At 41.3% G+C, this 56,963-nt stretch carries 56 protein-coding genes and 2 tRNA genes; 55 read left to right on the top strand and 3 right to left on the bottom strand.

Annotated elements, in window-relative coordinates; genetic code table 11:
• The first annotated feature begins 782 nt into the window (after positions 1-782).
• From Q1B03_RS20965 to rsmI, 10 genes are all read left to right on the top strand, one after another.
• Complete coding sequence (locus Q1B03_RS20965; protein WP_262481870.1) at positions 783-983, top strand: sigma factor G inhibitor Gin; 201 nt, start codon at positions 783-785, stop codon at positions 981-983.
• Between the two features lie 152 nt (positions 984-1,135).
• Positions 1,136-2,554 carry an aminotransferase class I/II-fold pyridoxal phosphate-dependent enzyme gene (locus tag Q1B03_RS20960; RefSeq protein WP_299746435.1) on the top strand — a complete coding sequence of 473 codons (1,419 nt, stop codon included), beginning with the start codon at positions 1,136-1,138 and terminating at the stop codon, positions 2,552-2,554.
• An 18-nt stretch (positions 2,555-2,572) separates the two neighbouring features.
• The gene (gene tmk / locus Q1B03_RS20955) at positions 2,573-3,205 is read left to right on the top strand and encodes a dTMP kinase (protein WP_299746432.1); all 633 of its coding nucleotides are present in this window, start codon (positions 2,573-2,575) and stop codon (positions 3,203-3,205) included.
• 144 nt (positions 3,206-3,349) lie between these two features.
• Positions 3,350-3,679 (top strand): cyclic-di-AMP receptor, encoded by a 330-nt coding sequence (locus Q1B03_RS20950; RefSeq protein WP_044340646.1) that lies wholly within the window; start codon positions 3,350-3,352, stop codon positions 3,677-3,679.
• 15 nt (positions 3,680-3,694) lie between these two features.
• Complete coding sequence (locus Q1B03_RS20945; protein WP_299746427.1) at positions 3,695-4,135, top strand: YaaR family protein; 441 nt, start codon at positions 3,695-3,697, stop codon at positions 4,133-4,135.
• 17 nt (positions 4,136-4,152) lie between these two features.
• A complete protein-coding gene (gene holB / locus Q1B03_RS20940) occupies positions 4,153-5,136 on the top strand; it encodes a DNA polymerase III subunit delta' (protein WP_044340644.1) in 984 nt (327 codons plus the stop codon).
• A gap of 7 nt (positions 5,137-5,143) precedes the next feature.
• Entirely contained in the window at positions 5,144-5,971 is an 828-nt protein-coding gene (locus Q1B03_RS20935; protein ID WP_299746423.1) for a stage 0 sporulation family protein, read from the top strand.
• A gap of 14 nt (positions 5,972-5,985) precedes the next feature.
• A complete protein-coding gene (gene yabA, locus Q1B03_RS20930; RefSeq protein WP_299746420.1) occupies positions 5,986-6,360 on the top strand; it encodes a DNA replication initiation control protein YabA in 375 nt (124 codons plus the stop codon).
• A gap of 164 nt (positions 6,361-6,524) precedes the next feature.
• Positions 6,525-7,280 (top strand): tRNA1(Val) (adenine(37)-N6)-methyltransferase, encoded by a 756-nt coding sequence (locus Q1B03_RS20925; protein WP_299746417.1) that lies wholly within the window; start codon positions 6,525-6,527, stop codon positions 7,278-7,280.
• A 24-nt stretch (positions 7,281-7,304) separates the two neighbouring features.
• Positions 7,305-8,177 carry a 16S rRNA (cytidine(1402)-2'-O)-methyltransferase gene (gene rsmI, locus Q1B03_RS20920; protein ID WP_299746414.1) on the top strand — a complete coding sequence of 291 codons (873 nt, stop codon included), beginning with the start codon at positions 7,305-7,307 and terminating at the stop codon, positions 8,175-8,177.
• A gap of 617 nt (positions 8,178-8,794) precedes the next feature.
• Here the strand turns inward: rsmI and Q1B03_RS20915 are convergent.
• On the bottom strand, positions 8,795-9,076 hold the full coding sequence (locus Q1B03_RS20915) for an AbrB/MazE/SpoVT family DNA-binding domain-containing protein (RefSeq protein ID WP_044340639.1): 282 nt from the start codon (positions 9,074-9,076) through the stop codon (positions 8,795-8,797).
• Positions 9,077-9,565: 489 nt separating this feature from the next.
• Between Q1B03_RS20915 and metG the strand changes: the two genes are divergently transcribed.
• The 27 genes from metG (at position 9,566) to Q1B03_RS20780 (ending at position 36,468) form a co-directional block, all read left to right on the top strand.
• Positions 9,566-11,524 carry a methionine--tRNA ligase gene (gene metG, locus Q1B03_RS20910; protein WP_299746411.1) on the top strand — a complete coding sequence of 653 codons (1,959 nt, stop codon included), beginning with the start codon at positions 9,566-9,568 and terminating at the stop codon, positions 11,522-11,524.
• A 327-nt stretch (positions 11,525-11,851) separates the two neighbouring features.
• Positions 11,852-12,619, top strand: coding sequence for a TatD family hydrolase (locus Q1B03_RS20905; protein ID WP_299746405.1), 768 nt, complete (start codon positions 11,852-11,854; stop codon positions 12,617-12,619).
• Positions 12,620-12,869: 250 nt separating this feature from the next.
• Positions 12,870-14,102, top strand: coding sequence for a G5 and 3D domain-containing protein (locus Q1B03_RS20900; protein ID WP_299746400.1), 1,233 nt, complete (start codon positions 12,870-12,872; stop codon positions 14,100-14,102).
• Positions 14,103-14,221: 119 nt separating this feature from the next.
• A complete protein-coding gene (gene rnmV / locus Q1B03_RS20895; RefSeq protein WP_299746395.1) occupies positions 14,222-14,782 on the top strand; it encodes a ribonuclease M5 in 561 nt (186 codons plus the stop codon).
• Positions 14,775-15,653, top strand: coding sequence for a 16S rRNA (adenine(1518)-N(6)/adenine(1519)-N(6))-dimethyltransferase RsmA (gene rsmA / locus Q1B03_RS20890; RefSeq protein ID WP_299746391.1), 879 nt, complete (start codon positions 14,775-14,777; stop codon positions 15,651-15,653). Before rnmV ends, rsmA begins: the two co-directional genes overlap by 8 nt.
• Positions 15,654-15,898: 245 nt before the next feature.
• Entirely contained in the window at positions 15,899-16,777 is an 879-nt protein-coding gene (gene yabG, locus Q1B03_RS20885; protein ID WP_299746386.1) for a sporulation peptidase YabG, read from the top strand.
• A gap of 566 nt (positions 16,778-17,343) precedes the next feature.
• The gene (veg, locus tag Q1B03_RS20880) at positions 17,344-17,613 is read left to right on the top strand and encodes a biofilm formation stimulator Veg (RefSeq protein WP_032085220.1); all 270 of its coding nucleotides are present in this window, start codon (positions 17,344-17,346) and stop codon (positions 17,611-17,613) included.
• A gap of 129 nt (positions 17,614-17,742) precedes the next feature.
• Complete coding sequence (locus Q1B03_RS20875; protein ID WP_299746376.1) at positions 17,743-17,925, top strand: small, acid-soluble spore protein, alpha/beta type; 183 nt, start codon at positions 17,743-17,745, stop codon at positions 17,923-17,925.
• Between the two features lie 233 nt (positions 17,926-18,158).
• Complete coding sequence (gene ispE / locus Q1B03_RS20870) at positions 18,159-19,013, top strand: 4-(cytidine 5'-diphospho)-2-C-methyl-D-erythritol kinase (protein WP_299746370.1); 855 nt, start codon at positions 18,159-18,161, stop codon at positions 19,011-19,013.
• 71 nt (positions 19,014-19,084) lie between these two features.
• The gene (purR, locus tag Q1B03_RS20865) at positions 19,085-19,921 is read left to right on the top strand and encodes a pur operon repressor (protein ID WP_299746364.1); all 837 of its coding nucleotides are present in this window, start codon (positions 19,085-19,087) and stop codon (positions 19,919-19,921) included.
• Positions 19,922-19,936: 15 nt separating this feature from the next.
• Positions 19,937-20,311, top strand: a complete 375-nt coding sequence (locus tag Q1B03_RS20860; protein ID WP_299746361.1) for a RidA family protein — start codon at positions 19,937-19,939, stop codon at positions 20,309-20,311.
• A gap of 171 nt (positions 20,312-20,482) precedes the next feature.
• On the top strand, positions 20,483-20,776 hold the full coding sequence (gene spoVG / locus Q1B03_RS20855; RefSeq protein ID WP_032085215.1) for a septation regulator SpoVG: 294 nt from the start codon (positions 20,483-20,485) through the stop codon (positions 20,774-20,776).
• Positions 20,777-21,620: 844 nt separating this feature from the next.
• Entirely contained in the window at positions 21,621-22,994 is a 1,374-nt protein-coding gene (gene glmU / locus Q1B03_RS20850; protein ID WP_299746353.1) for a bifunctional UDP-N-acetylglucosamine diphosphorylase/glucosamine-1-phosphate N-acetyltransferase GlmU, read from the top strand.
• Positions 22,995-23,007: 13 nt separating this feature from the next.
• The gene (locus tag Q1B03_RS20845) at positions 23,008-23,967 is read left to right on the top strand and encodes a ribose-phosphate diphosphokinase (RefSeq protein WP_044340628.1); all 960 of its coding nucleotides are present in this window, start codon (positions 23,008-23,010) and stop codon (positions 23,965-23,967) included.
• A 223-nt stretch (positions 23,968-24,190) separates the two neighbouring features.
• Positions 24,191-24,844, top strand: coding sequence for a 50S ribosomal protein L25/general stress protein Ctc (locus Q1B03_RS20840; RefSeq protein ID WP_299746348.1), 654 nt, complete (start codon positions 24,191-24,193; stop codon positions 24,842-24,844).
• A gap of 84 nt (positions 24,845-24,928) precedes the next feature.
• The gene (pth, locus tag Q1B03_RS20835) at positions 24,929-25,486 is read left to right on the top strand and encodes an aminoacyl-tRNA hydrolase (RefSeq protein WP_299746345.1); all 558 of its coding nucleotides are present in this window, start codon (positions 24,929-24,931) and stop codon (positions 25,484-25,486) included.
• Positions 25,487-25,619: 133 nt separating this feature from the next.
• Entirely contained in the window at positions 25,620-25,850 is a 231-nt protein-coding gene (locus Q1B03_RS20830) for an anti-sigma-F factor Fin family protein (RefSeq protein WP_299746342.1), read from the top strand.
• Positions 25,851-25,932: 82 nt separating this feature from the next.
• Positions 25,933-29,463, top strand: a complete 3,531-nt coding sequence (gene mfd, locus Q1B03_RS20825; protein WP_299746339.1) for a transcription-repair coupling factor — start codon at positions 25,933-25,935, stop codon at positions 29,461-29,463.
• A gap of 306 nt (positions 29,464-29,769) precedes the next feature.
• Positions 29,770-30,306 (top strand): stage V sporulation protein T, encoded by a 537-nt coding sequence (gene spoVT, locus Q1B03_RS20820; RefSeq protein WP_149158188.1) that lies wholly within the window; start codon positions 29,770-29,772, stop codon positions 30,304-30,306.
• A 176-nt stretch (positions 30,307-30,482) separates the two neighbouring features.
• Complete coding sequence (locus tag Q1B03_RS20815; RefSeq protein ID WP_299746331.1) at positions 30,483-32,102, top strand: polysaccharide biosynthesis protein; 1,620 nt, start codon at positions 30,483-30,485, stop codon at positions 32,100-32,102.
• Positions 32,103-32,115: 13 nt separating this feature from the next.
• On the top strand, positions 32,116-33,576 hold the full coding sequence (mazG, locus tag Q1B03_RS20810) for a nucleoside triphosphate pyrophosphohydrolase (RefSeq protein WP_299746328.1): 1,461 nt from the start codon (positions 32,116-32,118) through the stop codon (positions 33,574-33,576).
• Between the two features lie 22 nt (positions 33,577-33,598).
• Complete coding sequence (locus Q1B03_RS20805; protein WP_044340650.1) at positions 33,599-33,868, top strand: RNA-binding S4 domain-containing protein; 270 nt, start codon at positions 33,599-33,601, stop codon at positions 33,866-33,868.
• Between the two features lie 86 nt (positions 33,869-33,954).
• Positions 33,955-34,257: a sporulation protein YabP gene (yabP, locus tag Q1B03_RS20800; RefSeq protein WP_044340620.1), complete on the top strand. Its 303-nt coding sequence runs from the start codon at positions 33,955-33,957 to the stop codon at positions 34,255-34,257.
• Positions 34,254-34,907 (top strand): spore cortex biosynthesis protein YabQ, encoded by a 654-nt coding sequence (gene yabQ, locus Q1B03_RS20795; protein WP_299746325.1) that lies wholly within the window; start codon positions 34,254-34,256, stop codon positions 34,905-34,907. The genes yabP and yabQ overlap by 4 nt, the downstream gene beginning before the upstream one ends.
• 41 nt (positions 34,908-34,948) lie before the next feature.
• On the top strand, positions 34,949-35,338 hold the full coding sequence (locus Q1B03_RS20790) for a septum formation initiator family protein (protein ID WP_299746322.1): 390 nt from the start codon (positions 34,949-34,951) through the stop codon (positions 35,336-35,338).
• Positions 35,339-35,412: 74 nt separating this feature from the next.
• Positions 35,413-35,841, top strand: coding sequence for a S1 domain-containing RNA-binding protein (locus Q1B03_RS20785; RefSeq protein ID WP_044340617.1), 429 nt, complete (start codon positions 35,413-35,415; stop codon positions 35,839-35,841).
• Positions 35,842-35,997: 156 nt separating this feature from the next.
• The gene (locus Q1B03_RS20780; RefSeq protein ID WP_299746316.1) at positions 35,998-36,468 is read left to right on the top strand and encodes a DinB family protein; all 471 of its coding nucleotides are present in this window, start codon (positions 35,998-36,000) and stop codon (positions 36,466-36,468) included.
• 71 nt (positions 36,469-36,539) lie between these two features.
• Here the strand turns inward: Q1B03_RS20780 and Q1B03_RS20775 are convergent.
• Both Q1B03_RS20775 and Q1B03_RS20770 read right to left on the bottom strand, forming a co-directional pair.
• Positions 36,540-36,611, bottom strand: a tRNA-Glu gene (locus tag Q1B03_RS20775).
• Between the two features lie 8 nt (positions 36,612-36,619).
• A tRNA-Met gene (locus tag Q1B03_RS20770) sits at positions 36,620-36,696 on the bottom strand.
• A 288-nt stretch (positions 36,697-36,984) separates the two neighbouring features.
• On the opposite strand from Q1B03_RS20770, the gene spoIIE reads away from it, so the two are divergent.
• The 18 genes from spoIIE (at position 36,985) to lysS (ending at position 56,472) form a co-directional block, all read left to right on the top strand.
• Positions 36,985-39,477 (top strand): stage II sporulation protein E, encoded by a 2,493-nt coding sequence (gene spoIIE, locus Q1B03_RS20765; protein WP_299746313.1) that lies wholly within the window; start codon positions 36,985-36,987, stop codon positions 39,475-39,477.
• Between the two features lie 95 nt (positions 39,478-39,572).
• On the top strand, positions 39,573-40,313 hold the full coding sequence (locus tag Q1B03_RS20760) for a VWA domain-containing protein (RefSeq protein WP_299746310.1): 741 nt from the start codon (positions 39,573-39,575) through the stop codon (positions 40,311-40,313).
• A complete protein-coding gene (locus Q1B03_RS20755; protein WP_299746445.1) occupies positions 40,282-41,289 on the top strand; it encodes a serine/threonine-protein kinase in 1,008 nt (335 codons plus the stop codon). Before Q1B03_RS20760 ends, Q1B03_RS20755 begins: the two co-directional genes overlap by 32 nt.
• A 68-nt stretch (positions 41,290-41,357) precedes the next feature.
• Positions 41,358-42,764, top strand: a complete 1,407-nt coding sequence (gene tilS, locus Q1B03_RS20750; RefSeq protein ID WP_299746307.1) for a tRNA lysidine(34) synthetase TilS — start codon at positions 41,358-41,360, stop codon at positions 42,762-42,764.
• A 3-nt stretch (positions 42,765-42,767) separates the two neighbouring features.
• Entirely contained in the window at positions 42,768-43,316 is a 549-nt protein-coding gene (hpt, locus tag Q1B03_RS20745; protein WP_224945544.1) for a hypoxanthine phosphoribosyltransferase, read from the top strand.
• Positions 43,317-43,419: 103 nt separating this feature from the next.
• Positions 43,420-45,381 carry an ATP-dependent zinc metalloprotease FtsH gene (ftsH, locus tag Q1B03_RS20740; protein WP_299746301.1) on the top strand — a complete coding sequence of 654 codons (1,962 nt, stop codon included), beginning with the start codon at positions 43,420-43,422 and terminating at the stop codon, positions 45,379-45,381.
• Positions 45,382-45,982: 601 nt separating this feature from the next.
• On the top strand, positions 45,983-46,750 hold the full coding sequence (locus Q1B03_RS20735; protein WP_172655809.1) for a type III pantothenate kinase: 768 nt from the start codon (positions 45,983-45,985) through the stop codon (positions 46,748-46,750).
• A gap of 20 nt (positions 46,751-46,770) precedes the next feature.
• Positions 46,771-47,652, top strand: coding sequence for an Hsp33 family molecular chaperone HslO (gene hslO, locus Q1B03_RS20730; RefSeq protein ID WP_299746296.1), 882 nt, complete (start codon positions 46,771-46,773; stop codon positions 47,650-47,652).
• Positions 47,653-47,677: 25 nt separating this feature from the next.
• Positions 47,678-48,559, top strand: a complete 882-nt coding sequence (locus tag Q1B03_RS20725) for a peptidyl-prolyl cis-trans isomerase (RefSeq protein ID WP_299746293.1) — start codon at positions 47,678-47,680, stop codon at positions 48,557-48,559.
• Positions 48,560-48,882: 323 nt separating this feature from the next.
• Complete coding sequence (cysK, locus tag Q1B03_RS20720; RefSeq protein WP_299746290.1) at positions 48,883-49,812, top strand: cysteine synthase A; 930 nt, start codon at positions 48,883-48,885, stop codon at positions 49,810-49,812.
• A gap of 187 nt (positions 49,813-49,999) precedes the next feature.
• The gene (gene pabB, locus Q1B03_RS20715; protein WP_299746287.1) at positions 50,000-51,403 is read left to right on the top strand and encodes an aminodeoxychorismate synthase, component I; all 1,404 of its coding nucleotides are present in this window, start codon (positions 50,000-50,002) and stop codon (positions 51,401-51,403) included.
• Positions 51,400-51,987: an aminodeoxychorismate/anthranilate synthase component II gene (gene pabA / locus Q1B03_RS20710; RefSeq protein WP_299746284.1), complete on the top strand. Its 588-nt coding sequence runs from the start codon at positions 51,400-51,402 to the stop codon at positions 51,985-51,987. The genes pabB and pabA overlap by 4 nt, the downstream gene beginning before the upstream one ends.
• Entirely contained in the window at positions 51,988-52,845 is an 858-nt protein-coding gene (pabC, locus tag Q1B03_RS20705) for an aminodeoxychorismate lyase (RefSeq protein ID WP_299746281.1), read from the top strand.
• Between the two features lie 16 nt (positions 52,846-52,861).
• On the top strand, positions 52,862-53,683 hold the full coding sequence (gene folP / locus Q1B03_RS20700) for a dihydropteroate synthase (RefSeq protein WP_299746278.1): 822 nt from the start codon (positions 52,862-52,864) through the stop codon (positions 53,681-53,683).
• A complete protein-coding gene (folB, locus tag Q1B03_RS20695) occupies positions 53,676-54,035 on the top strand; it encodes a dihydroneopterin aldolase (RefSeq protein WP_299746275.1) in 360 nt (119 codons plus the stop codon). The genes folP and folB overlap by 8 nt, the downstream gene beginning before the upstream one ends.
• 1 nt (position 54,036) lies before the next feature.
• Entirely contained in the window at positions 54,037-54,561 is a 525-nt protein-coding gene (folK, locus tag Q1B03_RS20690; RefSeq protein ID WP_299746272.1) for a 2-amino-4-hydroxy-6-hydroxymethyldihydropteridine diphosphokinase, read from the top strand.
• Positions 54,513-54,737: a helix-turn-helix domain-containing protein gene (locus Q1B03_RS20685; protein WP_299746269.1), complete on the top strand. Its 225-nt coding sequence runs from the start codon at positions 54,513-54,515 to the stop codon at positions 54,735-54,737. The genes folK and Q1B03_RS20685 overlap by 49 nt, the downstream gene beginning before the upstream one ends.
• Before the next feature lie 238 nt (positions 54,738-54,975).
• Positions 54,976-56,472 (top strand): lysine--tRNA ligase, encoded by a 1,497-nt coding sequence (gene lysS, locus Q1B03_RS20680; protein ID WP_299746442.1) that lies wholly within the window; start codon positions 54,976-54,978, stop codon positions 56,470-56,472.
• Positions 56,473-56,963 lie beyond the last annotated feature (491 nt).

The raw sequence follows: 56,963 nt of genomic DNA, 5'->3' as shown, positions 1-56,963 counted from the left end.
TTAAGCTCTTCAGCGCCGATGGTAGTTGGGGGATCTCCCCCTGTGAGAGTAGGACGTCGCCAGGCAAATATGAAAAAAGGGTAGCTCTTAGGAGTTACTCTTTTTTTGTCGTTTGAATTTTTGAGATTGTGGATTGAACATCCATTCTCTATACAGCTGAGCGGATAATCTAATTCAGCGGGTAATTACTCCGAGAATTTAGGTAACAATTGGTAAAAGACGCATAAAACGAAAAAGTGACGCAATAATGTCCGAAAACGACGCATAAAATAAAATAATGACGCAAAAAAGTATGATAATGACGCAATAATGGTTAAAACGACGCAATTACCACAAATCAAGACACAGCCATACCTAAACAAACCGTACTAGTACCGATAAAAAGAGGCAATCTTCCAAGTTTGGTTACGTTTTCACACGAAAACAACTTATTTTATACCATTTTACAAGTTTTACAGCTTTCTATCCGCACATTCCCGGCACATCCACATGAATGATTCACTTTCCAAATCCCAAAATGAATAATCAATATCCCACCATTATCTACTCTTCTTTTAAACTAACTTTGCCCCACAGCACCCCCTTTCTCCATAAAAGATCTATACCAACCTAAACCTTCCCAGTATTTTTTCCACAATCTTTTTTATAGAGACATACACAGACAGGGCGATTGTAACATAAGATAAATTACACTTGATTATTCTGTCAGTTTAAAAGTTTGAAATAATGTATACAATTTAAGGTTTTGAGGCAGAATAGGTTGTATGGAGGTGGAGAGCCCTATGTTAAATCCGGAGCGTAAGGCGGCTTTAGAAGAGTGTATCGTTTGTCACGTTGAAAAGAAGGTTGGAATCCATCTATACACATCGTTTATCTGCACAGAATGTGAGAAAGAAATGGTTCAGACAGAAACCAACGATCCTTTGTATAAAACGTTTGTTCAAAGATTAAAAAAAGTGAATACTCCTCAAATCTATTCATAACCAGGAAGTATCCTTGGTTATGATTTTTTTTGATATTAATAGCTTACGTGCAAAGCGTTGTACTTTAAAAAGTTTTCCTTGTTCCTTGACGCAACGAACAGCATGGTTGTGATACGATATGAGTGGATATTTGTTTTGAGGAGATTTAGAGAATGAAACGAGATCATACGAGAACCCCGCTTATTGAGGCGATAGAGAAGCACCGGTCTGCAAAGCCTATCTCTTTTCATGTGCCGGGTCATAAAAATGGTTTATTGTTGAATGATGATCCATTTTATCAATCTGATGTTACTGAATTAAGCGGATTGGATGATTTACATGATCCACATGAGGCAATACGTGAAGCTGAGGACTTGTTGTCGGATGTATATGGGACGTTGAAGAGTTATTTTTTAGTGAATGGGAGTACAGTAGGGAATATCGCTGCAATTCTTACTTCATGTTCACCTGGAGATCCCATTTTTGTTCAAAGGAATTGTCATAAGTCAGTACTAAACGGAATCAAGCTTGCGAAGGCGGTTCCTATATTAATAGAAACAGAGTGGAACGACGAGGGGATTGCTCTTGGTATTAATCTAGACGCTTTGAAGGAAGCATTGAAGGCATTTCCTCATGTGAAGGCGTGTGTCCTTACCTATCCGACTTATTATGGGTTCACCTATAATATCGATCAGATAATTGAGGAATTACATAAACATGATGTGACGTGTATCATTGATGAGGCACATGGAGCTCATTTTTCATTGGGCACACCCTTTCCAAAGTCTGCAATTGAACTTGGAGCAGATATTGTCGTCCATTCGGCCCATAAAATGCTCCCTGCCATGACGATGGGTTCTTATTTACATATTGCAAGTGACAGAGTGATTGAACGTAAGGTAAGAGAGTATTTAACTATGCTACAATCAAGTAGTCCATCTTATCCGATTATGGCATCCCTGGATTATGCCAGATCCTATGTCGGAACCTTTACTAAAGAGGATATGGATCAAAATATTAAAAGGGTCAATGAGTTTGTACAAGCGTTAGATGGGATTCACCCTCAGCTCATTGTAAACCGGGCTCATGACCCACTAAAGCTTGTCATTCAGCTAGAGGGAAGGTCGGGGTATTCTCTTCAACAGTTATTAGAGTCAGAAGGGATTTACTCGGAGCTTGCAGACCCTGCTTATGTACTATTGGTTCTTCCGTTACTGAAGAAAGATCGTTCTTTTCCTTATAAAGAAGCAATCAGTCGAATGAGTAAGGCATTAGGGAATGCACCGATAATAGAAAAGATAACGAATCATGGAATAAATCGTTCAAATAGCGATGAGAATTATTTTACTACCTTGGCATTAAGCTTTGAAGAGATGGAGGATAAAGCTGAAATTCTCGTTGCCCTTGAGGAGGCAGAAGGAGAAATTTCTGCAGGAATGGTCACTCCTTATCCACCAGGAATTCCTATGTTGATCCAAGGGGAACGAATTACCTCTCATGCCATTGCGCGTTTAACAGAGTATGTAAAGAATAAGGCGAATATACAAGGTCATCACCGCTTAGATGAAAACCGTGTGTTTGTGTACCGCTAAGCAAGTGGAGGGAAAGACATGTCAAAAGGATTGTTTATTACAGTTGAAGGTCCTGAGGGAGCCGGGAAATCAACTATATTAACTGAGTTATATAATCAATTAGTACAAGAAGGATTCGATGTCATTCAGACGAGGGAGCCTGGAGGCATTTCGATTGCTGAACAGATTAGAGAAGTGATATTAAATACAAAGAACACGGAAATGGATAAACGGACGGAAGCTCTTTTGTATGCTGCAGCGAGACGACAGCATTTGGTGGAAAAAGTGATTCCCGCACTCGATGAAGGGAAGATTGTGATTTGTGATCGTTTTATTGATAGTTCTCTTGCGTATCAAGGGAATGCGCGTGGAATCGGTATGGAAGAGGTCATGAACATCAATCAATTTGCGATTGAGGATAAGATGCCTGATCTTACCTTGTATTTTGATATCGATCCCGAAGAAGGGTTAAAGAGAATTGCGAAACACAATGGAAGAGAAGTGAACCGGTTAGATCTGGAATCGGTCGATTTCCATACCCGCGTCCGGGAAGGGTATCAGAAGTTAATAAAACAATATCCTGATCGTATACAAGTCATCGATGCCAGCCAAAGCAAAGAAGCTGTATTTGGTGATGCATATGGTATCGTGACCGATTACTTAAACAAGTAAGTTTAGTGAAAAGGGAAAGGCGGAATTCTAAGCAAAAATTGGTGCTAAGAAGTCCGTCTCTTTTTTAGATGAAACATGTATGTAGATCTTGTTCAATGATATAATAGAAGGAAGTAAATGGCTTTATAACGGAGGAATTGATTTATGAAGGTAATTATGGCAGTTGTTCAAGATAAAGATAGCAATCGTTTGTCTAATGCCCTGATGGAACATAATTTTCGTTCGACGAAATTAGCAAGTACAGGCGGGTTTTTGAAGTCTGGAAATACCACGTTCATTATTGGTACTGAAGATATTCGTGTAGATAAAGCGTTACAGGTTATTAAAGAAAACTGTCAGTCACGTGATCAGATGGTGGCTCCTGTATCCCCTATGGGTGGAAATGCAGATTCTTACGTGCCTTACCCTGTTGAAGTAGCCGTTGGTGGAGCGACCGTGTTCGTTCTTCCTGTAGAGCAATTCCATCAGTTTTAAAGTGGGGTTTAACCTATGAAAATTACCCAAGACCATCGAGTGTCCTTAGATAAAGTAGCAAAAGACCAGAAGTCTAACAGCACAGGTCATGTTAAATTCGGGCAGCTTATTCACAAGCACGATCAGAAAATGCAGATGGATCAGCTCAATAAGCTGCTTGTCACAATAGAAAATGCCGGCAGTCGTTTAGCCAAATCAAGATCCTTTAAAGATCTTGCTAAATATAAAACATTGGTCAAGAAATTTGTGCGTGAGGCCGTAGATTTCGGAATGGATCTGAAGCAATCTCATACATGGAATCAGTATGGCGAGGGCAGAAAGCTCAATATAGTAGAAACCATCGATCAACAACTTGTTGAACTGACGGAAGATGTATTAGATAAAGAAAAGAAGTCCATTGATATATTAGGGAAAATAGGTGAAATAAAAGGATTGCTTATTAATCTTTATATGTAAGAGAGTGATGTTAAGACATGTTGTTTGAAGAGATACAACCATTTCAGCCCGTCGTTCTTCAGATGCTTCAAAACAGTATTGTGAAGGATCGTGTCGCTCATGCTTATTTATTTGAGGGTGAAAAAGGGACACGGAAGAAAGAAATGAGCATCCTGTTTGCAAAAGCATTGCTATGCGTAAACCGCGTGGATGGAAAGGCTTGTGAAAGCTGCTCTAACTGTAAAAGGATTAATCATGGGAACCACCCGGATCTGCATGTCGTTGAGCCGGACGGTCTTTCAATCAAGAAGGATCAGATTAAAAGTTTACAAGAAGAATTTTCGAAAACCGGTGTAGAATCCAAGAAGAAAATCTACATTATCGTTCATGGAGATAAGATGACGGCCAATGCAGCTAATAGCCTGCTTAAGTTTCTTGAAGAGCCATTAGCAGATACAACGGCGATTCTTATCACAGAAAATATTCATCGGATTTTGCCTACTATTCTTTCCAGGTGCCAGACGATTTCCTTTAAACCGTTGCCGAAAGAACAGCTGACAAAACAATTATTGGAAGAGGGGGTTCAGCCTCATTTAGCAACCCTTGCATCCAACTTGACGAACCATTATGAGGAAGCTGTAGAAATATGTCAAAATGAGTGGTTTGCACAAGCAAGAATAATAGTGTTAAAATTATATGAAGTCCTCCAGAAAAGTCCCTTCCAAGCAATGGTCAAAATACAAGAGGATTTTGTACAGCACTTCAAAGAAAAAGATCAAGTCGATCGAGCATTAGATCTTTTACTTCTAATATATAAAGACTTACTTCATATCCAGTTAGGAAAAGAAGAACAGCTCGTGTACCCGGACCAAAAGGAAAACTGGAAATCAAACGCACTTCAAGTATCTACCAATCGTCTTTCTACTAATATGACGGCGATACTTGAAGCAAAACGCAAGTTAAACGCCAATATGAATTCGCAGCTGCTAGTAGAACAGCTTATGCTAAAACTGCAGGGGTGATGGTCCTTTGTACGATGTTGTAGGAGTACGCTTTAAAAAAGCGGGTAAAATCTATTATTTCGATCCGGGTGAATTGGATATTCAGAAAGATTGCTATGTGATCGTTGAAACGGTTCGCGGGGTCGAATTTGGAAAAGTAGTCGTAGAGAGAAAGCAAGTAGGAGAAAATGATGTAGTGCTTCCATTGAAAAAAGTGATTCGTATCGCTGATCAAAAAGATCGTTTAATCGTAGATGAGAATAAATCATCTGCAACGGAAGCCTACAATGTATGTTGTGATAAAATTAATCAGCATCAATTAGATATGAAATTGGTAGATGTAGAATATACATTTGATCGAAATAAAGTCATATTCTATTTTACGGCTGATGGACGAGTTGATTTCCGAGAGCTAGTAAAAGATCTAGCTTCCATTTTCCGTACCCGCATAGAACTTCGTCAGATTGGCGTTCGAGACGAAGCGAAAATGCTGGGTGGTATTGGTCCTTGTGGCCGCATGCTATGTTGTTCAACCTTTTTAGGAGATTTTGAACCGGTATCCATTAAGATGGCGAAGGATCAGAATCTATCCCTTAATCCAACGAAGATTTCAGGTTTATGCGGACGTTTAATGTGCTGTCTGAAATACGAGAACGATGAGTATGAAGCAGCAAAAGAAGAATTACCTGATATCGGAGAAGTGATTAAGACACCTCATGGAAAAGGAAAAGTGGTAGGTCTTAATATTCTGGAACGTATTCTTCAAGTGGAAATTAAAGAAGAAGAGCGGGTTCTGGAATTCACATTAGATGAAATTATGAACGCGGGTGCCGTATCATTCCAAGCCACAGAGTAACGGGGTGTAGTGTCGTGGATAAAAAAGAGTTCTTTGATTCAGTCAGTAACATGGAACAACAAATTGGTCATTTATATCATCAATTAGGTGAGCTCAAACAATGCCTAGCTGAAATGTTAGAAGAGAATAACTCTCTGAAGCTTGAAAATGAGCATTTGCGCCGTAGACTGGAACAAACAGAGAACTCACCAAAAAAGGTACAAACAAACAGCGATGCGGGTACAACGAGTGAGTCAGACTTAGAAGATAAAACACTGGATATTGGAGAAGGGTATGACAACCTTGCTCGATTATACCAGGAAGGATTTCATATTTGTAATATACACTTCGGAAGTCCACGGAAGGATGAAGACTGCTTGTTCTGCCTTTCTTTCTTAAATAAGAAATAAAGGTGCACTTCATTCTTTTGAACTGAATACAGAGTAAAAAGGGCTGATCCATGTGTAGTGGGATTGGTCCTTTTTATTGGAATAGTTTAGAGGGACTAGCTGCCGGAGCCGGACAAATCGTAAAGCGAAACAACATATAATAGAAGAAAAGAAGGAGGTAAGGCATGGTTGAGTTAAAAGAAGATGAACGTTTAGATTATTTATTGGCCGAAAACATGAGGATCATTCAAAGTCCATCTGTTTTTTCCTTTTCAACAGATGCGGTCCTATTGGCCCATTTCAGCTATTTACCGATTCACAAAGGGAAAGTGGTTGATCTATGTTCGGGTAACGGCATCATCCCCTTATTACTAAGTGCAAGAACCAACGTTGAAATTACGGGGGTGGAGATTCAGGAAAGACTATTTGATATGGCACAAAGAAGTATCGAGTATAATGGCCGTCAAAATCAAATATCCATGAAGCTGGGGGATGTGAAGGAAATTGATCAGCTTCTTCATCATTCCCATTATGATGTCGTAACCTGTAATCCTCCATACTTTAATACTCCACCCGGGGATAAAAGAAACGTAAACGAGCACTATGCGATTGCCCGTCATGAAATCTTATGTTCTCTTGAGGATACCATCAAAGCTTCAAGCTATCTCCTGAAGCAAGGGGGAAAGGCTTCCTTCGTCCATCGTCCGGGTCGATTGATGGACATCCTATCGTTGATGAGGAAGCATCGTCTCGAGCCGAAACGATTGCGCTTTGTATATCCGAAGCCGGGAAGAGAAGCCAACACCATCTTAATAGAAGGAATAAAAGATGGGAAACCGGACCTGAAAATTCTTCCTCCCCTTTATGTGTATGACGAACAAAACAAATACTCAAGGGAAGTATATGATATGCTGTTTGGAAAGAATGAAGATAAGGACTAAGGAAATGAGAAGGTGAGCGATTCAATGAACCAGCAAAAAAGCTTTCAAGATAGTGACAAAGGAAGCTTGTATCTTGTCCCTACACCAATCGGGAATTTAGAGGATATGACGTTTCGAGCAATCCGCATGATGAAGGAAGCGGCAGTGATTGCTGCTGAAGATACAAGAAATACGAAAAAACTATGTAATTACTTTGAAATTGACACGCCTATCATTAGTTATCATGAGCATAATAAAGAAACGAGCGGACCGAAGCTGATTGAACGAATGAAAAGAGGCGAGCTCATTGCCCTTGTAAGTGATGCAGGTATGCCATCCATCTCAGATCCGGGATACGAACTGGTGAAAGAAGCAATCCATCACGAAATTGCTGTCATTCCACTACCGGGAGCTAATGCAGCTCTTACGGCTTTGATCGCTTCAGGATTGGCTCCGCAGCCATTTTATTTCTATGGGTTTTTACATAGAGGGAAGAAAGACAAAAGAGCGGAACTGGCTACACTTAAAACGCTGGAAGATACATTTATCCTTTATGAATCACCACACAGATTAAAAGAAACATTAAAAGAGCTATATGGAGCTTTGGGAAATAGACAAATCGTTGTTTGTCGTGAGCTCACGAAGAAATTCGAGGAATTCATCCGTGGATCCCTGGAAGAAGTAATGGAATGGGCAAACGATGGAGAAGTACGAGGCGAATTCTGCTTATTGATTGAGGGAGCAGGTCCGTTGGAGAAAGAAGAGGAAGACGTCTGGTGGAGCAGCTACTCCCTCCAGGAACATGTTCAACACTATGTAAATGAAAAAAGCATGTCCTCCAAAGAAGCCATCAAACAAGTCTCTAAAGAACGATCCCTTCCAAAACGGGAAGTATATCAAGCTTATCATGTTGAATAGAAAAGTGCAGAGAGGCAGAATCAATAAATAAAAAAGGCTCTTTTCGCAAAGATTGTTGTTTTCTAGCATAGAATCTGCCAGGGCTCTATCAACCAGGTTTATGCTGGATGGTGAGGGAAACTGCTCTGCTTGCAGCTAGCGTTCGGCCGAACCTCCTCAGCTTAGCCGAACGGGGTCTCGGCACGTCCAAAATCCGCCGGAGTCTGCGCAGTTCCCCTCACCATCTTAAACAGTATTTTCATGACAGAGCTTCAAGGTGTGCAAGAAAACAATGTTACGAGAAAAAATAATCCTTCTTCCTTAAAATGAAATTCAATCTCTTTTACCTTAAATGAGATTGCTTGCTAAAATTCTTGTTATGATTGATTTCTATTAAGGATTCATGCTTAGAAAGTTGATTGGAGCGGAAGGATGCTCGACTCCTGCGGGAATAGCTGGACAGGTGAGTCCCCGGAGGCTTGCCGAGGAGGCTCACCGCCAGCCCCGCGGAAAGCGAGCATCCCGGAGCGGAAATCAACAATTACTTTCTCCTCTACAATAGCAACAAACTTTACGAATAGATCCATAAAAAAAGGCCTGAGTCTAGTCACTCAGGCCTTTGGTATATTAACAACAAATTATTTTGTTTGTAGTGAATCCTGGATTTCTTTAAGTAATTGATCTGCACCTTCACGGCTAAGAACCAATTTACCGTTAGCAAGCTTGATGTTGTCATCAGAAACTTCACCAGTGATTTGGCAAGTCATGCTTGGCTTATATTTCTTTAAAATGATTCTTTCGTCATCTACATAGATTTCCAAAGCATCTTTCTCAGCAATACCTAATGTACGACGTAATTCGATTGGAATAACGACACGACCTAATTCATCAACTTTTCTTACAATACCTGTAGACTTCATTTAAAAATCTCCTCCAAATATAAGATATTTATATCTCTCTCTAGTTCGTCAATATTCGACAAATTTCTTTTGTTGCTTCTATCATACCAACGTTTAGGAATATCGTCAATAATTATATCTGTAAATTTTTAAGAAAAAATGGATAAAAAAAAGCTGTTATAATAAGCTTTACGCTTTGTTGTAAAAAATTGTATTACCAATTGAATATTATTGTAACGAAAGTAATGCAAGTGAGAAATGTCGAATTATCTTTATGGTATGTATACATTCGACAAATTTAGACAAAAACCCGCACGTGTTTCGACAAAATCAATATTCAACATTGTTTAGTTGCAGAAACCCTATATTTTAGGTATATTTTGATGAGATAAGAGGTTAAGATGATAGGTAAGACGCAGATAATGGATGTACGTAACAATTATGCCACTATAAACCATACGGATGCCCATATGGCTTTATGGGGGTAGATAAAAAAGGGAGGAACAGAAAGTGGAAGAAAAGTTGAACACCTTCTATATAACAACACCGATTTATTATCCAAGTGGAAATTTACATATTGGACATGCTTACACCACGGTAGCTGGTGATGCGATGGCCCGTTATAAGAGAATGCGTGGATTCGATGTCATGTACCTGACAGGAACGGACGAGCATGGACAGAAAATTCAACGTAAAGCCCAGGAAGAGGGGATTACTCCACAAGAATATGTAGACGGGATCGTTAGTGGAATTAAAGATCTATGGGGGAAATTGGATATTTCATATGATGACTTTATCCGTACGACTGAGAAGCGTCATAAGGATATTGTGGAAAAGATCTTCCATCAGCTTGTCGAACAAGGTGATATTTACTTGGACCAGTATGAAGGCTGGTATTGTACACCATGTGAATCCTTCTTTACTGAGCGTCAATTGGAAAACGGAAACTGTCCTGATTGCGGCAGACCTGTTGAAAAAGTGAAGGAAGAATCGTACTTTTTCAAAATGAGCAAGTACGCTGACCGCCTCCTTGCTTACTATGAAGAAAACCCTGAGTTCATTCAGCCTGAGTCCCGTAAGAATGAGATGGTGAATAACTTCATCAAACCTGGTTTAGAAGACTTGGCTGTTTCAAGAACAACCTTCGACTGGGGAGTGAAAGTACCGGGAGATCCCAAGCATGTCATTTACGTGTGGATCGATGCCCTTTCCAACTATATTACAGCCCTTGGCTACGGCAGTGAAAAAGATAAAAATTACTTAAAGTACTGGCCAGCGGATGTTCACTTGGTCGGGAAGGAAATTGTTCGTTTCCATACGATTTATTGGCCGATCATGTTAATGGCATTAGATCTTCCGCTTCCTAAGAAGGTTTTCGCTCATGGGTGGCTTCTGATGAAAGACGGGAAAATGTCTAAATCTAAAGGGAATGTAGTTGATCCTGTTACCCTTATTGATCGCTACGGCCTTGATTCTCTTCGTTACTACCTATTAAGAGAAGTGCCATTCGGTTCTGATGGAGTCTTTACGCCAGAAGGATTTGTTGAACGCATCAACTTCGACTTAGCAAATGACTTAGGAAACCTGTTAAATCGTACAGTGGCCATGATCAATAAATATTTTGATGGAGTCATTCCAGCCTATGTTGATTCTAACGGTGAATTCGATCAAGCCCTCCTGGATATGAACAAAGAAACAGTGAATAAATATGAAGAAGCAATGGAAAACATGGAGTTTTCTGTAGCTTTGTCCAGTCTATGGCAGTTAATCAGCCGTACGAATAAATATATTGATGAAACTCAGCCTTGGGCACTTGCTAAAGACGAAAGCAGAAAAGAAGAGCTCGGCAGTGTGATGAGTCATTTAGCTGAATCATTACGAAGAGTCGCTGTTCTTTTACAACCATTCTTAACGAGAACTCCTAAAAAGATTTTTGAACAATTGAACCTTCATGATGAAAAAATGCACACATGGGAAAGCTTGGAGAGTTTTGGAGCTATTCCAGTAGGAACTGAAGTAGTGAAAAAAGGGGAACCGATCTTCCCGCGACTTGAACTTCAGGAAGAGGTAAACTTCATCAAAGAGAAAATGCAAGGATCTGCTCCAGCTGTTGAAGAAAAGAAGGAGCCTGCTAAAGAAGAGTCAGAGGAAATCGGAATCGATGATTTCATGAAAGTTGATCTTCGCGTAGCGGAGGTCATAGGAGCTGAGCCGGTTAAAAAAGCGGATAAACTGCTTAAGCTGCAATTGGATCTTGGCTTTGAAAAACGACAAGTTGTGTCAGGAATTGCTAAATTCTATCAACCGGACGAACTGGTTGGGAAAAAAGTGATCTGTGTGACAAACTTGAAGCCAGTAAAACTGCGTGGAGAACTTTCACAAGGAATGATTCTTGCCGGTGAAAAAAATGGAACACTGTCTCTTGCTTCCATCGACCAGTCTTTACCAAATGGAACAAAAGTAAAATAAGTAAGGTTTTTATGCTTTTGTCGATAAAGGGATGTTCCACGTGGAACATCCCTTTATTATATTAAAATAATGAATATATGGAATGAAATTTGTCATATTAGGTATTTATTAAACTCATTACTATATTTAGAAAACAATAATATAGAAAGAAACAGATTGTTTTGGTTCTGTGACGAAAGTAGATAGAATGAAGAGTACCTGCGAATGAAACAGAAGTAATAAAAAATATCCATAGAAACCATAATATGTAATATGAATGTTACATGAATGTGATGCTTGTCATGCTTTTTTATATTAAACTTATCTTTATTACAAGGAGTGTCTTACATGCTATTTGATACACATGTTCATTTGAATGCTGAACAATTTGACGAAGATCTGGAGGAGGTAATTTCAAGAGCAAGAGAAGCTGGAGTTGAAAAGATGGTGGTCGTCGGCTTTGATCGGCCAACGATTAACCGGGCGATGGAGCTCATTGAGCAATATGAATTTTTATATGCCAGCATCGGTTGGCACCCAGTGGATGCAATTGATATGAAGGATGAAGATTTAGCTTGGATAGAAGAGCTCTCCAACCACCCTAAAGTAGTTGCCATAGGGGAAATGGGACTCGATTATCACTGGGATAAATCACCGAAAGATGTTCAAAAAGAAGTGTTTCGAAAACAGATCCATTTAGCTAAAAAGGTAAAACTCCCAATAATTATACACAACCGTGATGCCACACAAGATATAGTGGATATCCTCAGGGAAGAAGGAGCAGAGGAAGTTGGAGGGATCATGCATTGCTTCAGCGGAAGTCCTGAAATTGCTCAAGAATGTGTGGATATGAATTTCTACATTTCTCTGGGAGGTCCCGTAACCTTTAAAAATGCGAAAAAGCCAAAAGAAGTAGCAAAAGAAATTCCATTGGAAAAGCTTCTGATCGAAACAGACTGTCCTTATTTAGCACCTCACCCGAACAGAGGGAAGCGAAATGAACCTGCATACGTAAAGCTGGTAGCAGAACAGATCGCGGAGCTTAAGGAAGTATCATTAGAAGAAGTAGAGAACAAAACAACCGAAAATGCAAAAAAGTTATTCAACATAATCTGACATCAGATATTGTCGAGAATTGAGAGAGCTTGTCCAAATAGTTAATAAAAACAAAAAGTTCTACATAGGATTCTTGTTTCATAGGATAATCATGTCGATAACTCTCTCTTTTCTTTTTCTCTTCTTTTATGCATAATATGTTTTATGTTCCCTGGGTTTCAATATTTTGCTAGATTAAGTTAAAAGAAGTAAGGGTTGACAGTCACTGGATTACTCTATATAATCACTCCGAGAAAAGGAGGCGTTTTTCATGAAGTTTAAAACCATGAAAAGCCTGTTTTCCAAGTCTTTGAGTCGAAGGAAATGGATTGTTACAATCGGAACATTGGTAACATCTGCAGCTGTATTCGGAATTCTTTTTTATGAAGGATCTAAAAACACTGTGGCATTGACCCTAGACGGCGAGCAAAAAGAGATTAGGACGCATGCAAATACTATTCAAGATATATTAAAAGAATTAGAGATTTCAACCCGCTCAGAAGACTATTTGTACCCCTCGGGGAATACGAAGGTCTCAAATAACATGAACATTGTTTGGGAACCGGCAAAACAGGTAGAAGTAGTAGTAGGGGATCAGACGAAAAAGGTCTGGACGACTGCTGATACAGTAAAAGAGTTACTCTCTGAAAATGAAATTAAAGTAGGAGAGCATGATAAGGTCCAACCCGGCTTATCAGAAAAAGTAACAGGGAATATGAATGTCAAGATTGATACCGCATTTTCACTTAAGCTAGTGAACGGTGGAAAAGAACAAAAGGTATGGTCTACTTCGACTACGGTCGCTGACTTTTTAAAGCAACAAGGAATTACACTAAAGAAATCAGACCGTGTTGAACCAAGTTTAGACAAAGTTGTTAAAGCAAATGATGTCGTAAATGTCGTTCGAGTTGAAAAAGTCACCGATGTAGTGGAAGAGACAAAGGATTTCACCGTTATTTCCAAAAAGGATTCCGATCTTTCAAAAGGAAAAGAGAAGGTCGTTCAAGAAGGTAAAAACGGCTTGATTGAAAAGAAATTTGAAGTTGTGAAAGAGAACGGCAAAGAGGTTTCCAGGAAGTTAGTTAGTGAAAAGGTAGTGAAAGAAAGCCAGGATAAAATCGTTAATGTCGGAACGAAGGTTTTAGTGGCTCAAGTTTCCCGTGGAAGTTCATCTTCTAATTCATCTGCCTCAGCCTCAGCTGCTCCAAGTGGAGGAAGAGAGTTTTATGTGAGCTCTACAGCTTACACTGCATCATGTAACGGATGCTCAGGCTATACAGCTACAGGAATCAATCTGAAATCAAATCCGAATGTTAAGGTGATTGCAGTAGACCCTTCTGTTATTCCTTTAGGAACAAAGGTATATGTAGAAGGCTATGGCTATGCCGTAGCTGCAGATACGGGTGGAGCAATCAAAGGGAACAAAATTGATGTATTCTTCCCGTCTAAATCAGATGCCTATCGTTGGGGAAGAAAAACAATTAAAGTAAAAATATTAAACTAAGAGCAGGGGTGTTCTCCTGCTTTTTTTTATTTATCGGTGAAAACCGTTATAATAGCTTTAGGTCTTCAATGATTAGACGAAAATGAAAGCAGAAAAGTTTCAATTCTTTTGGAGGAATTATGAAAATTAAAGAAATCATCGTAGTGGAAGGAAAGGACGATACGGTAGCCATTCAACGTGCTGTCAATGCAGATACGATTGAAACGAATGGTTCTGCTGTGTCTCCGGCTACTATAGAGAAAATAAAACACGCCCAGGAAAAAAGAGGCGTAATCATCTTTACCGATCCGGACTACCCGGGTGAACGTATCCGGAAGATTGTGAGTGAAGCGGTACCGGGTTGTAAACATGCCTTTGTACATAAGAAGGATGCGCTGCCAAAGTCAGGCAGAGGAATAGGAGTAGAGCATGCTTCGCCAGATATCATAAGAGAGTCTTTAAGAGAGGCTCATGTGCTGGATGTTGAGCAGGAAGAGGTTATCTCAAAAGAGGATTTAATTGATGCAGGCTTAATCGGGAGTGCTCAGTCGAAGGACCGAAGAATTGCTCTTGGTGAGAAGCTTAGAATCGGATACACTAATGGAAAACAGCTGCATAAACGATTAAGGATGTTCAATATTCAAAAAGAAGAGTTTAAAAAAGCTTTAATGGAAATTATTCAGGAGGAAGAACATGCATAAAGATATTGCCACCCCGATACGTACGAAAGAGATATTAGGTAAGTATGGTTTCTCGTTTAAAAAGAGCCTGGGTCAGAATTTTTTGATCGATCCTAATATCCTCAGGAACATAACGGAATACGCAGGTTTATCTGAGAAAACCGCAGCCATTGAGATTGGGCCTGGAATCGGTGCGTTAACAGAACATCTTGCGCGCACCTCGGGAAAGGTCGTTGCCTTTGAAATCGACCAGCGACTGATTCCTATTCTGGCCGATACACTATCCCCTTACGAAAACGTTAAAATAATCAATGAAGATATATTAGAGGCGGATGTTGAAGCCATTATTAATAAAGAGTTTGAAGGGTTCGAAGACATTATGGTAGTGGCCAATCTCCCTTATTACGTCACTACACCTATCATTCTTAAGCTGTTGATGGAGCGACTTCCAATCAGAGGGATCTGTGTCATGCTTCAAAAGGAAGTAGGAGACCGCATTTCAGCCCAACCCGGAACAAAAGCGTACGGATCTCTTTCGATTGCCATACAGTACTATACAGAGGCCGAGATGGTCATGACTGTCCCGAAAACGGTCTTTATGCCGCAGCCGAATGTTGATTCAGCCGTCATCCGTTTAACGAAGCGGGAGAAGCCTCCTGTCGAGGTTATCAGTGAAGACTTCTTCTTTACCGTAACACGCTCTTCTTTTGCTCAGAGAAGAAAGACGATCTTGAACAATTTAAGCAGTCAGCTTCCTCAAGGAAAAGAAAAGAAAGACTTAATCCTCGAAGCTTTATCTGCTGCGGGGGTTGAACCTACCCGCCGTGGAGAGACACTGACGATACAGGAATTCGGCCGGTTGAGTGATGCGTTATACCCGAACTTTAATTAAAGCTTGGATAGATGGCTAAACGTGTAAGTGCGTTTAGCCATTTTCTTGTTCCCGTGTACTCCGCAAGGGACACCCATTTTATTGACACCGAACAGTAGAAGGTTGCATAGGTTATCACAGGGAATATTTACTTAATTGATGATAAGGAACGTGTTGAGAAGGATAAGATAAACGTTGATTCTCCTCGGCTTATTATTTCCTTTTTTAATTTATCAACGAATGTTTAGCCCATGGGAGTGACTGATGTGAATATCGAAATCAATGATGTCGTAGGTCGCCTTTCATATCAATGTGATATTTTATTCCGAGTGATAGATATCCGCATGATAGATGGTCAAAAAACGGCGGTGCTGTATGGTGAAGATTTTCGATTAATAGCGGATGCTCCTTTTCATGATTTGAAGAAGATGGACCCTAGAGAGCAGGATCGTATTACACAGGAGTTTCGTTCAAAGGAGGAACAATCTCTTGACCTGTTCCGACAGGATATAGAGCTTCTCAAGTATAAGCAGGAGTATAGAGTAACGAATGCTTATCGAGACGATTATAACTATTTCCAAGTTCCAGGGAAAGTGCTTCATCTTGATGGAGATCCCAGCTATTTAAGAAAGTGTCTAGATCTTTATGAAAAAATTGGTGTTCCAGTAAAAGGTGTTCACTGTAGTGAGACAGAAATGCCTGAACAAATTGGGTCCCTTATCGATAAATATAGACCGAATATTATTGTATTGACTGGTCACGATGCCTATTCTAAGGCAAAAGGGACCAAAGCTGATATTAACGCATATCGACATTCGAAGTATTTTGTTCAGGCAGTGAGAGAGGCACGGAGCAAATCTCCTCACTTGGACCAGCTGGTGATCTTTGCGGGTGCTTGTCAATCCCACTTTGAATCACTCATTCATGCTGGAGCCAATTTCGCCAGTTCTCCATCCAGAGTTAATATCCATGCATTGGATCCAGTATATATCGTGGCTAAGATTTGTTTTACGGGGTTTAAGGACTCGGTTAATGTTTGGGACGTCATCCGTAATACGTTAACAGGGGACAAAGGGCTTGGCGGAATCGAGACGAAGGGTGTTCTTCGGACTGGGATGCCATATAAAATTACTGAAGAAGATTAGGGGATGTTCGACAAAAATCAAATAGACCTTACAATTTACCGCGTGAATTGTAAGGTCTATTTGGTGTTTAGATGTATAGATTAGTAAGGTGGGTTTTTTAGTGGTTTTATGCTTGTCGCCTCTGGGCAAAGCCCCTCCGCTTTTATTGTTATCCAGCTCCGGCGGCTAGTCCCTCGAGGTCATAAGGCAAGTGCATCAAAAAGGCAAAGAACGCCTTTCCGATGCACCCGCCTTATGCTTGTCGGGCCTGACCAAGCCGCCTCCGCTTTTATTGTTTCCAGCTCCGGGGCTTAGAGGCTCGAGGTCATAAGTCAAGCATGTCAAAAAGGCAAAAAGCGCCTTTCCGGCATGCTCGCCTTATGCTTGTCGCCTCTGGGCAAAGCCCCTCCGCTTTTATTGTTTACATAATTTCTCAATGTATGGGGAATGTTAGGTGTGTAGAAAAAACGTACTTTTTGTTGAATAAAATATATTGACAGGTGTTCGTGATTCTTGTTAAAATAATAAATTTATTTGACTAAAATTACATAATGTGTTATATTTGATTATAGTGAGGTGGAAGCGAAATGCCAAAAACATTAGCCGACATTAAAAGATCCCTTGATTCTAATCTGGGGAAACGTTTAATGCTTAAAGCAAACGGTGGACGTCGAAAAACAATTGAGCGTTCAGGTGTTCTAGCCGAAACGTATCCTTCTGTATTCGTTGTTCAACTGGATCAAGAAGAGAATGCGTTCGAACGAGTTTCTTACAGCTATGCAGATGTTCTCACTGAGACAGTTCAATTAACATTTTATGATGAAGCAACAGGAAATATCATCTTTAGCCAGCAGTAGACAATTGTTTGCTGCTTTTTTATTTGTCTGATTTTCATGATTTACATAGATAGCGCTCCCTTCCTTTTGTTATGTTTTGTCCTTTTGTACACATACTAAACGTGTGGTACATCTAAAGGAGGTAGACTTATGAGCAGAAGAAGAGGAATCATGTCTGATCAATTAAAAGAAGAAATCGCTCAGGAATTGGGATTCTATGATGTTGTTCAGAAAGATGGTTGGGGTGGAATCACGTCACGGGATGCAGGTAATATGGTGAAGCGCGCAGTTGAGCTCGCAAGTCAGCGATTATCTGAAAATCGTCCTCACTAACTCTTTTCACGCGTACAGGATTACATCTTTTATCAGTACCATATACAGGGGGTCGCCTTAAAAGTGTAGTGCTTTTCAGGCGGCCCCTGTTTTAATAAGGACAAGACAATCTTTCCTATCAGTACTTTACGTGATAAAATAACATACTTGTATGAGTATGTTTAGAAGTTAACACTCTCAATAATAAGTGTATGATACAATATAACAAAGAGTATTGGTAAGAAGGTGATGATATGAGGTTATTAGTGAAGGCGCCGGCAAAAATTAACCTATCACTTGATGTTTTACATAAACGTTCAGATGGTTACCATGAAGTTGAGATGGTTATGACAACAATTGATTTAGCAGATAGAATTGAGCTTACGAATCTTTCTGATGATACGATTAAGATTCTCTCGCATAATCGATTTGTACCGGACGATGGAAGAAACCTTGCCTATCAGGCTGCACAGCTTTTAAAGACGAGGTTGAATATCAAAAAAGGGGTAGCAATTTCCATTGATAAAGTGATACCTGTAGCAGCAGGATTAGCAGGCGGGAGCAGTGACGCAGCAGCAACTTTAAAAGGGTTAAATCGATTATGGGATTTAGGTCTCAGTATGGATGAGCTGGCAGAACTTGGTTCCGAAATTGGTTCAGATGTATCTTTCTGTGTTTACGGGGGTACAGCTTTAGCATCAGGCAGAGGTGAGAAGATCCAACACCTTCCTGCTCCACCAAATTGCTGGGTTATTTTGGCGAAACCAACAATAGGAGTTTCAACAGCAGATGTTTATAAAAATTTGAATCTGCAAAACATTACACATCCGAATACAAACGCCATGGTTTCAGCTTTGGAACATGGAAATTATCATGATATATGCTCCAATCTTGGGAATGTACTTGAATCAGTCACATTGGATATGCACCCTGAAGTGGCCCAAATAAAAGACCAAATGGAGCGCTTTGGTGCCGATGCTGTTCTAATGAGCGGAAGCGGCCCGACAGTATATGGATTAGTGCAATATGAATCAAGACTTCATCGAATCTATAATGGTTTAAGGGGTTTTTGTGATCAAGTGTTCGCGGTGCGCATGCTGGGAGATTAAGACCTCTTGCCGAAATCCGTATATTAATGATATATTTACATTATAATATTCGGATTTAGGAGGTTTCTTTGGTGAAGTTTAAGCGTAGTGAACGATTAATTGATATGACGCATTATTTATTAGAACGTCCCCACCAACTTGTTCCTTTAACTTTTTTCTCTGAGCGGTACGGTTCTGCAAAGTCTTCCATCAGTGAGGACTTGACGATAGTAAAGGAAACATTTGAAGGACGGGGTGTGGGGACTGTTCAAACAGTTCCCGGGGCAGCCGGTGGAGTGAAATATGTTCCAAAGGTAAACAGTCAGGAAGCGAAAGAAATGATAGATGAGCTTTGTGTTCATCTGGAAAGCTCAGATCGTTTATTGCCAGGCGGATATTTATACATGACTGACCTGCTGGGCAATCCTCAGCTTATGAAAAGTGTCGGGAAGTTACTGGCGTCAGCTTTTGCTGAGAAAGATATTGATGTCATCATGACAGTAGCGACAAAAGGGATACCGATTGCTAATGCTATTGCCTCATACTTAAATGTTCCAGTGGTCATCGTTAGGCGGGATAGTCGTGTAACAGAGGGATCGACTGTGAGCATCAATTATGTTTCCGGCTCATCGAAGCGAATCCAATCTATGGTACTTTCCAAGAGAAGTTTGAAGGAAGGGTCTAAAGTATTGGTTGTCGATGATTTTATGAAGGCCGGTGGAACCATCAACGGTATGAAGAACTTACTGGAAGAGTTCTCGGCTACTTTATCTGGCATCGGTGTTTTAGTTGAATCCAATAGTATCGATGATCGACTAGTGGATGACTATGTTTCATTATTAAAATTGTCTGATGTGAATGAAAAAGATAAACAAATTTCATTAACGGAAGGAAATTACTTTCAATCAAATTTAACATTTCTACCATAAGGGGAGGCATTTAAAATGCGTGTAGTTTCTACTAAGCAAGCACCAGCAGCAATTGGTCCATATTCTCAGGGGATTGTCGTAAATAATTTATTTTATAGTTCAGGACAAATTCCTCTGACAGCAGAAGGTACTATGGTGGAAGGGGATGTAGCGGAACAAACGCATCAGGTGTTCCGTAATCTTCAAGCCGTACTATCAGAAGCTGGGGCGTCATTGGAAACAGTGGTAAAAGCCACTGTCTTCATTAAGGATATGAATGAATTTGGTACGATCAATGAAGTATATGGGGAGTATTTTAGTGACCACAAGCCTGCTCGTTCTTGTGTAGAGGTAGCCCGCTTACCTAAAGATGCCTTGGTTGAGATCGAAGTAATCGCACTCGTGAAGTAATATTCACGGGTGTTTTTTTGTGTCAAAAAAGAAGTGTAGTTCAAATGAAATAGATGAAAGGGTATAAAAAATAAAACTTTTCAAAAAATTTTACAATTTAAGAAGGAATATCTAAATAATTCGTTGAATACATAGAGTAGATTTCATCTAGGGAAAAAGGTGGTGAACAGAATGGAAGTAACAGACGTAAGATTACGCCGAGTAAACACCGATGGTCGCATGAGAGCTATCGCATCTATTACGCTGGATAATGAATTTGTTGTTCATGACATTCGTGTAATTGATGGGAACAATGGCTTATTTGTAGCGATGCCAAGCAAGCGAACTCCAGATGGGGAATTTCGTGATATTGCTCACCCAATTAATTCGGGTACTCGCGGCAAGATCCAAGATGCCGTTTTAGCTGAGTATCACCGTCTAGGTGAGTTAGAAGAAGTTGAGTTAGAAGAAGCTGGGGCTTCCTAATAGAATCTATTGCATCAAGAGCCTACTTTTGTAAGGCTCTTTTTTTTTGTCTTTAAGAGCCGAGCATTTAAAAGTGGCAGTTCTTACGCTTTTTGTATACCCCGATGTTTGGAGAGTTGAAACCTCTAATTTATTTTTTTTTGTATTTTAAGGAAAAGAAAATTCGACATAGATGTTGATAATAGGATAGCTTGTCTGAAAAAGCGAGATCCGGGCTAAAACATGGATAAAATGGAACTAGGAATGGCATGTGTTTAATGAAAACGGCTCAATTAAATGACGGTGTCGCTGCCCTTAAGGGAAAATGGCTGATTTAGGTCGTTTGAAAGTACTTTTTAAGCTGGAAATGCGGAAGTGTTGCGGCACTTTTAATGTTTGTAGAGGCAGTTTTCGGGAAAACTTGTGCCATTATTGGGGTTTGTTGTGCCACTTTCGGTCAAACTTGTGCCAAATTGTGAACACGGACTTTTCTGGCTAGCGAGCCGCCTCCGCTTTTCGTCTTGTCCAGCTCCAGGGCTTAAAGGCTCGAGGTCATAAGCCAAACATGCCAAAAAGGCAAAGAACGCCTTTCCGGCATGTTCGTCTTATGCTTGTCGCCTCTGGGCAAAGCCCTTCCGCTTTTCGTCTGTCCAGCTCCAGGGCTTAGAGGCTCGAGGTCATAAGCTAAATTGACCAAAAAGGCAAAGGGCGCCTTTCCGGTCAATTCATCATATGCTTGTCGGGCCTGACCAAGCCGCCTCCGCTTTTCGTTTGACAAATATATGTACTTTTATTTGAATCCTTGAAATGATAGAGTTTTTAGGATATATTCGTTATGGATAAAAAGGTTATTGGAGGACCAAAAATGACAAATAGATATGCCGTTATATTAGCTGCTGGGCAAGGTACGAGAATGAAGTCGAAGCTTTACAAAGTTCTTCATCCTGTGTGTGGCAAGCCAATGGTGGAACATGTGGTCGACCAAATTTCAACATTACATATAGAAAAGACTGTCACAATCGTTGGTCACGGTGCTGAGCTTGTGAAGTCGCATTTAGAGGGAAAGAGTGATTTTGCTCTTCAGGCTGAGCAGTTAGGTACCGCTCACGCTGTCATGCAGTCTGAAGATGTGCTAGGTGATTTAGAAGGCACTACTTTAGTGGTATGTGGTGATACACCGCTCATTAAAGGAGAAACGATGGAAGCTTTAGTGAAGCATCACGAAGGACAGGGTGCGAAAGCGACTATCTTGACTGGTCACACTGAATCTCCTGATGGATACGGACGTATCATCCGCAATCAAGAAGGTTTAGTGGAGCGCATTGTTGAACATAAGGATGCAACTGATAAAGAGAGAAACGTGAAAGAAATCAATACTGGAACCTATTGTTTTGATAATAAAGCGTTATTCGATGCCCTGAAAAAGGTTTCGAATGATAACGTACAAGGCGAGTACTATTTACCGGATGTGATTGAGATTCTCCAATCTGAAGGTGAAATCGTAAGTGCGTACCAAACAAGTGACTTTGATGAGACATTGGGTGTGAACGACCGTGTAGCACTTTCTCAAGCAGAAATCACGATGAAAAAGCGCATCAATGAATACCATATGCGCAATGGTGTAACGATAAAGGATCCGAACAATACGTATATCGATGCCGATGTTATGATTGGCAGAGATACGGTTATCCTTCCGGGTACAGTTCTTACGGGCAGCACCACAATCGGTGAAGACACTATGATCGGACCGAACTCCGAGGTGAAGGATTGTCAGATCGGCGACCGAACAGTCGTGAAGCAATCTGTTGCCCATGACAGCTCGATCGGATCGGATGTTCATATTGGGCCATTTGCTCACATTCGTCCGGCTTCGACCATTGAGGATGAAGTGAAAATTGGTAACTTCGTTGAAATTAAGAAGGCTTCGTTTGGTAAAGCGAGTAAAGCATCTCACTTAAGCTATATTGGAGATGCAGAGGTTGGAAGTGACGTCAACATTGGATGTGGGTCGATCACAGTGAACTATGATGGGAAAAACAAACACCTGACGAAGATTGAAGATGGTGTATTTGTAGGCTGTAATTCAAATCTGGTAGCGCCTGTCAAAGTTGGAAAAGGTGCTTACATTGCTGCCGGTTCTACTATTACTGAGGATGTTCCAGGAGAGTCTCTTTCAATTGCAAGAGCTCGCCAAGTAAATAAAGAAAACTATGTTCAAAATCTAAACCATAAGAAATAATTGGAGGTCCACAATGCCAAACTCTTATATTAATTCCAAATTAAAAATTTTCTCCCTTAATTCAAACTATCATCTTGCAAAGGAAATTGCGGATGAAGTAGGAGTAGAATTAGGGAAATCTTCTGTTAAGCGTTTTAGTGACGGTGAAATCCAGATTAACATTGAAGAAAGTATCCGTGGTTGTGATGTATTCGTCATTCAGTCTACTTGTCAGCCTGTAAACGAAAACCTGATGGAGCTTCTTATTATGGTCGATGCTTTGAAACGGGCATCTGCTAAAACGATTAACATTGTTATGCCTTATTATGGTTATGCCCGTCAAGATCGTAAAGCAAGAGCGCGTGAGCCGATCACGGCTAAATTGGTTGCGAACCTGTTAGAAACTGCCGGTGCTACCCGCGTTATTACGCTGGACCTGCATGCCCCTCAAATTCAAGGTTTCTTTGATATCCTAATTGATCACCTAATGGGTGTTCCGATCCTTGCGGATTACTTTGAAGAAAGAGGATTCAATAATGAAGACCTTGTGATCGTATCCCCGGACCACGGAGGAGTGACAAGAGCCCGTAAGCTTGCGGAACGATTGAAAGCACCGATTGCCATCATTGATAAACGTCGTCCAAAACCGAACGTTGCAGAGGTTATGAACATCGTTGGTAATATTGATGGGAAAATCGCCATCTTGATCGATGATATCATTGATACAGCAGGTACGATCACGCTGGCTGCCAATGCGTTAGTAGAAAACGGAGCGAAAGAAGTCTTTGCTTGCTGTACGCACCCTGTTCTTTCAGGTCCGGCCATCGAGCGCATCGAGAATTCAAATATTAAAGAGTTGGTTGTGACGAACTCCATCCCACTAGGGGAAGAGAAAATGATCGGTAAAGTGAAGTCGTTGTCAGTGGCTCCACTAATCAGTGAAGCCATCATCCGTGTCTATGAACAACAATCTGTCAGCACGCTTTTTGATTAAGAATTAATATTTGTAGTTTGTGCATATGAAGAAGAGCCTGCCCTTTTTGAGGGTCGGGCTCTTCTTTTTGTCATTCTGCCTTATTCCCTCTCTGACAACATTCCCAGAGCACTCTTCCTGTAATGAATTGATTTTTCTATGTTTATTTCAAATCATATTAGGGTAATTACTATATATAGAACTTTAACTAACATAAAAGATTAGGGAAGGTGTTGGATTAGACATGGCAACCGAATTAAAAGCAAATACTAGAAAAGATTTTAAACGATCTTCATTAACCAAGTTGAGACACGAGGGTAACATTCCTGGAGTCGTGTACGGCTACAAAGCAGATAATACACCTATTATGGTAGATGCCATTACGTTTATCAAAACGATTCGCGAAGTAGGAAGAAACGGGATTATTTCTTTAAACGTAGATGGTAATAAACAAAACGTCATTTTAAGTGACTATCAACAGGACCACTTGAAGGATGCTGTTACGCACGTTGATTTCCTTGCTGTGAATATGTCAGAGGAAATTGATGCCGATGTTCGTATCAATCTTGTAGGAGAAGCGCCTGGAGTGAAAGACGGAGGGGTGTTGCAGCAGCCATTACATGAGGTTTCTGTTACTGCTAAACCTAAGGATATCCCAGAATCAATTGAAGTCGATATTGCCGACCTACAAGTCGGAGAAACGGTCACAATCAGTGATATCCGGGACAAATACAGCGTCACTCTTAACGAAGAGGATGATCGTACGATCGCTTCCATTCTTGCTCCTCGACAAGAAGAAGAGATCGACAGTGGCGAAGAGCAGGAAGCTGGTACTCCTGAGAATGAAGAAGGAAGAGAATCAGAGGCCAATGAAGAAAGTGAGTCAACGGAAGAATAAAAATCAATATTTTTTGGCGTAACCTTTTGCAGGTTGCGCTTTTTACGTTATTCTAGAAGTATAAGGTCAGAAGAGGTGTTAGAAATGAAGTTAATCGTTGGACTGGGAAACCCGGGATCACAATATGAGAAAACACGACACAATATCGGGTTTGTTATTATAGATGCTTTAGCAGATCGACTGGGAGTTTCGTTGAATCAGTCAAAGTTTAAAGGCGTATACGGGACGTACCATTATAAAGGTGAAAAAATCATATTATTAAAGCCCCTTACCTATATGAACTTGTCTGGGGAAAGCATCGTCCCCCTGATGGATTATTTTGATATTAAAGAGGAAGATTTGCTTGTCATCTATGATGATTTGGACTTACCAGTAGGGAAATTAAGGCTAAGACAAAAAGGAAGTGCAGGCGGTCATAATGGCATTAAATCGACAATCGCTCACTTAGGATCTCAACACTTTAATCGTCTTCGAGTTGGAATCGACCGTCCTGTCAACGGGATGAGCGTTCCGGATTACGTACTTGGTAAGTTTAATAAGGAAGATCAGGCGGAGCTTGATAAGGCGATCTCTGCCAGTGTCGAAGCATGTGAAACATGGTTTGATAAACCTTTCCTCGAAGTGATGAATAAATTCAATTAAGGGTTTCATATACTGAACTTCCAAGACAAATGAATCATCCTGGTGAAACCATCCATCATTCCTTTTAAGAGTTGAATAACTCCCTTCTATCAGGTTCATACTAACTGTATAAATGTGTATGGAGGGAAATGGTATGGCGATCCATTATCAGTGTCGACATTGTGGTACGAATGTTGGAACACTTTCAAACGTATCTGTTCATTCAGAGCAGCTCGGGATTCATACGCTGTCAGAGGAAGAACGGTTACACATGGTTCAGTATCGAGACAACGGAGATATCCAAGTAAAGACCATCTGTGAAGATTGTCAGGAGAGTCTGGAAAGAAATCCGGACTATCATCAATTAGATCATATCATTCAGTAAGAACGCTTTGGTTGCGAACCAAAGCATTTTTCTGTTTACAACCTGAGATATATAGAAAGATCCGTAGGGGAGGAGCGTACACTTGAAAGGTATTCTAAAACAGGTTCATCAAAGTGAAGAAATCCAGTCCATCATCACTGGAGTGGAAGAACAATTATCAGAACAACTTGTAGCAGGATTGTCGGGCTCATCTCGAACAGCCTATATAGCGGATGTGTATTTACAAACAAAGAAATCCACCATAGTGGTTACCCATAATTTGTTTCAAGCGCAGAAAATCTATGACGATCTCATTCAATTTTTATCCGATGATGAAGTATATTTATATTCTGCCAATGAATTAATCGCAGCGGAATTAAGCGTAGCCAGTCCGGAACTGAGAGCTCAACGAATCGAAGTATTAAACAAGCTATCCCAGAATCATCAAGGTGTCTACATTGTTCCTGTCGCAGGGTTAAGAAAAATCCTTCCTCCGAAATCAATGTGGGAAACGAATCAAATTCGTTTTACAACGGGGGAAGATATCGACTTGGATGAAATGTTAAATCAATTGGTCCAAATGGGTTATCAGCGGACGGGAATGGTCAGTACACCTGGGGAATTCAGCCTTCGGGGAGGAATCGTCGATGTATTCCCTTTAACGTCCCAAAATCCTGTCCGGATCGAGTTATTTGACACAGAAATTGATTCTATACGCTTATTTTCTGTAGAGGATCAGCGATCGATTGATAAACTGGATTCCATGGAAATAGGTCCTGCAACAGAGGTCTTATTGAAATATGAGAATATCGAAAGACTGATTCGTGAAATTGAAGCTGGACTTTCTTCTAGTTTAAAGAAAGTCAAAGCAGCTGCTGTAAAGGAGAAGTTAACAGAGTACATAGGACATGAGATGGATCAGCTTGAAAATGGCCAGGTCCCCGAGCAGATTTTCAAGTACTTATCGCTGGCATATGAAAATCCTAGTAGTTTGCTAGATTATTTACCTCAGGACGGGGTCATTTTCTTTGACGAATTCAGTCGGGTACAAGAAATGAGTGAGTCTCTTGAGAAAGAGGAAGCCGAGTGGTATACCTCTTTATTACAAGAGGGACAGATCATCCATGACGTACCAGTATCCCATGCCTTTTCCAAGTTGATTAGTACGACGAAGCTTCCAAAGGTGTATTTTTCGTTGTTCCTGCGTCATATTCCCAACACAAGCCCACAGAATATCTTTAATGTTTCCACAAAGCCCATGCAAAATTTCCATGGGCAAATGAATGTGTTGAAGGCTGAATTGGACCGCTGGAAAAAAGGAAAATATACCGTTGTTTTACTAGGCCCCGATGAAGAACGGGTGAAGAAGCTTCAACGGGTGCTGGACGATTATAAAATTGAAATCGCCTTCGTGGAAGATGGAGATAAGCTATTACCCGGAACGATTCAAATGATTAACGGAAGCCTGACGAGCGGATTTGAGCTTCCACTTCAGAAGCTTGCTGTCATTACGGAAGAAGAGCTGTTTAATAAAAGGACCCAAAAGAAGCCAAGAAGACAAAAGCTTTCAAATGCTGAGCGCATCAAAAGTTATTCTGAGCTGAAGGTTGGCGACCATGTTGTTCATGTGAATCACGGGATCGGTAAATTCCTGGGGATTGAAACATTAGAAATCAACGGGGTTCATAAAGATTACCTGCATGTGAAGTATCAGGGGAATGACAAACTCTATGTTCCCGTCGATCAAATTGAGCTCGTTCAAAAATATGTAGCTTCAGAAAATAAGGATCCCAAGCTATACAAATTAGGCGGCAGCGAATGGAAAAAGGTTAAATCGAAGGTACAGTCTTCTGTTCAAGATATAGCCGATGATCTGATCAAACTCTATGCGGAACGTGAAGCGGCAAAAGGCTATGCTTTTTCTCCTGATGGGGATATGCAACGAGAGTTCGAAATAGCCTTCCCTTACGAGGAAACAGACGATCAACTGCGTTCTATTAGTGAGATCAAGCACGACATGGAAAGAGAACGTCCGATGGACCGCTTACTATGTGGAGACGTAGGCTATGGGAAAACAGAGGTGGCCATCCGTGCGGCCTTCAAAGCCATTGCCGATGGAAAGCAGGTCGCCATTCTTGTACCGACCACAATCCTTGCTCAGCAGCATTATGAGACGATTAAAGAGCGTTTTCAGGACTTTCCGGTTGAGATCGGGTTATTAAGCCGTTTCAGGACACGAAAACAGCAGCAGGAAACGACGAAGGGGCTTAAGAATGGTACGGTTGATATTGTAGTGGGGACTCACCGTCTACTGTCTAAGGATATTCAATATCGTGACATAGGTTTGTTGATCATCGATGAAGAACAGCGATTCGGAGTTACGCATAAAGAAAAAATTAAGCAATTAAAAACAAACATTGATGTATTGACCTTAACGGCTACCCCAATCCCGCGGACGCTCCATATGTCGATGCTTGGAGTAAGGGATCTATCTGTTATTGAAACACCGCCAGAGAATCGCTTCCCTGTTCAGACATATGTGATGGAATACAACGGTGCCTTAATCAAAGAAGCCATTGAAAGAGAAATGGCCCGTAACGGTCAGGTGTATTTCCTCTACAACCGAGTGGAAGATATTGAAAGGAAAGCTGACGAAATCTCCATGCTCGTACCAGATGCGAGAATTGCCTACGCACACGGTCAAATGAGTGAAAACGAGCTGGAAGCGGTTATCTTAAGCTTCCTTGCTGGAGAATACGATGTGTTGGTCACAACGACAATCATTGAAACGGGAGTTGATATCCCGAATGTGAACACATTAATTGTCTTTGATGCCGATCGAATGGGCTTATCTCAGCTCTATCAATTAAGGGGACGGGTAGGACGATCGAACAGGGTGGCCTATGCCTACTTCACCTATCGTAAGGATAAGGTGCTGACGGAAGTCGCCGAAAAACGATTGCAGGCAATAAAAGAATTTACTGAGCTCGGTTCAGGGTTTAAAATTGCCATGCGCGACCTGACGATCCGTGGAGCAGGGAATCTCCTGGGAGCCCAACAGCACGGCTTTATTGATTCTGTCGGATTTGATTTGTACTCTCAAATGCTGAAAGAAGCGATCGAGGAACGAAAGGGAGATCTGCCGAAGCAGCCGGAGTCGACCTTTGAAGTGGATATCGAAATTGACGCTTATATTCCGGATGATTATATTAAAGATGGTCATCAGAAGATTGAAATGTATAAACGATTCCGTTCTCTTTCTTCTCTTCCGGAAATCGAAGAGCTGGAAGAAGAGATCCTTGACCGATTCGGGGAGTACCCAAAGGAAGTCGGCTATCTATTCTTAATCTCTGAAATGAAAATATACGCTAAAAATACAAAGCTTGAATCCATTAAGCAGGATAAGAAATCAGTGAACATCTTCATGTCGCCAGAAGGAACGGCACAGATCGATGGTTCCAAGGTCTTTAACTTATGCAATAAACACGGCCGGGCTGTTGGACTAGGAATGGAAGGCTCTAAGCTTAAAATATCTATCAATACCACACGCTTAGAAGCATCCAAGTGGTTTAATATGGCTTATGACATCATTAAGCACTTAGATGAAGCATTGAAAGTAGAAGAAAACGCATAAAATTGATAGCAGCCTCATTCATCAGATGAAAAACGGAAATTCTTACCTTCGTTATAATACTGTAACCAAAATGTAAACGCGCTGATTGTTTTACTTTACTATGATAAGGGTATTAGTATTTATGCAGCTGCCAACAATGGAAAAAGATACCTGCATTAGAATTTTAGTGAAATTACAGAAAAAATAACTGAATGTGTATAGAACTTCTAAGTTGTAAGATACTAAACTCAACAATGGTAAAGTATTCAATAACAAGTTGGTACATTGCCAAATAAAAATCATCTGATGAAAGTGAGGCAACTATAGATGAAAGCAACTGGTATTGTTCGTCGTATTGATGATTTAGGGCGTGTCGTCATTCCGAAAGAAATTCGTAGAACATTAAGGATTCGCGAGGGAGATCCCCTGGAAATCTTCGTTGATCGTGACGGAGAAGTCATCTTAAAGAAATACTCCCCAATCAGTGAACTTGGTGACTTTGCTAAGGAATACGGCGAAGCATTATACGACAGCCTTGGAAGTGCTGTTTTAATTTGCGATCGAGATGCTGTAATCGCAATTTCCGGCGCTTCAAAGAAAGAATATTTAAATAAGAACATCAGTGAACTGGTTGAGAAAGTAATGGATGACCGTACGTCTCTATTACACACTCAACAAGGACAAGCTGAACTTGTCGATGGACACGGTGAGGATCTTGCTTCCTATACGATTGCCCCGATTGTCGCAAATGGTGACCCGATTGGTGCCGTTGCGATCTTCTCGAAGGAACGTACAGTAGGCGAAGTGGAACAAAAGGCAGTAGAAACGGCAGCTGGCTTTTTAGCAAGACAAATGGAGCAATAACCTTAAGGAGTGGCACATAGCCGCTCTTCTTTTTTGTTTTGGGCTGTTAAACGATGCTAGTGGAGAAAACAGACAGCTCTTTATGGTAAAATGACCAGTACATAAATGATTTTTTCTCTGTCTGATCAGACACTTCAGAGCATTGAAAAAGTGGTACAGAAAGGCAGGAAAACTGGTTGAGTAAGAAATACTCCTCCAATCAATTTTTGAAGGGGGCAATGGTATTAACGGTTGCCGCACTAGTGACGAAGATATTAAGTGCTGTATATCGAGTGCCGTTTCAAAATATTGTTGGAGATATTGGTTTTTATATCTATCAGCAGGTGTATCCCTTTTACGGAATTGCCATTGCATTATCCACCTATGGATTCCCTGTGATCATCTCGAAGTTAGTAGCCGAGAAATTAGAATATGAAGATGAAGAAGGAGCGAAGAATATAGTTGTCACCTCCTTCCTGTTTCTATGTCTTGTTGGAATAAGCTGGTTTCTTCTCGTTTACTTTGGTGCGGGGGTCATTGCCGATTGGATGGGAGATCCACTCCTTAAACCGTTGATTCAAGTCATTTCTTTATCCTTTCTATTGTTAGCTCCCCTTTCTGTTATGAGGGGATACTATCAAGGAAGAGAAGATATGGTGCCAACCGCCGTTTCGCAGGTGACGGAGCAGACGATAAGAGTGACGACAATTCTTGTTTTTTCCACGATATTGATATCTCAAGGATATTCCCTGTATATCACAGGGAACGGAGCGCTATTCGGTTCGATAACCGGTGGTCTTGGAGGCTTGCTGGTTTTACTTTTCTTTGTGTCTGCACGGAAGGAGAAGCTGTTTTCACGTAAATCCCTTAGATTGCCAGAAGATTACTTATATATTTGGTCACGATTGTTAAAGAATGGAACCGCCATTTGTGTAAGTGCTATGCTGCTGGTCCTTCTTCAGTTTGTTGATTCCTTGAATGTATATTCCCTCTTAACCTCATCAGGTATGGAAGCGGAAACGGCGAAAACCTGGAAAGGGATTTATGACCGGGGACAACCCTTTGTCCAGCTGGGTACGGTAGTGGCGACCTCCATTTCCCTGACCATTGTCCCATTGGTGACAAGTGCCTATCTGAAACAGAAAGATGATTTAGTGAGGGAGTACAGTCAGCTATCCCTTAAAATTAGCATTACCATCGGATTTGCTGCAACCTTGGGAATCATTAATATCATGGTTCCCACCAATACGATGTTATTTGAAAATGCCCTCGGCTCAAAGGTCATAGCCGTTTTTTGTGTATCGATTTTCTTTAGCTGTCTTATTCTTACGTTTGCAGGTATTTTCCAAGGAATCGGAAAAATCTATTTTCCTGCGTTCTGTATTATGATGGGCATTCTTTTAAAATATATCGGCAACGCCTATCTCGTTCCTGTCATGGGGATCATGGGGGCGTCCATCGCGACTGTTGCTTCTTTAACTGTTATTGCCGGAATGATGATCGGGAAGCTAAGAAGGTTATTCCCTATTCGGTTTTTCCCCTTTTCTTTCTACAAAACATTACTTCTTAGCGGTGGATCCATGACCATCGGGTTACAGGTGTTATTGCGGATTTATGATACACTTTTAGACAAAGGAATGCCTGAACGGGAGCTTTCCGTCCTCTTTTCTTTAGGAGGGGTTTGTATCGGTGGCATGATCTTTCTGATCGTATTTTTAAGAGGGAATGTCCTCACAAGAGAAGAAATCAGTTTCTTGCCATTTGGGAGTAAATGGGTTTGGCTGATGAATAAAGCACAACCAATGAATAAAAAGTAGCGAGGAGATCAATATGCATACAATAACAATTGTGGGTTTAGGTGCAGGAGATATCGAACAACTCCCTTTAGGAGTATACCGATTAATAAAGAGTAGCTCTCATCTATATTTACGTACGAAGGAGCATCCAGTCGTAAAGGATTTAACAGCTGAAGGAGTCGAGTTTCAATCCTTCGATGCTGTATATGAAAAGCATGAACAATTCGACCACGTGTATGAAGAAATTGTACGTGAGTTGGTTAGGGAATCTGAACAGCATCCACTCGTCTATGCCGTTCCGGGTCATCCCTTAGTGGCTGAAAAAGCTGTTCAAATGCTTCTTGACCTACAGAAAGAAGGGAAGATCCAGGTGTCGATCGGCGGGGGGCAGAGCTTCATTGATGCTTTGTTCGCTTCAGTCGGAGCGGATCCCATAGATGGCTTTCAGCTATTGGACGGTACCAGCTTAAAGCTTCACGATATACATATGAATCAACAGCTGATTATCGGACAGGTGTATGATGCTTTCGTTGCTTCTGAGGTGAAGATTACCTTGATGGAACTCTATCCGTATGATTATGAAGTGATGCTCGTGACAGCGGCTGGCAGCAAGGAAGAGAAGGTGGAAAGAATCCCGCTGGTGGAACTTGATCGTGTGGCCCACCTCAGTAATGTAACAAGCTTATATGTCCCGGCAGTGAAAGAAATGGAATCTACTTATAAGCAATATACTACATTAAGAGAAATCATTTCGACACTAAGGGGACCTGATGGGTGTCCGTGGGATAAAGAGCAAACTCATCATTCCCTCAAGAAATACTTACTCGAAGAAACGTACGAATTACTGGAAGCCATTGAAGAAGAGGATATTGAGCATATGATTGAAGAACTGGGGGATGTCCTGCTCCAGGTCATGCTTCATGCCCAAATAGGTGAGGATGAAGGAATGTTCACGATGGAGGAAGTGATTGAAAGTCTTGCTTCCAAAATGGTCCGAAGACACCCTCATGTATTCGGTTCGGTTCAAGTAGAAAATACGGAACAAGTGAAAGCGAACTGGGATGAAATCAAGAAGCAAGAAAAGTCGGATGAACATGAACCGATGCTTAAGAACGTTGCCAAAGGAATGCCGGCTCTCATGAAGGCATACGAATACCAGAAAAAAGCCGCAAAAGTAGGATTTGATTGGCCAGACCCACAAGGTGCCTGGGAAAAAGTATGGGAAGAATTAAAGGAATTTGAAAACGAGGTCGAGAATAATAGTGAAAACCATATCAAAAAAGAATTTGGAGATATTTTATTCGCGCTGATCAGTGTGGCCAGATTCTATAAGATATTTCCAGAGGAAGCCCTGGCTATGACCAATACTAAATTTTATCGCCGCTTCTCTTATGTGGAAGAGCAGGTTTTGAAAACGGGGAAGAGCTTCGATGAATTTACACTAGAAGAATTAGACCAATTTTGGAACGAAGCCAAAAAGATGAATATCGAATAAGGGGAAATGTATAATGGTATCCATGAGATTAGATAAATTTTTAAAAGTATCAAGACTGATAAAAAGAAGAACGATGGCGAAAGAAATTGCCGATCAGGGCCGTATAACAGTGAATGGACTGCAAGCAAAAGCGAGCTCTAACGTGAAAGTCGGAGACGAATTAAGCGTTAGGTTTGGTCAAAAGATTATGAGGGTAAAGATAGAAAGGCTACTTGAAACGACCAAAAAAGAAGAAGCGAGTGGACTTTATTCCGTTCTTTCAGAAGAAAGAGTTCAAGAAGAAACGGAGTAAGGATTACATAGTCAGAGGTTCTATTTTCCTCCCGAAAACATAAACATAGTTACAAAGCTTGTACTATGGGAATGTGAGGGATGGATATGAATCAATATTATGATGGGAACAAAGATAAAACCACTTTTCAAGAGCATGACGTTATGATGAGAGGCCGCAAGCTTCTTGATATCACGGGTGTTAAACAAGTGGAAAGCTTCGATAATGAAGAGTTTCTCCTCGAAACCGTGATGGGCTTTTTGTCTGTCAGAGGCCAAAATCTTCAAATGAAAAATTTAGACGTGGACAAAGGCATTGTCTCCATTAAAGGAAAGGTGTTTGATCTCGTTTACCTGGATGAACAAAATGGGGAGAAGGCTAAAGGCTTCTTTAGCAAGCTGTTTCGATGACACTCTCAATCCAGTTCTATACCATGCTTTCCATGATCGGTATGGGAGCTTTATTTGGTGCGACATTGGATACTTACAATCGTTTCTTAAACCGGTCAGAAAGAAAACGGTGGCTTGTATTCCTAAACGACATTATGTTTTGGATATTGCAAGCCCTGTCTATCTTTTACATTTTATTTGTCGTCAATTTTGGTGAGATTCGATTTTATATTTTCATTGCTTTGCTGTGTGGCTTTGCTGGTTATCAAGCTCTCATCAAGCAGTTTTATCTTGCCTTTTTGGAACGACTGATCTTATTTTTTATCTCCCTTTATAATTTTGCTGTGCAAATGGTGAAAAAATTAATCTATTCACCGATAAAATGGATAATCGTTCTTCTCATTACAATGGTTTTATCTGTAGGAAAAGGGCTCTTATCCGTCATAATCTTCCTTTTAAAGGTGATCTGGAGGGTATTGCATTGGGCGATTAAGCTCGTAACTGCTCCAATATGGTGGATATTAAAGGGTATTTGGAATTTATTGCCGAAAAATCTTACAAAAAGAGTCGAGAAGTTATATAATAAACTGGCAGGGATTTTTAAAGCGTATATCAAAAAAGTATATAGAGTGGTAGAAAAGTTTAACAAGAAACCTAAAGATAAAGAATAGGGCACGGCTTTGCCACTCCATATTGTAAAGGAGGTTTGGGAATGAGAAAAAACGTGACACCAATGGAAAATGAATATGTCCGTCATCAGGAGCATATGCATAAATCGTCTTCTAAGAGAAAAAAGCGTTTGGTCCGTCGATTAGCAGTTTTTTTTGTTTTAGTTTTGGCAATTAGTGGATTTTTAGTTTCGACTCTCATTTCCAGAGCCCAAGTTTTAGAAGATAAACGTACTGAAAAAGCACAATTAGAAAAAAAGTTAGAACATCTTAAAGATAAGCAAACCGCGTTGGAAGAAGAGATTGTGAAGCTTAACGACGATGAATATATAGCCAAACTGGCGCGCCGGGATTACTTTTTATCAGATGATGGTGAGATTATTTTCAACATACCTGAACCAGATAAAGAGAAAGAAGAAGAGGTGTCTTATTGACACTCTTTTTTTTAATTGGCTATAATATATAATAAGGTTTATCTTTTATCATTTTAAGGAGGAGCATTTCTTTTATGTCAATCGAAGTAGGCAGCAAGTTACAGGGTAAGGTAACAGGTATTACAAATTTTGGAGCGTTCGTGGAATTATCGGAAGGTTCAACAGGTTTAGTTCACATTAGTGAAGTTGCAGACAACTATGTTAAGGATATTAACGAGCACCTTAAAGTTGGCGACGAAGTAACGGTTAAGGTTATTAATGTTGAGAAAGATGGAAAGATCGGTTTGTCCATCCGAAAAGCGAAAGAGCAACCACAACGCCCGCAGCGCCCTCAGCGTCCTCAACGCCCGCGTAGTAATAATAACAAACAGAACGACACACGCACTAAAGAGAGTTTCGAACAAAAGATGGCACGTTTCTTGAAAGACAGTGAGGATCGTTTATCATCTTTAAAGAAGAATACTGAGTCTCGTCGTGGTGGAAGAGGGGCGAAAAAAGGTTAACTTGCTGTCTATTAACTCATATAGCAGGTTGTGAACGGAAAACAGGCATACTCATTATGATGAGTGTGCCTGTTTTTTTTATATTGTGGAGACAGGAAAATGACATGCCCCCATCGAATTAATATAGTCTTAACTAACTTTATGGAGGCAGCCATTATGAAAAAAGAACAGATAATCGATCATCATGAATCGTTTAAGCTGTGGCTTAATGAATTGAAAAAGATAAATGATAACGAGTGGTTTCAGCCAATGGAGGAAAGCAAATGGTCGATTGCTGCAAATGTTTCTCACATGATCAAATGGGACCAATATTCCTTAGAAGAGCTTCTTCCAAATATTTCAGAAGGAGCGCAGCTGTCTCCCTTTCCGGATTTTCAACGTTTTAATGGAGAAGCTGAAAAATATGCGCATGACGTGGTCAATAAGGAAGCTTTGATTGAAGAGGGTATCAAAACACGCGATTCAATTATAGCTTATGTAAATAGCTTATCAGATGATGATTTACAACTTTCGTTCTCGGTAGGAGATCAAAGCTTTACACTTGAAGAGTTTTTTGAAGATTTTATCGGTCATGATAAACATCACCAGGAGCAAGTTGAAGAAGTGGTGTCTGCCGAAAAAGCCTGATTTGCACATTCATACGAAAAGAACTTGAATATAAAAAAAAGACTATCATAACTGATAGTCTTTTTTTACTATGACCCGTACGGGATTCGAACCCGTGTTACCGCCGTGAAAGGGCGGTGTCTTAACCGCTTGACCAACGGGCCTCAAAATATGGTAGCGGCGGAGGGGATCGAACCCCCGACCTCACGGGTATGAACCGTACGCTCTAGCCAGCTGAGCTACACCGCCATATTGTATGCACCTTTTAGGCACAAAATCTATGATACATAGAAAGAATTATCTTGTCAATATACTCTCGTAAAGAATTTGTCAAAATTCCCTTAAGTCTAGTTGCATAAGCGTTTAAGACGAAAAAAGCAGTAAGGGATAGTGAATGAGACGAGAATATTCTGAATATTTTACCGGAATCCATAGAAAGTCGTCGAAACTTTCTTGGTGTGTATTCCCTCATTTTGACAAAGTTTTAAGCTTGTACCATTTATACTGAACAAAAAAGAAATGGGGAGTGTTTCATACATGGGGAAAGCCGATCAGTCGATCATCGAACCAGTTCAGAACGTGGACATTGAACACACTAGGGTGGAGCTATCCAAGGGAATTAAGTCTATTTATTCGAAGCTTTCGTGGCTATTCGTAGAAAAGGGGATCGCCTTATTCGTTATCGGATTTTTATTGGGGAGAGCGTTAATCCTTTCCCACTTAACGCCGTTTGCATTACCGTTCTTTGCCGCTGTTTACATTATCCGAAGAGAAAAATCTCCCATTGCACTAATCGGATTGCTTGCAGGAGCTCTTACCTTATCTCTTCCTAGTATCAGTTATACGTTTGTCAGTGCGATAATATTCCTATTAGCGTTTCGATTATCACAGAAATATCACAAGAACAATTTGAGAGTCGTCGCTTTTTATGTCTTCTTCACTGTCATGGCAGCGAAGCTTTCATTCGATTATATCCAGCAAGGACAAGCCCTGACGGTTTACAACGGAGTAATGGCTTTGATAGAAGCGAGCCTTGCTTTTCTGTTAACGTATATTTTCATTCAAAGTGTGCCCCTTGTAACCGTTCAGCGTAGAAGGAAGTCGCTGAAAACAGAAGAAGTGGTCAGTCTGATCATTCTATTAGCATCTATTATGACAGGTACGATCGGATGGTCTGTATATAATCTGTCTGTGGAACATGTGTTATCAAGATACTTAGTGCTGCTGTTTTCCTTTATAGCAGGGGCTACAGTGGGCTCCACAGTAGGGGTTGTCACTGGGCTTGTTTTCAGTTTAGCGAACGTTTCCAGCTTTTATCAAATGAGCTTGCTTGCTTTCTCGGGGCTTCTGGGCGGACTTATGAAAGAAGGAAAGAAATTCGGAGCAGCAATCGGTTTGTTAATCGCTACTTTACTAATGGGGATGTACGGAGAAACAGATACGGTCATAACGAAAACCTTATATGAATCGGGGGTAGCGATTTTACTCTTATTTTTAACCCCTCAAAGTTTAACGTCTAAAATTGCCAAGCATATTCCTGGGACTGCCGAATACCAGCAGGAACAACAGGGATACATGCGAAGGGTGAGAGATGTGACCGCTAACAGGGTCACGCAGTTTTCCTCGGTGTTTCAAGCTTTGTCCAATAGTTTTCAACAAATAGAAGACCGATTTGAAGAGGAGGAAGATAAAGAGTTCGATTATTTCTTAAGCAATGTGACAGAGAAAACGTGTCAAACCTGTTTTAAGAAAGATCAATGCTGGGCTCGGAATTTTGATAAAACCTATAATCTGATGAAAGATGTGATGACCGAGTATGATCAGGGACGTGTCCCCTTGTCACAAAAACTTGCTAGAGAAGTAGAGAAGCATTGTACGAGAGAGAAAAAGCTGAAAGAGACGATTTATCAGGAGTTGACCTTCTATCAAGCCAATTTAAAATTAAAGAAGCAGGTCCAGGAAAGCAGGAAGCTGGTCGCTGATCAATTACTGGGAGTATCCGAGGTGATGGGGAACTTCGCAAAAGAAATTCAAAGAGAGAGGGAGAATCATCATATTCAGGAAGAACAAATCTTATCGAGTATCGGAGAGTTTGGAATCGAGATTGAAAGCATTGAAATCTATAACCTGGAACAGGGGAATGTTGATATAGATATGACCATGCCTTATTGCGGGGGACATGGAGAGGGTGAAAAGCTGATTGCCCCGATGTTATCGGATATTTTAGGTGAAAATATCATTGTTCAAAAGGAGGAGTGTGCTCAATTTCCGAACGGTCAATGTCATGTGACCTTCCAATCTGCCAAGAAATTTGTAGTGGATACCGGAGCTTCTCATGCAGCGAAAGGGGGAGGGCTGGTATCAGGAGACAGCTACTCGATGATTGAATTAGGAAGGGGGAAATATGCTGTTGCGATTAGTGACGGAATGGGAAATGGAGAACGGGCTCACTATGAAAGTAATGAAACCCTGAGACTTTTGAAAAAAATACTGGAATCCGGGATTGAAGAACAGGTGGCGATCAAATCCATCAACTCGATTCTATCTCTAAGAACGAATGATGAAATTTTCTCTACATTGGATTTAGCCATGATCGATCTGCAGAATGCGTCATCGAGGTTCTTGAAAATCGGTTCAACCCCGAGTTTCATTAAGCGGGGAGATAAAATCATAAAGGTAGAGGCAAGCAATTTACCAATGGGGATGCTTCAGCAGGATTTCGATGTGGATGTCGTGTCTGAGCAGTTAAAAGCAGGAGACCTTCTCATTATGATGAGTGATGGCGCCTTTGAAGGCCCGAAACATGTAGAAAATTATGACCTCTGGATGAAGAGGAAAATAAAGGAACTTGAAACCGAGGAACCACAAGAAGTGGCCGATATTCTAATGGAGGAAGTGATCAGGTCGAGCTCCGGATTAATAGAAGACGATATGACAATTGTGGTTTCGAAAATCAAACATAATATACCGAAATGGTCCTCTATCCCTGTGCAAAAACCGAAAACGAAAGATAAAAAAAGGATTTCGTAGGACGAATATTTCCCTTGAAAAATAGTTAACTAGAGTATAATTTCCTCCTCACTCGGCGAAGATGATAACAACTTTAGAATGAGGAGGGGAGTCTGATGAAGCCAGGTACACTTCGTCAAATTCTATTAATTACGGATGGTTGTTCGAATCAAGGGGAAGATCCAATTGCGATGGCGGCCCTTGCGAAGGAGCAAGGAATTTCAGTTAACGTAATTGGTGTCATGGATAATGATGTGATAGATGATAACGGAATGCAGGAAATTGAAGGAATTGCTCTATCAGGGGGTGGAGTAAGTCAGATTGTATATGCTCAACAACTTTCTCAAACCGTGCAAATGGTTACACGTAAAGCGATGACACAAACCTTGCAGGGGGTTGTGAATAAAGAGCTGAAACAAATCCTCGGTAAATCCGCATCCATGGAGGAGCTTCCTCCAGAACAACGTGGAGAGGTCATGGAGGTTGTCGACGAATTAGGGGAGTCAGTTGATATGGAAGTGTTGATTCTTGTCGATACGTCTGCAAGTATGAAACATAAGCTTCCCACGGTTAAGGAAGCTCTATTAGACCTTTCATTAAGCCTGAATGCTAGAATGGGTGATAATAAATTTTCCGTCTTTGTATTTCCCGGGAAACGACAAGATGTCGAAAAATTGCTAGATTGGACACCGAAACTTGAAACATTAACGAGTATATTCTCTAAATTGTCTCCAGGTGGAATTACTCCAACAGGTCCAGCGATCTCAGAAGCTATCACACACTTTAAGAAAAAACGTTCATTAAGGGGATTGCTCACTCGTGGCGATGATGAACAATACTTCGAAGAAACCATTTGATTTTCCCCCTGGAACAGTTATAAGAGGAAAGTGGTATAAGCACATCTACACCATTGTAAAAGAATTAGGGTATGGTGCGAACGGTATTGTGTACCTTGTACAAGGATCTTCAGGATACCAGGCATTAAAGATGAGTGACAGTAATGTATCTATTACCTCTGAAGTCAATGTTTTAAAGTCTTTCTCAAAGGTCCAAGGTGCTCCCCTTGGGCCAAAGCTTCTTGATGTGGACGATTGGGAGTATCGGGGACAGAAAATACATTATTACGTGATGGAATATATTCAAGGTACTGACTTGCTGTCATTTGTTCAATCGAAAGGATTTTCGTGGGCAGGTGTACTCATTGCTCAACTCCTGACAGACCTAGAGCGAATTCATAAGGAAGGGTGGGTCTTTGGGGATTTAAAACCTGAAAACTTGATCGTCACAGGCCCTCCTTACCGAATTCGCTGTATTGATGTTGGGGGAACGACTATCAATGGACGGGCAATCAAAGAGTTTACGGAGTTTTTTGATAGAGGATATTGGGTAGGAGGTTCACGGAGAGCGGAACCTTCATATGATCTTTTCTCTGTAGGTATGATCCTCATTAATTTAGCCTACCCTGGGCGTTTCACCAAGTCAGGAAACGGGAATATGCAACAATTAAGGGAAGCGATAGGTTCCAAAGATCAATTGAAGAAGTTTGAAGGGTCGATTCTGGATGCGTTGGAAGGAAAATTTCAATCTGCAAGTGATATGAGAGTCAGCCTCCTGAATGGACTTTCTCACTCTCAACCAGTACAGCAGCCCAAACCGAAACCTAAAGTCAAAAGACCTGTTCCAACAAATTCTCATGTAAGTTCATCACCTTCGCATACAAGCAGATATCAAAATCACCGAAATAAAAAGTCAAGTCACTTTCTTGAGACTGTGCTCGTGGTGATGATTGTTTCGTTATTATATGTTTTGTATATTTATGGAGAATTGATGTAGCTTAAGAGTGTGAGATTTCAGCAGATATTGATACAATGGGGAAAATGGTTTTAGGAAGAGGAAGCGTTATGTTAGAACATACTACAAAAGAGTTTATTCACGATCATGGGCTTATTGAAGAGGGAGATCGAATTGTTGTGGCTGTGTCTGGAGGCCCTGATTCCTTAGCGCTTCTCCATTTTCTCGATGCGAACCGTAATGAGTGGGGAGTAGAAGTGATCGCTGCTCATCTTGATCATATGTTTCGAGGAGAAGAGTCCTATCAAGAGCTTTTGTTCGTAGAAGGATTCTGCAGAAGTCGACACATCCCTTTTTACGGTGAACGAATGGATGTGTCAACTGAAATGGAGAAGATGAATGGAAGCCTACAGGAAAAGGCCCGACACATTCGTTATGAATTCTTGGGGAATGTAATGGAAGATGTATCAGCTACCAAATTGGCCCTCGGTCACCATGGGGATGATCAGGTAGAAACCATCTTAATGAAGATGACAAGGGGAGCGTCGGGAGCCGGCAGAGCGGGAATTCCATTCAAGCGCCCTTTTTCTACAGGAGAGATAATCCGGCCCTTCCTCTCGATCACCAAGAAGGAAATCGAAGGCTATTGTGAGAGATACGACCTTTCTCCGAGGAGGGATCCCAGCAATCAGAAGGAAGATTATACGAGGAACCGATTCCGAAAAAAGGTTCTGCCGTTCTTAAAGAATGAAAACCCTCATGTTCATCTTCAATTCCAACGATTTAGTGAAGAATTGGAAGAAGATGAGGCATTTTTAGAGGAATTAACAAGGAATAAGTTGAATAAGGTATGGAATAACACTGGAGATTTCTCATCTTTAAATATCGAAGGTTTTCTTGCAATGGCTCAGCCTTTACAAAGAAGAGGGATTAATCTAATATTAAACTATCTTTACAAACTTAGACCATCTTCCTTATCGTCTATACATATTTACGATGTATTGGGTATATTAAAAGGAAAAACGCCTAATGCCAGCCTGGATTTACCGAAAGGGCTTAAGGTAACAAGGGCGTATCATACATGTTATTTTCACTTTGGAGAATTAGCGTTAACCGAATCTCCTTATTGTTACGGGATACAGGTGAATGAAACGCTTGAACTTAAAGGTGGATATCAGTTCCGTCTCCATTGTTCTTCCTCGTTAGCAGAGGATCTTACCGGCGATAGGATCTACCTGGATCCGGACGAGGTCACTCTACCTTTATATGTGCGTACGAGAAAGAGCGGAGATCGAATGAAAGTGAAGGGTTTGGAAGGCTCAAAGAAGCTTAAGACACTCTTTATTGACGAAAAAGTTCCTGTACACCTCCGTGACGGATGGCCTATTGTAGTGGACGCAGATAATCACATACTTTGGGTACCGGGAATGAAAAAGTCTATTTACGATTTGGGAGAAGAGCAAGAAAATAGTTTAGTACTACAATTTAAGAGCAATCATCTTCTAGGAGGCAGTTGAACATTGTTAAATCAAGATATTGAGAAAGTGTTAATTTCAGAAGAAGAACTTCAAGAAAAGATTAAAGCATTAGGTGCACAATTAACAGAGGAGTATCAAGATCGATTTCCTTTGGCAATTGGAGTTTTAAAAGGCGCGATGCCATTCATGGCGGACCTTTGTAAACGTATGGATACACATATGGAAATGGACTTCATGGATGTATCCAGCTACGGAAACTCTACTGTCTCTTCAGGAGAAGTAAAGATTGTGAAAGATTTAGACACGAAAGTGGAAGGACGGGATATCCTGATCATTGAAGATATTATCGACAGTGGTTTAACACTAAGCTACTTAGTGGAACTATTCCGTTATCGCAAAGCAAAATCCATCAGCATTGTCACGCTTCTTGACAAGCCATCTGGACGCAAAGCAGATATCAAAGCGGACTATGTAGGCTTTATTGTTCCTGACGAATTCGTTGTCGGGTATGGCCTGGATTACGCAGAAAGATACCGTAATCTACCGTATATCGGTGTTTTAAAACCAAGAGTGTATACAACAGGAGAATAAGTATATTCTAAAGAGGAATCTTGTAAGTGCAATTTGTTGTAATGCCATGATTTTCTATGATACTATTTTACTTAGTTTGTTTACCCGTGGGAGGAGGTAAGGGATGAACCGGATCTTTCGAAACACCATATTCTATTTACTAGTCTTTTTAGTGATTATAGGTGTGGTGAGTTATTTCAGTAATAACAACGAGCCAACCAAAAATATCGAGTACAGTACGTTTATTAATAACCTTGAAGAGGGAGACGTTTCTTCTTTTTCAATTCAGCCTGGCAGAGGCGTTTATGAAGTGAAAGGACAGATGGAAGGGGCTAAAGAAGGAGAGTACTTCTTAACCTATGTCCTTACCACAGATGGAAAGTTAATGGAGAAGATCAATACGGCAGCATCAGAGCAAGGAATTGATGTGGAAGTATTACAAGCCAAAGAAACAAGCGGCTGGGTATCTTTCTTTACGACGATCATTCCATTTGTCATTATCTTTATTCTGTTCTTCTTCTTACTTAACCAAGCTCAAGGCGGCGGCAGCCGTGTCATGAACTTTGGGAAAAGTAAAGCAAAGCTATACAGCGAAGAGAAGAAGAAAGTCCGCTTTAAAGATGTAGCGGGAGCAGATGAAGAGAAGCAAGAACTTGTAGAGGTAGTGGAATTCTTAAAGGATCCACGCAAATTCTCTGAAGTGGGTGCCCGTATTCCAAAGGGTGTCCTTCTAGTGGGACCTCCAGGTACAGGTAAAACCTTACTTGCGCGAGCAGTGGCTGGAGAAGCAGGAGTTCCTTTCTTCTCAATCAGTGGTTCCGACTTCGTTGAAATGTTTGTCGGTGTCGGAGCATCTCGTGTACGTGATTTATTCGAAAATGCAAAGAAGAATGCACCTTGTATCATTTTCATTGATGAAATTGATGCAGTCGGTCGTCAACGTGGAGCAGGTTTAGGTGGAGGTCACGATGAGCGTGAACAAACCCTTAACCAGTTACTAGTCGAAATGGATGGTTTTGGCGCTAACGAAGGTATCATCATCGTCGCTGCAACAAACCGACCAGACATTCTGGATCCTGCATTGTTACGTCCAGGTCGTTTCGACCGTCAGATTACAGTTGATCGTCCTGACCTTAAAGGACGTGAAGCGGTTCTTAAAGTTCATGCACATAATAAACCGCTTGATGAATCTGTCGATTTAAAAGCAATTGCCATGAGAACACCAGGTTTCTCTGGAGCTGATTTAGAAAACCTTCTAAACGAAGCAGCACTTGTGGCAGCCCGTGAGGATAAGAAGAAAATCGATATGCGCGATATTGATGAAGCAACAGACCGTGTCATTGCCGGTCCTGCGAAGAAGAGCCGCGTCATATCTGAAAAAGAACGTAAAATCGTGGCATTCCACGAAGCGGGTCATACCGTTATTGGATTAGTCCTTGATGAAGCAGATATGGTACATAAGGTGACCATCGTTCCTCGTGGGCAAGCAGGCGGATATGCCGTTATGCTTCCGAAAGAAGATCGTTACTTTATGACGAAGCCTGAGCTTCTTGATAAGATTACCGGTTTACTTGGTGGTCGTGTAGCAGAGGAAATCATCTTCGGTGATGTCTCAACTGGTGCCCATAATGACTTCCAACGTGCAACTGGAATTGCCCGTAAAATGGTCACTGAATATGGTATGAGTGATAAGCTTGGACCGCTTCAGTTTGGTCAATCTCAAGGCGGTCAAGTGTTCTTGGGACGCGACATCAATAGTGAGCAAAATTATTCAGATGCCATCGCTTACGAAATCGACTTAGAAATGCAGCGTCTAATTAAAGAAAGCTATGAGAGAGCGAAGCGAATTCTTACTGAAAATCGCGACAAGCTTGAACTCATTGCGAAAACATTATTAGACATTGAAACATTGGATGCAGCGCAAATCAAGCATTTAATGGATCATGGTAAATTACCGGAACGTACGTATGAATCCGATCAGGATAACAGCGACGTGAAAGTAAATATCCAAAAGAAAAATGAAGAAACGGTGATCGAGGAAGATACAGCTTCAAAAGAAGACGATTCTAACTCTGATCGTACGTAAATAGAGGGGATGCATCCAGTAATGGGTGCATCCTTTTTGTTGTGGTAGATTGGCTTCCACTGCAGGACGATTCATGATTGGTTAATATGTTGTTTTGGAAAGGATTGTAAAACGGCTGGATTATTTCCTGTTTCGGCCGGATTTTCGATTAAAACGGCCGGATTATGGCGTAAAATGGCCGGATTTTCTCAACGAGTAACCCGAAACAGCACCTTATGGCAGAGTTTTTCTTGGATTTCATCACCCAAAATCGGATTATATGCTCAATATGCGTGTTTGCTACAAGATAATGCTCTAAAATGCAAAATACAGAATATTTAACCGTAACTAGATGGAGCTAGCGAATCCCCCTGCTAAACATATTCGCCTTATGCTTGTCGGGTCTAACCAAGCCGGTTCCGCTTTTGTCTCATCTAGCTCCACCGGCTAGCCCCTCGAGGTCATAAGATAAATGGTCCAAGAAGGCAAAGAACGCCTTCCCGGCCCATTCATCTTATGCTTGTCGGGTCTGACCAAGCCGGTTCCGCTTTTGTACCTATTCTAAATAAATTATGGTATGATGTTGGCAGTGTGAAAACAATTGGCTTAGTAGGTGAGGATATTGATTTTTGTAATGGATGTAGGGAATACCAATATTGTATTTGGTGTATATGAAAATGACCATTTAAAATATCATTGGAGAGCTGAAACGAATCGACATAAAACGGAAGATGAGTTTGGGATGCTTGTGAAGAATCTGTTCGAGCATGTGAAGCTTACGTTTGACGAGATTGACGGAATCATTATTTCCTCAGTTGTTCCTCCAATTATGTTTAGTTTGGAACGTATGTGTGAGAAATATTTTAATATTACTCCGCTCGTCGTTGGGCCTGGTATTAAAACCGGTTTAAATATCAAGTATGAAAATCCAAGGGAAGTCGGAGCGGATCGAATTGTAAATGCTGTCGCTGGTATTCATGAATACGGTGGTCCTCTCATTATTGTTGATTTCGGTACAGCGACGACGTATTGCTATATCAATGAGGAAAGACAATATATGGGTGGAGCGATTGCACCTGGAATAGGTATTTCAACGGAAGCCCTGTACTCAAAGGCGGCTAAATTGCCAAGGATCGAAATTGCCCGTCCTGAACATATTATTGGAAAGAATACCGTAACGGCTATGCAAGCAGGTATTCTCTATGGATATGTTGGACAAGTAGAAGGTATCGTTCAAAGAATGAAAGCACAAAGTAAGAAGGAACCAACGGTCATAGCAACTGGAGGATTAGCGACATTGATTTCTAAAGAATCCAACAGCATTGACGTAGTAGATCCTTTCCTGACATTAAAAGGATTAAAATTAATCTACAAGAGAAACATGAACTAAAGTGAAAGGAGCTTCAACCCATGAGCGACTATTTAGTAAAAGCGTTAGCCTATAATGGCCAGGTACGTGCTTATGCAGTGAAAAGCACGGATACAGTAGGAGAAGCACAAAGAAGACATGGAACATGGCCAACTGCATCAGCAGCATTAGGCAGAAGCATTAGTGCCGGAGTCATGATGGGGGCTATGCTTAAAGGAGACAATAAATTAACGATCAAAGTGGAAGGTGGAGGCCCGATCGGCGCCATTCTTGTGGACAGTAATGCAAAAGGAGAGGTCAGGGGATATGTGACCAACCCACATGTACACTTTGATTTAAACGAGCACGGGAAGCTTGATGTCCGTCGTGCTGTAGGTACAACAGGAACATTATCGATTGTAAAAGATATAGGCATGAGAGATCATTTCTCTGGTCAGGTTCCGATTGTTTCAGGAGAACTTGGAGAAGACTTCACATATTATTTCGTCACTTCTGAACAGGTACCTTCTTCTGTAGGGGTTGGTGTGTTAGTGAACCCTGATAATTCGATCCTTGCAGCAGGCGGGTTCATTCTGCAGCTTATGCCGGGAACGGATGAAGAAACGATTACGAAGATTGAAGAGCGCTTAGCAAAAATCCCTCCAATCTCGAAGTTAATCGAAAAGGGCCTCACCCCTGAAGAGGTATTAGAAGAAGTACTTGGAAAAGGGGAAGTCAAAGTACTTGAAACGCTTCCTGTGGCATTTAAATGTCAGTGCAATAAAGAACGTTTTTCAAATGCCATCATCAGCTTAGGGGAGCAAGAAATTCAAGAAATGATCGATGAAGATGGAAGTGCAGAAGCAAGCTGTCACTTCTGTAACGAAACCTATGTATTTTCTAAAGAAGAATTAGAAGAACTGAAAGCAAACGCTAAGCAGTAAATCATATCCAGGGAGAATGGGAGAAATGAGAATTAAACGGTCTGTACTCATGGTTTTGGTTGGGGTACTACTTGTCACAAACATCATTACACTCGTGTGGGATCGCTCTTCCGGGGCGAGTGGAACTCCTGAAGTAGTGGCAACGGTTGGTGGAGAGTCAGTAACCCGGGAGGACTGGTTGTATTCCCTTGAGCAAAAACATGGTAAGGAAGAGCTAAAGGCCCTGATCAATCAGCAAGTGATCGACCATTTAGCGAAGAAATATGATATCTCCGTTTCGGAAAAAGAAGTAGAGCAGGAATACTATCTCATACAGTCTGTTTATAATGCTTACGATGAAGAAAATCTTGAAGATGAAGATTCACTAAAGGCTCAAATCAGATCTGAATTATTATTAGAGGAGCTCCTCACTAAGGATGTCCAAGTACCTGAAAAAGAGTTAAAGAGCTTTTATAATCAAAACGAGCATCTGTATTCTATTTCTAAAATGTATAAGCTGAAGCAGTTGAAGGTGGCTGATCAATCAGAAGCAGCTCAAGCATTGGAAGAACTCGAAGCTGGCTCGGACTTTGAAGCATTAGCCATGGAGCGTTCAATCGATGAGCAAAGTGCTCATTTAGGGGGGGACATCGGGTATGTTCCTCTGGATGGAGATTTCCTATCTTCAGAAGCCTCAGAAGAAATAGAGCCTCTCTCACCAGGTGAATGGACAAAACCGGTTCGAGAGGATTCAGAGTACGTTATTTATTATGTAGACGATGTTTTGAAAGAAAGACATTTTTCATTCAAAGACGTAAAATCTCAAATTCGGAGACAAATTGCTTTAGAGCAAGTAGAGACACCACTGCAGCCCGAGTCCTTTTGGGAAGAGGTTGAAGTGGACTGGTTTTACGGAAAACAGAATTAGAGGGGGCTGGCCTTTTAAAGGTCAGCTTCTTTTTACATAGAGAAAAGCTTTTTAACGTAACATAGGATAAATGAAATGTGCATACATATAACCTAGGGTGGAGGTAATTTGGCCAGGTCCTACAAGCATTTGGAAAGCTCGAGGGATTAACCGGGAAGTTGAATAATACACCTATCCAATATGCACAACACTTACCCCGATCCAGGCCCTTTAGAGTGAACAGGGCCAACCCCCGCTTATACTTATTAATTGACAAATATATTGAATATTGTTACATTTTTATAAAACCAACAAATTTACTTGGGATTAGGAGTGATGGATGAATGGTAAGAGTAGCCAATTCAATTTCGGAATTAATAGGTCAGACTCCAGTGGTGAAACTGAATCGATTAGTAGATGAAAATAGTGCGGATGTTTACTTGAAATTAGAATATATGAACCCGGGCAGCTCTGTAAAAGATCGTATCGCATTGGCGATGATTGAAGCAGGTGAAGCCGCAGGTACGATTAAACCTGGGGATACGATTGTTGAGCCGACGAGTGGGAACACGGGTATCGGTTTAGCGATGGTGGCTGCGGCAAAAGGGTACCGTGCCCTACTTGTCATGCCTGACACAATGAGTATGGAGCGACGCAACCTGTTACGTGCTTACGGCGCAGAATTAGTATTAACGCCAGGAGCAGAAGGTATGGGAGGGGCCATTCGCAAAGCTGAAGAGTTATCGAAAGAAAAAGGCTATTTCATGCCACAGCAATTTAAAAATACAGCCAATCCGAAAGTGCATCGGGAAACAACCGGACCTGAGATCGTCGAGCAAATGGGCGATCAGCTGGATGCCTTCATTGCCGGGATTGGAACAGGTGGTACGATTACAGGTGTGGGGGAAGTGCTGAAGAAGCATTATCCATCCATTGATCTGTATGCGGTGGAGCCGTCAGATTCGCCTGTATTATCAGGGGGTAAACCTGGTCCTCATAAAATCCAAGGAATCGGTGCTGGATTTATCCCTGAGATCTTAGATACGAGTGTATATAATCATGTTATTCAAGTTGAAAAAGATTCGGCCTTCGACTATGCAAGGAGAGCTGCTAAAGAAGAGGGGATCCTGGGCGGGATTTCTTCTGGAGCAGCCATCTATGCAGCCATTGAAGTGGCGAAAAAGTTAGGAAAGGGTAAGAAAGTACTGGCAATCATCCCTAGTAATGGAGAACGCTATTTAAGTACTCCTCTTTACCAATTTGATGAAGAATAATAAAGATGTGTCGGATCCTGAAGTGAAATCTTCAGGATCCGTTTTTTTTTGATCTGTTAGAAGATTAATAGTAAAAGCACCTTCAAAATCCATCATCCCATTACATAATTTCAAGTTTTTAACGATGAAACCTTCCCAAAGTTCATGTATCATGAAAATAGATAAAGATTAGGAGTGTGAGGGGTCAGTGCAGCACCTATATTTTCATAAAAACCATTCAACCAAAGAACAATTTTTTGCAGCATACGAACAACTTAGTCAACATCAGCCACATCATATTTTGTTAGAAAGTGGACGGGGTGGACGATATAGCGTTGCTGGACTACAACCTGATGTAATTTTACAAAGTGTCCCTGATGGGTTGCTCATACAAAGCTCTTCCGGAGTTGAAACGATAAATGGAGATCCGTTGATTTTGTTGGAAAGGTGGATGAATCCCCTTCGGACGAAAAGAAGAGAGGATCTCCCTGATTTCCAAGGGGGCGTGATCGGGTTCCTTAGTTATGATTATGCAAGAAAGATTGAGAGGCTCCCCGCTTTGGGGCGTGATGACCTGGAGATTCCGGACCTTTATTTCTACTACCTGGAGGAATGGGTAGTCTTCGATCATCAGGAAAATATTTTGTGGACGATGATTCTTTCCGATAAAGAACCGGAATCGGCTGAGAAGAATCTTGCCAAATGGACATCCATTTGGACAGAAGCCCTGTCCCCGATTAATGAGGATGCAGAAGATCCTGTACATCATGAGACGGCGAGCATTGAGGTATCCATGGATGAGGAAGAATTCTCAGTGGCCGTAAAACAAATTCAATCCTATATATCTCAAGGTGATGTTTTTCAGGTGAATTTATCTGTCCGACAATCTCAAGAGTTGAAGGCTAAGCCCTACACGGTATATAAAATGCTTCGGGAATTAAACCCCTCCCCTTACATGAGTTATATTCAAAGCCCGGACTTTCAGATTGTCTCAGGATCACCGGAATTACTAGTAAAGAAAAAAGGAACGGAAGTAAGCACAAGACCAATTGCAGGCACACGCTCGCGTGGAAAAGATGCTGAAGAGGATGAGAAACTTGCTTTTGAGCTGATCAACAACGAAAAAGAAAGAGCAGAGCATGTGATGCTTGTGGACCTGGAACGAAATGACCTGGGCAGGGTGTGCCAATACGGGACAGTTGAAGTGAATGAGTTCATGGTCATCGAAAAATACTCCCACGTCATGCACATCGTTTCGAATGTAAGAGGAACACTAGATGAAACCAAAACGGGAGCGGATTTAATTCGATCTGTTTTTCCTGGTGGAACCATTACGGGAGCTCCCAAGGTGAGAACGATGGAGATCATTGAAGAGCTAGAACCGGTCAGAAGAGGGATTTACACAGGGTCCATTGGCTGGATTGGCGTCAATGGTGATATGGAATTGAATATCGTCATTCGGACGATGCTTGTGAAAGATGGAAAAGCGCATATTCAAGCGGGTGCGGGAGTCGTAATTGATTCTAACCCTAAGTATGAATATAAAGAATCCTTGAAGAAAGCGAAAGCCCTTTGGGTAGCGAAAGCCCGGGCGGAAGGAGAAACCCTATGATTCTCATGGTTGATAACTACGATTCATTCACCTATAATCTTGTGCAATTTTTAGGAGAGTTAGGGGAAGAGCTGGTCGTGAAACGAAATGACGAGATCACATTAGATGAGATTGAGGCATTGTCTCCCGATTACCTGATGATTTCTCCGGGACCGTGCAGTCCAAATGAAGCGGGTGTGAGCCTCGAGGCGATCCGGGCCTTTGCCGGAAAGATTCCGATTTTCGGCGTTTGCCTGGGTCACCAATCGATTGCCCAGGTTTTCGGAGGGGATGTTGTTCGTGCTGAACGGTTAATGCACGGAAAAGTCTCACCGATGATCCATGACGGGAAAACCATTTTCAAAGACATGCCCAATCCTTTCAAGGCAACAAGATACCATTCCCTGATCGTTAAAAGAGAAACCCTTCCTGAATGCTTTGACATTTCAGCCGAAACGGAAGAAGGGGAGATTATGGGGATCCGTCATAAACAGCTGCCGATCGAAGGGGTGCAGTTCCATCCCGAATCCATCATGACGGAACAAGGGAAACAGCTGCTCCTTAACTTTTTAACGACCTATAAAAAAATCGAGATGGTTTTATAAATGTACTTATATCTTAATGGAGAAATCGTTCATGCATCAGAGGCGGTCATTTCCCCATTCGATCACGGGTATTTATATGGATTGGGCGTGTTTGAGACCTTTCGGACGTATGAGGGTCATCCTTTTTTGCTAAAGGATCATTTGAAGAGGCTTTCTCATGGATTAAAGGAATTGAATATTGCAGCAGACCTGGATGAAGAGAAGATCAGGAATGCAATAACAACCCTTTTAGATAAAAATGGCTTGAAGGATGCATATTGCCGGTTCAACATCTCCGGTGGGGCTGGGGAGATAGGTTTACAAACGACCCCTTATGAGGATGCGACGGTGATCCTTTTTCAAAAGGAATTGCCTCCTTCTCTGCCATTAAAAGAAAAAGAAGGTGTGCTGCTTCAGTTAAGAAGAAACACACCGGAGACAGGGGAACGTTTGAAATCCCATCATTACCTGAACAATATGGCGGCAAAACGGGAAATTGGACCATCTCCTCACCGGGAAGGGATATTCCTTACAAAGGAAGGCTATCTGTGTGAAGGGATAACCTCCAATCTTTTCTGGGTAAAAAATGCAGAATTGTATACACCAGCTGTAGGGACCGGGCTCTTAAACGGGATAACGCGTCAGTTCATCCTTGCCCTGGCGGATCGAATGCAGATGCCGGTCCGGGAAGGGATGTTCGGGAAAGAGCAATTACTGAATGCCCATGAGGTTTTCTTTACGAATTCTGTGCAAGAGATCATACCGGTAAACAGAATCGACTCTGTGAATTTCCCCGGCCGAAATGGAGAGTATTCAAGGTTGCTTCATGATCAGTACAGCAAGTATACAGGACAGTTGAATTCAATTGAGGAATTATAGCAGGGGGAGTCGTGCAATGAAATGCGGGAAATACGAACTTAATTTTTCAGAGAAAACCCTTATTATGGGGATTTTAAATATCACACCTGATTCATTCTCGGACGGTGGTTCGTTCAATGAATTGGACCGGGCTGTAGAGCGTGCGAAAGAAATGGTAGAGATGGGTGCGGATATTATAGATATAGGGGGAGAGTCCACTCGGCCAGGGCACCAAATCGTAGCGGCTGAAGAAGAAATTTCTAGGGTCGTGCCGATTATAGAGGCGATCTCCCGGGAAGTGAACGTACCAATATCCATCGACACGTATAAGGCAGCGACGGCACGAAAAGCGCTGGAAGCAGGTGCAAGCATCATTAACGATGTATGGGGCGCGAAAAAGGATCCTGAAATGGCCCAAGTAGCGGCGGAAACGGGAGCCCCGATTATTCTCATGCATAACCGGGATAACCAGGATTACAGCCACTTCGTTCGGGATGCGTTACAAGATCTGCAGGAAAGCATCTTCCTAGTGAAAGAAGCAGGGGTGAAAGACGATCAAATCATCCTGGATCCTGGAATCGGGTTTGCAAAAACAGTACAATTAAACATAGAGATGATGAGACACTTGGATGTTCTTGTTTCACTAGGATATCCTGTGCTCCTGGGGACGTCACGGAAGTCTATCATTGGGCATGTTCTTGATCTGCCCGTAGAGGAACGGATGGAAGGCACGGGAGCGACGGTATGCTACGGGATTCAAAAAGGCTGCCACATCGTGAGGGTTCATGATGTAAAAGAAATGGCACGCATGGCGAAGATGATGGATGCCCTCGTTGGAAAGGAGAAAATGTATGGATAAGATTCTATTGAATGAAATGGAGTTTTACGGCTATCACGGTGTATTCCAGGAAGAAAACAAACTTGGACAACGTTTTCGTGTTAGTGTAGAGTTGCATTTAGATTTAAGGAAGTCCGGTCAAAGTGATCAGCTTGAGGACTCCGTAAACTATGCGGAGATCTATTCTATCACGAAAACTGTAGTTGAGGGAGAACCGAAGAATTTAGTGGAAGCGGTCGCTGAAGACATCTCTTCCCGGATCTTAGAGGCATTCCAAGTCGTAGAGAGCTGTAAAATAACACTAATCAAGCCTGATCCACCTATTCCTGGACATTACCAATCGGTGGCGGTGGAGATTAATAGGAGTCGGTAGGATGAATACTGCATACATTTCCCTTGGTTCCAATATGGGAGACAGGGCGGGTTATTTAGAAAAAGCCATAAACATCTTAGGCAGTCATGGTAAGATAGAGGTAACGAAACAATCCTCTATGTATGAAACAGACCCAGTAGGATTTACAGAACAAGGTAAATTTTTGAATATGGTCATCGAAATTCGTACCAGTCTAAGTCCAGAAACTCTATTACATCAGTGCTTGCAGGTGGAAATCGACCTTGGAAGAGAAAGGGAGTTCAAATGGGGTCCGCGAATAATAGACCTTGATATTTTACTCTATGATCAAGAAAATATTGAATCAGAGAATCTCCTCATTCCTCACCCAAGGATGCAAGAAAGAGCATTTGTGTTAATCCCGTTAGTAGAGGTTGCTCCACATATAGAGCATCCGTCTTTTAATGCCCCGTTCGTTGAATTTCTGGACGAAATACCTGACAAAGAAGGAGTTCGGTTATGGAAACAGATAAATGGGGAAGACGCATTCGTGCATTCAGAAAGTTAAAAGGGTATACTCAGGAAGGTTTGGCCAAGGAACTTTCCATCTCTGTTTCGGTCCTTGGAGAAGTGGAAAGAGGCAGTCGGATACCGAAAGAAGATTTCTTAGTGAATGTTGCAGAAGTGTTGAACATACCAATACATGAGCTGATCCCTCATGAAGAATCTGAACGTAGTGAGTGAATGCCGGTTAATTCACCTGTATATCCTTTTATGTTATTCTAGAAAAGGCTGGAACCAATTCGTGACACTGTCACCAGGTTGGATCGGCCTTTTTTAGATTTTTTTCATCTCTTTTTAACCCGCTAAAGTACGTTTCTGAAATAACTCATACTTTAGGGGTGTTACAAACATAGATATTGTGTAAAATAGTATGGTATATAATCGTATTAGTCTAGTAAAGCAAGTAGATAGAATAGGAGTGAAACACATGAGTCACGAAGAAATCAATGACCAGCTTCGAGTAAGACGTGAAAAAATGGAATCAATCCGTGATAAGGGACTTGATCCATTCGGTAAACGCTATGATCGTACACACAGTTCATCCGAGATCAAATCTCAATTCGATGAATTTTCTAAAGAAGAACTAGAAGAGAAAGACATCACTGTAACCATTGCAGGTCGTATCATGACTAAGCGTGGAAAAGGGAAAGCGGGATTTGCCCACCTGCAGGACTTAGCTGGACAAGTCCAAATCTATGTTCGTAAAGATGCGATCGGTGAAGAAGCATACGAACTATTCAATACAGCAGACCTCGGAGATATCGTAGGGATTACGGGTACAATATTTAAAACAAAAGTGGGAGAGCTTTCAGTAAAAGCGAAAGAATTCCACCTTCTAACCAAAGCACTGCGCCCGTTGCCTGAGAAGTTCCACGGATTAAAAGACGTTGAGCAGCGCTATCGTCAACGTTACCTGGATCTAATCACAAGCCAGGAAAGCAAAGAGACGTTCATCGCCCGCAGCCGTATCATCCAATCCATGAGAAGATATCTGGACAATAACGGTTACTTAGAAGTAGAAACACCAATGATGCATGCCATCGCAGGGGGAGCATCTGCCCGTCCTTTCAATACACATCACAACGCACTTGATATGCCTTTATTCATGCGTATCGCGATTGAGCTTCACCTAAAGCGCTTGATCGTCGGTGGACTTGAGAAAGTATACGAAATCGGACGTGTATTCCGTAACGAAGGTGTGTCTACAAGACATAACCCTGAGTTCACGATGATCGAGCTTTACGAAGCATACGCAGATTACCGTGATATCATGGCTCTTACTGAAAATCTTGTAGCTCATATTGCGAAGGAAGTATTCGGTTCTACTACGGTTCAGTATGCAGACTATGAAATAAACCTGGAGCCGGAGTGGACTCGCCTTCACATGGTTGACGCGGTTAAAGAACAGACTGGTGTGGATTTCTGGAAAGAAATGTCCGATGAAGAAGCGCGTGCCCTTGCGAAAGAACACGGCATCGAAATCAAAGACAATATGCAATATGGTCATGTGGTAAATGAATTCTTCGAACAAAAAGTAGAAGATAAACTTATCCAACCTACGTTCATTTATGGTCACCCGGTGGAAATTTCTCCACTTGCCAAGAAGAACGATGAAGATCCACGATTCACAGATCGTTTTGAGTTATTCATCGTAGGACGTGAACACGCGAATGCCTTCACGGAGCTTAATGATCCAATCGATCAAAGGGAGCGTTTTGAAGCGCAACTGAAAGAAAGAGAAGAAGGAAACGACGAAGCCCACATGATGGATAATGATTTCATCGAGGCTCTTGAATATGGTATGCCGCCAACAGGTGGCCTTGGTATCGGTATCGACAGACTTGTTATGCTGTTAACCAACTCTCCATCTATTCGGGACGTTTTATTATTCCCATTAATGCGTCATCGTGATTAATCTCGTATTCAGAACAGCAGAGGCTTAGTGCCTCTGCTGTTTTTGTTGAATGATAACTATATGTAAGGAAGATAATAATTTGGTGAAGCAATGATGTTAATTATCTTTTGGGTCTAATGGCACCTTTTATATTACGGTATAAAGAATGAATTGAATGCCTTTTGTCTTATGTGAAATATATAATGAAAAACATTAGAAAAATCTCTTGCGCCCAAATATGGAAGGTGGTATAGTATTATCTGTTGCCGCAAAAAGGCGATAACTTAATAAAAACTTTTTAAAAAAAGTTATTGACTTAAACGAGTCGATAATGTAATATTTAAAGGGTCGCTTCAAACGGAAGCACTTACACATTGAACCTTGAAAACTGAACAAAACAAGACAATACGTCAACGTTAATTCTAGATTTATTTGTAAAGAGCTATTCAAACTTTTATCGGAGAGTTTGATCCTGGCTCAGGACGAACGCTGGCGGCGTGCCTAATACATGC

This window comes from uncultured Rossellomorea sp., assembly GCF_947488365.1.
Taxonomy (GTDB): Bacteria; Bacillota; Bacilli; order Bacillales; family Bacillaceae_B; genus Rossellomorea.
This window is presented reverse-complemented; position numbering and strand designations above follow the sequence as displayed.

Excerpts from the sequence above, each read along its gene's own strand:
- Q1B03_RS20965 (WP_262481870.1), top strand. The coding sequence starts at position 783 with ATGTTAAATCCGGAGCGTAAGGCGGCTTTAGAAGAGTGTATCGTTTGT.
- Q1B03_RS20960 (WP_299746435.1), top strand. The coding sequence starts at position 1,136 with ATGAAACGAGATCATACGAGAACCCCGCTTATTGAGGCGATAGAGAAG.
- tmk (WP_299746432.1), top strand. The coding sequence starts at position 2,573 with ATGTCAAAAGGATTGTTTATTACAGTTGAAGGTCCTGAGGGAGCCGGG.
- Q1B03_RS20950 (WP_044340646.1), top strand. The coding sequence starts at position 3,350 with ATGAAGGTAATTATGGCAGTTGTTCAAGATAAAGATAGCAATCGTTTG.
- Q1B03_RS20945 (WP_299746427.1), top strand. The coding sequence starts at position 3,695 with ATGAAAATTACCCAAGACCATCGAGTGTCCTTAGATAAAGTAGCAAAA.
- holB (WP_044340644.1), top strand. The coding sequence starts at position 4,153 with ATGTTGTTTGAAGAGATACAACCATTTCAGCCCGTCGTTCTTCAGATG.
- Q1B03_RS20925 (WP_299746417.1), top strand. The coding sequence starts at position 6,525 with ATGGTTGAGTTAAAAGAAGATGAACGTTTAGATTATTTATTGGCCGAA.
- rsmI (WP_299746414.1), top strand. The coding sequence starts at position 7,305 with ATGAACCAGCAAAAAAGCTTTCAAGATAGTGACAAAGGAAGCTTGTAT.
- Q1B03_RS20915 (WP_044340639.1), bottom strand. The coding sequence starts at position 9,076 with ATGAAGTCTACAGGTATTGTAAGAAAAGTTGATGAATTAGGTCGTGTC.
- Q1B03_RS20905 (WP_299746405.1), top strand. The coding sequence starts at position 11,852 with ATGCTATTTGATACACATGTTCATTTGAATGCTGAACAATTTGACGAA.
- Q1B03_RS20900 (WP_299746400.1), top strand. The coding sequence starts at position 12,870 with ATGAAGTTTAAAACCATGAAAAGCCTGTTTTCCAAGTCTTTGAGTCGA.
- rnmV (WP_299746395.1), top strand. The coding sequence starts at position 14,222 with ATGAAAATTAAAGAAATCATCGTAGTGGAAGGAAAGGACGATACGGTA.
- rsmA (WP_299746391.1), top strand. The coding sequence starts at position 14,775 with ATGCATAAAGATATTGCCACCCCGATACGTACGAAAGAGATATTAGGT.
- veg (WP_032085220.1), top strand. The coding sequence starts at position 17,344 with ATGCCAAAAACATTAGCCGACATTAAAAGATCCCTTGATTCTAATCTG.
- Q1B03_RS20875 (WP_299746376.1), top strand. The coding sequence starts at position 17,743 with ATGAGCAGAAGAAGAGGAATCATGTCTGATCAATTAAAAGAAGAAATC.
- ispE (WP_299746370.1), top strand. The coding sequence starts at position 18,159 with ATGAGGTTATTAGTGAAGGCGCCGGCAAAAATTAACCTATCACTTGAT.
- Q1B03_RS20860 (WP_299746361.1), top strand. The coding sequence starts at position 19,937 with ATGCGTGTAGTTTCTACTAAGCAAGCACCAGCAGCAATTGGTCCATAT.
- spoVG (WP_032085215.1), top strand. The coding sequence starts at position 20,483 with ATGGAAGTAACAGACGTAAGATTACGCCGAGTAAACACCGATGGTCGC.
- glmU (WP_299746353.1), top strand. The coding sequence starts at position 21,621 with ATGACAAATAGATATGCCGTTATATTAGCTGCTGGGCAAGGTACGAGA.
- Q1B03_RS20845 (WP_044340628.1), top strand. The coding sequence starts at position 23,008 with ATGCCAAACTCTTATATTAATTCCAAATTAAAAATTTTCTCCCTTAAT.
- Q1B03_RS20840 (WP_299746348.1), top strand. The coding sequence starts at position 24,191 with ATGGCAACCGAATTAAAAGCAAATACTAGAAAAGATTTTAAACGATCT.
- pth (WP_299746345.1), top strand. The coding sequence starts at position 24,929 with ATGAAGTTAATCGTTGGACTGGGAAACCCGGGATCACAATATGAGAAA.
- Q1B03_RS20830 (WP_299746342.1), top strand. The coding sequence starts at position 25,620 with ATGGCGATCCATTATCAGTGTCGACATTGTGGTACGAATGTTGGAACA.
- spoVT (WP_149158188.1), top strand. The coding sequence starts at position 29,770 with ATGAAAGCAACTGGTATTGTTCGTCGTATTGATGATTTAGGGCGTGTC.
- mazG (WP_299746328.1), top strand. The coding sequence starts at position 32,116 with ATGCATACAATAACAATTGTGGGTTTAGGTGCAGGAGATATCGAACAA.
- Q1B03_RS20805 (WP_044340650.1), top strand. The coding sequence starts at position 33,599 with ATGAGATTAGATAAATTTTTAAAAGTATCAAGACTGATAAAAAGAAGA.
- yabP (WP_044340620.1), top strand. The coding sequence starts at position 33,955 with ATGAATCAATATTATGATGGGAACAAAGATAAAACCACTTTTCAAGAG.
- yabQ (WP_299746325.1), top strand. The coding sequence starts at position 34,254 with ATGACACTCTCAATCCAGTTCTATACCATGCTTTCCATGATCGGTATG.
- Q1B03_RS20790 (WP_299746322.1), top strand. The coding sequence starts at position 34,949 with ATGAGAAAAAACGTGACACCAATGGAAAATGAATATGTCCGTCATCAG.
- Q1B03_RS20785 (WP_044340617.1), top strand. The coding sequence starts at position 35,413 with ATGTCAATCGAAGTAGGCAGCAAGTTACAGGGTAAGGTAACAGGTATT.
- Q1B03_RS20780 (WP_299746316.1), top strand. The coding sequence starts at position 35,998 with ATGAAAAAAGAACAGATAATCGATCATCATGAATCGTTTAAGCTGTGG.
- spoIIE (WP_299746313.1), top strand. The coding sequence starts at position 36,985 with ATGGGGAAAGCCGATCAGTCGATCATCGAACCAGTTCAGAACGTGGAC.
- Q1B03_RS20760 (WP_299746310.1), top strand. The coding sequence starts at position 39,573 with ATGAAGCCAGGTACACTTCGTCAAATTCTATTAATTACGGATGGTTGT.
- Q1B03_RS20755 (WP_299746445.1), top strand. The coding sequence starts at position 40,282 with ATGATGAACAATACTTCGAAGAAACCATTTGATTTTCCCCCTGGAACA.
- tilS (WP_299746307.1), top strand. The coding sequence starts at position 41,358 with ATGTTAGAACATACTACAAAAGAGTTTATTCACGATCATGGGCTTATT.
- ftsH (WP_299746301.1), top strand. The coding sequence starts at position 43,420 with ATGAACCGGATCTTTCGAAACACCATATTCTATTTACTAGTCTTTTTA.
- hslO (WP_299746296.1), top strand. The coding sequence starts at position 46,771 with ATGAGCGACTATTTAGTAAAAGCGTTAGCCTATAATGGCCAGGTACGT.
- Q1B03_RS20725 (WP_299746293.1), top strand. The coding sequence starts at position 47,678 with ATGAGAATTAAACGGTCTGTACTCATGGTTTTGGTTGGGGTACTACTT.
- cysK (WP_299746290.1), top strand. The coding sequence starts at position 48,883 with ATGGTAAGAGTAGCCAATTCAATTTCGGAATTAATAGGTCAGACTCCA.
- pabA (WP_299746284.1), top strand. The coding sequence starts at position 51,400 with ATGATTCTCATGGTTGATAACTACGATTCATTCACCTATAATCTTGTG.
- pabC (WP_299746281.1), top strand. The coding sequence starts at position 51,988 with ATGTACTTATATCTTAATGGAGAAATCGTTCATGCATCAGAGGCGGTC.
- folP (WP_299746278.1), top strand. The coding sequence starts at position 52,862 with ATGAAATGCGGGAAATACGAACTTAATTTTTCAGAGAAAACCCTTATT.
- folB (WP_299746275.1), top strand. The coding sequence starts at position 53,676 with ATGGATAAGATTCTATTGAATGAAATGGAGTTTTACGGCTATCACGGT.
- folK (WP_299746272.1), top strand. The coding sequence starts at position 54,037 with ATGAATACTGCATACATTTCCCTTGGTTCCAATATGGGAGACAGGGCG.
- Q1B03_RS20685 (WP_299746269.1), top strand. The coding sequence starts at position 54,513 with ATGGAAACAGATAAATGGGGAAGACGCATTCGTGCATTCAGAAAGTTA.